This is a genomic window from Nonomuraea sp. NPDC050643 (assembly GCF_040654715.1).
Classification (GTDB): Bacteria; Actinomycetota; Actinomycetes; order Streptosporangiales; family Streptosporangiaceae; genus Nonomuraea.
This window is the reverse complement of sequence record NZ_JBFAIM010000050.1, coordinates 1-56,668: the sequence shown is the minus strand read 5'-3', so window position 1 is coordinate 56,668 and position 56,668 is coordinate 1. Positions and strand designations below refer to the sequence as shown.

Genomic DNA, 56,668 nt, shown 5'->3' with positions numbered 1-56,668 from the left:
GGGTAAACCGATCGTAAAGTAGAGGCGTGAGCGGAACGCAGATGCAGAAGGTGGTCCCGCCGCGTCTGCTCGTGCCATATCTGTCGGGCAAGCGCACGGTCATCTCAGGCTACGTCTACCGGGTGCAGGATTGTGTCCGGCTGACCACGCCCGAGGCTCTCTACTACGGGCTCGACCTGTCGTTCGATGGATCGGAGCTGTTCGCCGAAGTGCCCGAACTTTACGTGATGCGCTGGTACGCCCGCGACGTCGACACCTACGCGGTGCCGTACGGACCGCACATGGGGGGTGACTGGAGCGACGCGCCGCCGTTCGCCGGCAACGGGTTCACGACCTCGTCGGAGCACGTGGTGCCACAGTTCCACACCGTCCCGATGCCGATTCCGGCCGGCGCGGAGATCATCCACCTGGCGGGCGAGGGCGAGCGGGCCTTCGCCGCCTACGACGGGCTGACCTGGCGGCGCTCCGCATGAGCGACGACATCACGCCGGTCGCCTCCGGCTTCGTGGCCCGCTTCGGTGAGCGCACCCTGCCCGCCGCCCTCGGGCCCGACAACGACCAGGTGGTGCTGTTCAGCGAGACGGAGCTCGACGGCTTCGAGGCCGGCTCCGGCTACTGGCGGCGCGCGGTGCCCCGGTCGCAGGTGGAGTGGGTGGTGCTGATCCGCACCGTGGGCGCGTTCGGCGGCGAGCCGTGCATCGTCCTCGACGAGGACGACGACGGGCTCCACATCGCCTACACCGGGCACAGCGGCATGAAGGCGGAGGCGCTGGGCTACTGGATGGTCGACCACGGCGCCTACGAGGTCGTGGTGCCCCGCGAAGAGGTCTTCTCGATCCGCGTCGAAAGGATTCCGGTCCCCTAGTCAACCGGCGGCGGCTCCGTGTGTCTCTAACGGTGTGACCGAAACAGCGACCATGGCGCAGCCGTCGTTCGCCGATCTGTTCGCGGCCCAGTACCCATCCCTGGTACGCCTGGCCGGGCTCCTCGGCGCGGACGATCCGGAGGACATCGCCCAGGAGGCGTTCGCCCGGCTGCACACCAGGCGGCTGCGCGACGACGGGGCCGCGATGGCCTACTTGCGCGCGACCGTCTGCAACCTGACCCGTAACCGCCTGCGCCACCTCAGGCTCGTCCGGCTGCGCCGCCCCGACCCTCCCGAACCGGCCCGCAGCAGCGAGCACGCCGTCCTGGTCTCCGAGGAGCACCGCGAGCTCCTGGCGGCCGTCGACCGCCTGCCCCGCCGCCAGCGCGAGGCCCTCGTCCTGCGCTACTGGCTGGACCTGTCGGAACGCGAGATCGCCGACGCCATGGGCGTCTCGCCCGGATCGGTGAAGACCCACGCCAGCAGGGGTCTGGCGGCCCTGGGCAAGGCGCTCAAGGAGGAGGACCGGTGAACGATCTGGAAGAGCGGCTGCGGGCCGCGTTCGACGCCCGCGCGGACACCTACGAGGCGAGCCCGCACGCCTGGGCCCGGACCCGGGATCGCCGGCCGAGACGCCGTCCCCTGCGGTTCGTCCTGGCCGCGCTGCCGGTGGCGCTGCTGGCCGTGTTCGTTCCCGTCCTGCTCAACGGGGGCCTGGGCAGGAACACCGCGGCCGACCCCGACGAGGTCTATCAGCGGCTCATGCGGGACAGGACCGCCTCGGGCGAGCAGGTGATCGTGGACAACCCCACCGAGGGCCGGCCGCTGCGGCTCTGGTTCGCCAAGGCCCGGCTGGGCTATCCCGAGCTGTGCTTCGTCATGGAACGGGCCGGCGCGGAGCCGTACGGGGGCTGCTCGGGCGTCTCGGAGGAGCTGAACGCGGACGCCTGGTTCACCGGCAGCACCCTGCGGGACGGGACCGAGACCACGATGGACTGGGGGGTGGCGCTGGACGACGTCGGCGGCGTGACGGGGGTCGCGGCGGACGGCAAGAGGTACGCCGGCACGGTGCTGCGGCCGGCCGGGGCGCCGTACCGGATCTGGACGGTGACCTATCCGGCACCGCGGCCGATACCCATGATCGAGATCACGGACGACCGGGGCCGGAACCTCGGGCAGTGGTCGCGCGACATGATGAACATCGTGGAGGGGAAGCCCGACGGCGCGGCCGTGGAACTGCCCGAGGGCGTCTTCGCGCGGCTGTACCGGTCGAAGGAGGGCACGACGCTGAGCCTGACGCGGGGCGGGGCGGACCTCGGCTCGTCCCCGGTCGCGGGCGACCTGCCGCCGGTGCACCCGATCATGAAGGGGAGCGTGATCACCGGCGTCGCCCGCAAGGACGTCGCCAGGATCGAGTTCTCGTTCGGCGACGGGCTCGGCGTCGGCGTCGAGACGCGGCCCGATCCGTGGGGCCTGGGCCTGACGCTGTTCTCCGTCCAGAACCCGGCCGGCGACCGGCGCGACGACTACCGGCTGGTCGCCTACGACGCCTCGGGCGCCGAGGTGTGGCGCGATGACAACTCGGCGTCGCTGGCGCCGAAGGAGCTGCCGCCGGTCGGCGAGCTGATGACCATCCCGGGCACCGGTGAGTCCGGTGAGCCGGTGAAGGCCTGGTTCACCGACGGGACCTCGGGAGTGACCACGCTCTGCCATTCCGGGGGTGTGGTGCCCGAAGGCTGGGCTCCGAGCTGTCTCGGCGGCCGGATCGGCGGGCTCTTCTCCCAGAAGGTCACCACGTACCTGCCCGAGCCGGGGAGCGTCACCCACCTGGGCGTGGCGGGCGACGATTGGGAGGCGGTCGAGGCGGTGCTCTCCGACGGCCGCCACGTCGCCGCGTCGTTCCTGCGCGGCAAGGACACCCCGGCGCGGATCTGGTACGTCACGGTCCCGGGTGGTGACGTGGTGGTCGCGGGCTTCACCTTGAAGGCGAAGGGCCGCCCGCTCGAGCACATCGCGGAGTACGACAAGGGCTGCGCCCGCAAGGCCGCTCGGTCGGACGCCCCACACCAGCGGTTGCCGGCGGGGATCACGGCGCTGGTCGGCGAGCCGGGCTGCATGGCCTTCTGGCAGAACGGAAAGGTGGTGCCGGCCCTGCCCGGGCCGCTGCCCGGCGGCAGGCTGAGCGACCTGCTCGGCCCCGGCCAGGTGGTGCGCTGGGCCCAGCACGCGAACGCCTGGTACGGCTACGCGCCCGGCGGCACGGCCAAGGTCGAGGTCGTCACCACGAACGGCGTCACCGTCACCGCCGACGGCGTCCCCGACCAGTGGGGGCAGGGGGTGGCGCTGTTCGCGGCGCCGACCCCGGCGGGCGCCGACTTCTCGGCCGGGACGGTCGTCACCGGTTACGACGCCGACGGCAAGGAGCTGTGGCGCAGCGACCCCGTCCCGCTCAGGAACGGCTCCTAGCCCGGGCCGGCCGTGGTGGTGGGGCGGGGTGGGTACCCGAGGTTGCGGTAGCGGGCCTGGCGGGCCGTGAAGCGGTCTTCCGGGCTCTCCCGGAGCAGGTTCGCGATCTCGTACTCCAGCGCCCGCCCCACCCGCTCGCAGAACTGCCGCGGCTCGTAGGCGGCGTCGGGCAGCTCGGGGATCACCCGGTCCACGATGCCGTCGCGCCGCAGGTCGGTGGCGCGGATGCGCTGGGCCTGGGCGATCTCCGGGGCGAAGTCGACCGAGCGGTAGAGGATGGCGGAGGCGCCCTCCGGCGGCAGCGGGGACAGCCAGCCGTGCTGCGCGCACAGCACCCGGTCGGCGGGCAGCAGCGCCAGCGCCGCGCCGCCGGCGCCCTCACCGAGCAGCAGGCAGACGGTGGGAGCGTCGAGCATGACCAGCTCGGCCAGGCAGCGGGCGATCTCGGCGGCCAGCCCGCCCTCCTCGGCCGCCTTCGACAGGTCAGCGCCGGCGGTGTCGATCACGGTGACCAGCGGCAGCCCGAGCTCGGCCGCCAGGCGCATGCCGCGCCGGGCCACCCTCAGCCCGGCCGGGCCGAGCGGCGAGTTGGTCCGCTGGAGCCGCCGGTCCTGGCCGAGCACCACCGCGGGCGCGGTGCCGAACCTGGCCAGCGCGAGCAGCAGCCCCGGCTCGTTCTCGCCCTCGCCGGTGCCGCTGAGCGGGGTGACGTCGGAGGCGGCGAGCTTGAGCAGCGTACGGACGCCGGGCCGGTCGTCGCGGCGCGAGCGGGTGATCGCCTCCCATGCCTCCACCGGCCGCAGGTCCTCCTCGGGCGGCTCGCCGGCCACGATGCCGGACTTGTCGGCGGCCAGCACGGTGAGCGCCTTGATCGCCACCTCCCGCGCGTCGCCCGCCGAGACGACCGCGTCGAGCAGCCCCTTGCGGTGCAGGTTCTCCGAGATCTGGACGCCCTCGGGGAACGGATAGCCGTGCAGCGACTCGAACACCCGCGGCCCCAGGAACCCGATCAGCGCCCCCGGCTCGGCGGCCGTGACGTGCCCGAGCGAGCCCCACGACGCGAACACCCCGCCCGTCGTCGGGTGCCGCAGGTAGACCACGTAGGGCAGGCCGACGGCCCGGTGCGCCTGGATCGCGAGGGTGATCTTCACCATCTGGACGAACGCCAGCGCACCCTCCTGCATGCGCGTGCCGCCCGACGCGGGCGCGGCGAGCAGCGGCAGCCGCTCGCGGGTGGCCCGCTCGACCGCGGTCACGAACCGCTCGGCCGCCGCGACCCCGATCGAGCCCGCCATGAACGAGAACTCGCACGCCACGACGGCCACCCTGCGGCCGTCGAGCAGCCCTTCGCCACTGATCACGGCCTCGTCGTAGCCCGACTTGACGCGGGCCGCGGCGAGCTCGTCGGCGTAGGAGGAGCCTGGCTCGGCCGGATCGGCGGGCGGCGCGTCCCACGATTTCCACGACCCCGGGTCGAGGACCGTTTCGATCAGTGTGCGCGCGTCCGGACGGCTCACTATCGCTCCCTAGATGTCAGCCTGCGTTGCAATGTTGACGCACGAACGCGCCGCCCGGTGCCACGAATTGCGGATCATCGCTCGCGCTCTTCGAGCCACGCCAGCACGGCGTCGCCGTCCTGGCCGAGCGCGGGCGGGGCGGTGTGCTCCACCTCGTCCAGCCCGTCGAAGCGCAGCGGCGGCCCGGGCAGCTCGATCTTGCCGAGCACGGGATGATCCACCTCGACGACCAGGCCCTGCGAACGGGTCTGCGCCCAGGTGTAGACCTCGTCGATGGACCTGATCGCGCCCGCGGGCACGCCCGCGCCGCCGAGCTCGGCCAGCCAATGATCACGATCGTGGGCGGCCAGTGCCTTCTCCATGTCGGCGATCAGCTCATCCCGGTGGGCAAACCTGTCCCTGTTCGTCGCATATTTCGCCACATTGGGGTCGATGTCGAGTAGCGCGGCCACCTTCTTCCACTGGCCCTCGTTCGCGGCGGCGATCTGCAGCATTCCGTCGGCGCAGCGGAAGGCTCCATAGGGGGCGATGGAGGCGTGGTGGTTGCCGTTCGCGCCGGGGACCTTGCCGCCGACGGTCCAGGCGGTGCCGTGGTAGGAGTGCACGCCGGTGATGGCGGCGAGCAGCGAGGTGCGGACGACCCGGCCCTTGCCCGTGCGCTCGCGTTCGTAGAGCGCGCCGGCCACGCCGTACGCGCCGTGGATGCCGGCCAGCAGGTCGGCGATGGAGGCGCCGACGCGGTAGGGCTCGTCGGGCGAGGGGCCGGTCAGCGACATCAGGCCGGCCTCCCCCTGGGCGATCTGGTCGTAGCCCGGCCGCCCGCCCTCGGGCCCGTCGTGGCCGAAGCCGGTGATCGACAGGATGACGAGACGGGGGTTGAGCTCATGGAGGCGCTCGACGGAGAAGCCGAGGCGGTCGAGCACGCCGGTGCGGAAGTTCTCGACGAGGACGTCGCTCTGGCGTACGAGGCGCTCGATCAGCCGTTTGCCCTCGTCGGACTTGAGGTCGACGGCGACGGACTGCTTGTTGCGATTGGCTGCCAGGAAATAGGTCGAAATTTCGTGATCCGGTCCAACGAACGGCGGCCCCCAGCCGCGGGATTCGTCGCCCCCGTCCGGATGCTCCACCTTGATCACCCGAGCGCCCAGGTCGCCGAGCATCTGCGCGGCGTGCGGCCCGGCCAGGGCCCTGGACAGATCGAGCACGACAATGTCACCGAGGGGTCCGAGCAAGATCAACCTCCTACTTGCCTTCGGGGCGAAAGAACATTCTCTCAGGCGCCCACTCCACGTCATCTACCCTGGTCCGATGTATCAGCCGGCCGCCCATATCAGGAGCCTTCCGCCGTCGTGCGGCCCGGTCCGGCTGGTGGCCGTGGACGGGCCCGCCGGGTCGGGCAAGACGACGTACGCGGGGCGGCTGGCGGCGGCCCTGAGCTGCCAGGTGGTCCACAGCGACGACTTCCCCGTGCCGTGGGAGGAAGGGCCTGGCGCGTGGTTCCAGGCGCTGGAGTCGCAGGTACTGGCTCCGCTGCGGGACGGCCTGCCGGGCGGTTTCCGCAGGTACGACTGGGTGCGCGGGACGTACGCCGAGGAGGTGGCGGTGCCGGTCGCGCCGGTGCTCGTCATCGAGGGCGTCGGTACGGCGCGCGCCTCCGCGGCCGGGCTGCTGGCGTTCACCGTCTGGGTGGAGGCGCCCGAGGCGGTGCGGCTGCGGCGGGTCCTGGAGCGGGACGGGCCGGAGCTGGAGCCGCGGTGGCGGCGGTGGTTCGCGGCCGAACGCGCCTGGTTCGCCGCGGACGGCACCCGCGACCGGGCCGACCTCATCATCAGGACGTGACCCGGCGCCGGGGCGTGAGGCCGGCTCGCAGCTTGGGGTGAGCTCGCAGCTTGGGGTGAGCTCGGGGCCCGGGAGCGTGCCGCTGCCGGCGGTGTCAGGGGGTGAGGTGGGTGACGTCGTTGAAGCGGACGAGGTCGAGGCGCCCGCCGCCGGCGCGCCAGAGCGACACCGAGGCGTTCAGGACCGGCGCGAACTCCAGCACGGCGGCCAGCTCCGCGTCCGGCGCGGCGGCGATCACGTGCCGCAGCCCGAGCACCACCGAGTCGTGGGCGACGATCAGCACCCGCCGCCCGTCCGCCCGCCGGTCCAGGCTCAGGTCGGCGAGGAAGCCGCGCAGCCGGACCACCACGTCCGCGAGCGACTCGCCGCCCGGCGGCCGGAAGGCGTAGGCGCCCTCGCGCTCGCGCCGCGCCATCTCCCCAGGATGGCGTTCCTGGATGGCGGCCACGTTGAGGTGCGCGAACGCGCCCGCCTCCTGGTCTCTGAGCCGCCCGTCCACGGTGACGGGAGGCGCGGCGCCCCACCGCTCCCGCGCGAGCCGCCAGGTGTCGAGCGCGCGCAGGTAGGGCGAGCACCACACCAGCTCGGGCGCCTCACCGGCGGGCAGGGCCGCGAGCAGCCGCCCGAGGGCCGCCGCCTGCGTCCTGCCCAGCTCCGTCAGCGTCACCTCGTCGTCGCCGCGCTCGTAGACCAGCGGGGTCGTGCCGGCCCGCCGGTGGGCGAGGTTGGCCTCGCTCTCGCCGTGACGCACCGCCATGATCTGCTCGGGGCCCATGCCCGCCATCCTCACACGCGGCGCGCGAACCCCGCACGGCGCCGGCCGGGAGGCGGCCAGGCCGATGACCGGCCTCCCGGGCCGCGGTCCCGCCGGGGGCGGCCCCGGTGAGTGCGGTGCGGGGCCGCCCGCGTCTCTCGGACCGGACGCGTGCGAACCGGCGGGACCCAGGTGCGCCTCACGTCGTCGTGTGAGTCCCCCTCAGTGCACGCCCACGGTGTTTCCTGCGGATTAACACTCTGTTCCAGCCGGGCCCACCCGGTTTCGTATGGTGATCCCATGGCTTCTATCGCAGTTCTCGGGACGGGGCTCATGGGTGCGCCCATGGCGCGCAACCTTCTCAGGTCCGGCATGCCGGTCAAGGTGTGGAATCGCACCAGGGAGAAGGCCGAGCCGCTGGCGGCCGACGGCGCCGTGGTCGCCGGCTCCCCCGCCGAGGCGGCCGAGGGTGCGGACGTGATCGTCACGATGCTCAGCGACGGCGACGCGGTGCACGCCGCGATGTCGGCCGCCGCCCCCTCGCTCCGGCCCGGCCAGGTGTGGGCGCAGATGAGCACGGTGGGCGTCGAGGCGATCGGGCCGCTGGCCGCGCTGGCCGCCCGGCACGGGCTGACGTTCGCCGACGCGCCGGTCCAGGGCACCCGCCAGCCGGCCGAGCAGGGCAGCCTCGTCATCCTCGCGGCGGGCCCGCAGGCCGCCAGGCAGGCGCTGGAGCCGGTCTTCCAGGTGCTCGGGCAGCGTACGCTCTGGCTCGGCGACGACGGCGCCGCCGGCACCGGCACGAAGCTCAAGATGGCCACGGTGAGCTTCGGCATCTCGATGACCGCCGTCGTGGCCGAGGCCCTCTCGCTCGCCAAGGGGCTCGGCCTCGACCCCGGCCTGGTCCGCCAGGTGCTCACCGGCGGCCCCATGGACAACGCCTACTTCCAGGCCAAGTCGAAGGCCGTCCTGGAGGGCGACTTCACGCCCAGCTTCACCGTGCGCAACGCGGAGAAGGACACCCGGCTGATCACCCGGGCGGGCGAGTCGGCCGGCGTCCGGCTGGACCTGGTGGCCGCCGCCGGCGAGCGCCTCCGCCGCGCCGAGGCGCAGGGCCACGGCGAGGAGGACATGGCGGCCACCTATTTCGCGAGCTTCGCCAAGGAGTAGGCGCGCCCGCTCACGGGCGGTACTCGTCGACCTCCGCGAAGGGGCGCCCGCCCGACAGCTTCGCGTAGCCGGGGCCCCGGTCGAAGAAGCGGTCGGCGGGGGGCCGCAGGTTGGCGCGGAGCTCGGCCGTGCCCCGCTCGTCGATGCGATCACCGTCGAGGACCACGCCGTAGTCGCCGAGCGCGCCCGCGATCGAGACCTTGCCGTCGCGTACGTCGGCCGCCACGGCACGCGGGTCTCGGTCGTACGGGGAGCCCCAGCCGCCGCCCCCGGTCGTGCGGATCCTGATCAGCTCGCCCGCCTGCACCTGGTGGTCGTCCACCAGCCCTTCCATCTCCTTGCCCGCGATCTCCACCCGGAACGGCCGCCCGGCGAGGCCGCCGTTGACGCCCCAGCAGGACAGGATCGAGCGATCGGCGATCGACATGTACGACGTGTCCCGCAGCATCCTGATGTGCTTGTCGTAGCCGAGCCCGCCCCTGTACATCCCCGGCCCGCCGGAGTCGCAGGCCAGCCCCAGCCGCTCGACCCGGAACGGCCAGCGCGACTCGGCGAACTCCACCGGGATGTTGCGCGAGTCGGGCACCACGTGGATGGTGTCCTCGCCGTCGGCGTACCAGCGCCCGCCGGAGCCGCCGCCCAAAACCTCGCGCATCAGGTAGGGCACTCCGTCGGCGTCCGTGCCGTAGACGCCGGTGTAGCGGATGGTCTCCTGGTCGGCGGGCATGCGTCCGCCGGTGGCCTTGGCCAGGACGCCCGCCAGGACGCCGAGCAGGCGCAGGATGACGAACGTGCGGGCGTTGGTGGGGGCCGGGAAGACCGGGGTGAGCAGGGTGCCCTTCTCCGGGAAGATCATCTTGATGAGGGGCACGACGCCCTCGTTGACGTCGAGCTCGGCCATCCGCTCCGGCGTGTCGGCCAGGTTGCGCAGCACGGGGGCCAGCCACTTCTTCAGGAACACCCCGTCGGCGTAGTCGCCCGCGTGGTTGATCGGCCCCTTGGCCTGCGGCGACGTGCCGGTGAAGTCGATCGTCAGCGGCGCGTCCAGCGCGTGGTCCACGGTGAGCGTGATGCGCTGGGCGTGCAGGCGGGGCTCGTCCACGCCGTCGTGCTCGGCGTAGTCCTCCCACACGTACGTCCCCTCGGGGATCTTGGCCAGCAGTTCCCGGCGGAACGTCTCGGTCGTCTTGCCGATGATCGCGTCGAAGCACTCCTCGACGGCCTGCCTGCCGTACCGGGCGAACAGCTCGCCGAGCCGCCGCGCCCCCATCAGGCAGGCCGAGCACTCGGCGTCCAGGTCGCCGGACAGCGAGTCGGGCATGCGGGAGTTGCGGGTCATGATGCGCAGCGCGGCCTCGTTGGGCACGCCCTCGTCCCAGAGCTTGATGGGCGGCACCATGAGGCCCTCTTCGAAGACCGAGCGGGCGTGCGAGGGCATGGAACCGGGCACGGCCCCGCCGATGTCGTCGTGGTGGCCGAACGCCTGCACGAAGGCGACCACGTCGCCCTCGTGGAAGACCGGCACTGTGACGCACAGGTCGGGCAGGTGGCCGATGCCGCCCTCCGACAGGTAGACGTCGTTGTGGAAGTAGACGTCGCCCGGCTTCATCGTCTCGATCGGGAAGTCGCGCACGACCGGCTGGACGAGCGCGCTGTAGGAGCGGCCGGTGAGCTTGCGCAGCCGTACGTCGTGGATGCCCGCGCGGAAGTCGTGCGCGTCGCGGATCATCGGAGAGCGGGCCGTGCGCGCGATGGCGGTCTCGACCTCCTTCTCGACGGACGCGAGCGTGCCCTCGACGATCTCCACGAGAATGGGATCAGTCACGACGTACCTCCACATTTCCGTATTCGTCGACCGTCGCGGTGAAACCCGGGTGGATGGGGATCGTCGAGCCGTACTCCTCGATCACCGCCGGGCCCTCGACCGTGGCCCCCGGGCCGAGCGCGGCGCGCTGGTGGATCGGGGTGTCGCGGGTCTCCTCGAAGGTCACCGGGCGCACGGAGGTGGCGCCCTCGCCGGCCTTCTCCAGGCGGCGGAGGGTGGGGCGGGTGATGGGGCCGATGCCGGAGACGCGCAGGTTCACCCATTCGACGCCGTGACGGGGGTCGTCGCGGTAGGCGTAGCCGTAGAGCCTCTCATGGGCGTCGTGGAAGCGGCCGACGACCTCGGTGTGCCAGTCGTCGTCGATCTCGCCGGCGGGGGCCGGGACGCGGACCTCGTACGCCTGGCCGTAGTAACGCAGGTCGGCGCTGCGCAGGTAGACCGGGTCGTCGAAGCCCTCGCGGCCCAGGGCCTCGCCCGCCTGATGCTCCAGGTCGTGGAAGATCTCGACGGCCTTGCCGAGCGAGAGGTCGCGGGTGACGTACGTACGGACGTAGTCGTTCTTGACGTCGACCGTGAGCAGCCCGAACGCCGACACGTTGCCCGGGTCGCGCGGGACGACGACGGCCGGCAGGCCGAGGATGTCGATCAGCCGGCACGCCAGCAGCGGCCCCGACCCGCCGAACGTCACCAGCGGGAAGTCCCGCACGTCGAGCCCGCGCTTGACGGTGAGCTGCCTGATCGCGTTGCTCTGGTTGAACGCGCTGATCTCCAGGATCCCGGTCGCCGTGCGCTCGGGGGTGAGCCCGAGCTTGTCGGCCAGCGCCTGGATCCCGGTACGGGCGGCGTCGGCGTCGAGCGGGATCTCCCCGCCGAGCAGGTGCGGCGGGATGCGGCCGAGGAACACGTGCGCGTCCGTCACCGTCACCTCGGTCCCGCCCTTGCCGTAGCAGAGCGGCCCCGGGTCGGCGCCGGCGGACTTGGGTCCGACCTTGAGCGTGCCCTCGGGCGAGATCCAGGCGATCGAGCCGCCGCCCGCGCCGACCGTGATGATGTCGATCATCGGGATCTTGCACGGGTAGCGGCCGATGGCACCCTCGGTGGTGATGGAGGGCTCGCCGTCGATCACCACGGCCACGTCCGTCGAGGTGCCGCCGCCGTCGAGCGTGATCACCGACGTGTGGCCCGCCGTGGAGGCGATGAGCGCCGCGCCCAGCGCGCCCGCCGCCGGCCCCGACAGGACGGTGGTGATCGGCTGGTTGACGACCTCGCGGGCGGACAGCACGCCGCCGTTGGACTTCATGACCGAGAACGGCATGCCCAGCCGGTTGGACAGCGTCGCGATGTAGCTGCGCATGGCCGGCTTGACGGCGGCGTCCACCAGGGTGGTGACCGAGCGCTCGTACTCGCGGTATTCGCGCAGCACGTCGCTCGACAGCGAGATCACCGCCTGCGGGTGCTCACGCCAGAGCACCTCGCGCATGCGGCGCTCGTGCTCGGGGTTGGCGTAGGCGTGCAGGAAGCAGACGCCGATCGCGGTGACGCCCTTGGACTTGAACCAGCGGGCCACCTCGACGGCCTGCTCCTCCGAGAACGGCCGCACCTCCGCGCCGAGGTGGTCGAGCCGCCCGCCGACGGTCTTGACCAGGTGCACGGGAACGATCCTGGGCGGCTTGACCCAGAAGTAGGAGTTGCCGTAGCCGTCGGGCACGCTCTGCCTGGCGATCTCCAGGATGTACTCGAACCCCTCGGTCGTGATGAACCCGAGGTTCGCGATGCGGTCTTCGAGGAGCTGGTTGGTGGCCACCGTGGTGCCGTGCACCACCGCGCTCACATCGAGCGATCCCAGCTTCTCGATGCCCGCGACGAACCCGTCCGCCGGGTTGGCGGGGGTCGAAGGGGTCTTCGTGGTGAGGATCTCACCGGTCTCCTCGTCCACCGCCACGACGTCGGTGAACGTTCCTCCGGTGTCCACACCGATACGGACGCTACGCATGGGCTCCTCAGCTTCGGCGACGGCCGAGCACTTCGTCGATGACTCTTGGCGCGTTCTGTGTGCCGACGTACGCCGCCAGCCTGACCACCATCTCCTGCGACCTGGCCAGCTCGGCTTCTACTCTGGCCTTTCCGGACTGCCCCGCCTGCACCCCGAAGTAAGCCCCGATAATGGTACCGATCACCCCTGCCACACCGGCGAACAGCGGGGCGAACTCGCCCGTGGCGAAGACGGCGGCGCCGAAGGCGATCAGGATCGCGGCGATCCCGGCCACGACGACGAAGAAGCCGTAGCGCCAGCGGGTGGCATCGGCCTGGGCCGCCGTGAGCTCGTCCGGCGTCATCATCGGGTCGAGCGGCGACGGCCGGGACGGTTGATTGTCGGTGACCACAGATTCCTCCTGTAACTCCAGGGGAGAAATGTCCCACGAGGTCATGGAACAAGCCAAGCCACTAGGCTGGCCCCCCGTGACCCAACTGTCTGCCTTGTCTGCCGTACCGTCTGGCGCCAGGGATGCCGTACTGAAGTTCTACTTCGGCCCCATGGATTGCGGGAAGTCGACGCTGGCCCTCCAGATGAACTACAACCACGGCCGGCAGGGCCGGCGCGGCCTGGTGCTCACCAAGCACGACCGCTCCGGCGGGCCCAAGATCACCAGCCGGATAGGGCTCGGGCTGGAGGCGATCGAGGTGGAGGACTCCCTCGACCTCGTGCGGCTGGTCACCGCGCACGACCGGATCGACTATCTGATCTGCGACGAGGCCTGCTTCTACACCGTCGAGCAGATCGAGCAGCTCGCGGACCTGGTGGACGAGCACGGCGTGGACGTCTACGCGTTCGGGCTGGCCTCGGACTTCAGGTCGGTGATGTTCCCGGCGGCGCAGCGGCTGTTCGAGCTGGCCGACGAGGTGTGCCGGCTCCAGGTCGAGGTGCTGTGCTGGTGCGGCCGGCCGGGACAGCTCAACGCCCGGGTCGTGGGCGGGTCGATGGCGCGTACGGGCGCGCAGGTGGTGATCGGCGACACCGACGCCGCGCAGGCGGTGGTCGGCGACACGGACGCCGCGCAGGTGCGCTACCAGGTCCTCTGCCGCCGCCACCACCGCGCAGGCCGCCTCGGGGAGGGCTCGCGCGAGCCGGCCGCCCAGGAGGCCGCCCGGGAGACCTCCGAGCTCACACCAGCCGGTCCAGAGCGTCCCTGAGCCGCTCGGCGTCGTCGCCCGGCAGGACGGCCAGGAACGCCTCCTCCGCCCCGTCCACGGCTCGTGTGGCCGCGCCCAGGGTGTCGCGGCCGCGCCCGGTCAGCTCCACGATGTTCTTGCGCCGGTCGTCAGGGTGCGGCCGGCGCTCCACCAGGTCTTTGCGCTCCAGCGCGTCGATCATGGCGACCATGGTCGTCCGATCGATCCGGAGGCGCTGGGCCGCCTCGAGCTGCGACAACGGCTCGGGCGCGGCCAGCACCGACAGCACCCCGAACTCGCGCCCGTCGATCCCGTACGGCTCCAGCGCCGGGCCCGTCAGCTCGGCCAGCCGCAGACCGGCATGCTTGAACAGGTAACCAAGGCGTCTCGACACCCGACGATCCTCCCACCCCTCCCCTGCCACGCGGGGCTCAGACCGCGCAGAACCCGTCGTCGTCGCATCCGTCGGCCGGGGCGGCGAGCCGGGTGATCGGCGTCTGACCGGTGCGCTCGGCCACCTCGTCGATCGCGGCGGCGAAGGCGTCCTCCGGCTGCGCGCCCGACACGGCGTACTTGCCCTCGAACAGGAACAGCGGCACCCCGCTGATCCCGAGCGCCCGCGCCCTGGCGAGCTGCTCGCCCACCTCCCCGGCGCCCTCACCCGTGTCGCGCACCCCGACCTCGGCGGCCAGCTCGGCCAGGACGGCGGGATCGGCCACGTTCCGCCCCTCGGTGAAGTACGCCCGGAACAGCCGGCCGGCCATCTCCTCGCCGCGCCCCTGCCGCGTGGCCACCTCGATGAGCCGGTGCGCCTCCAGGGTGGCGGTGTTGACCGCGTGGTCGTAGTCGAGGGTCAGGCCCTCGGCCGCGGCGGTGTCGACGACGCGTCGTACCATCTGCCCGGCGTCCGGCCCGAACTTGCGCTCCAGCGCCCCGAGCAGCGGCTCGCCCTCCACCGGGGCGTCGGGATTGAGCTGGAACGGCCGCATCGTCACCTCGATGGTGCCGCCCTTGGCCCGGAACCGCTCGGCCGCCCGGCCGAACCTGACATGCCCGATATAGCACCAGGGGCACACGACATCGGAGAAAATCTCAACCTTCATGTACGTGGTCAACCCCCGCCGTACCCTGCCGATTCCTCCCCGGCCTCCCGGCCCGGGGACGTGTGACCTATCCGCCATAAATCGGACCGCAATCCTCCTGATCTAGCCTCGCGCCATACGGAGGTGAGCGTATGGAGACCCTGCGCATCCACTTCGGACGCGAGGATCTGACGCGGGTGAGACTGGCGGCGGGGCACGACGCCATGTGGGAGTTCGTGCTCAGCGTCCACCAGCTCGCCCTTCCCGACCAATATGTCCCCTTCTTCACCACCTGGCGGCGCCGGGCCGTCGGCGCGGTCACCGCGACGGGCCTGGAGGGCACCGTACGGCGGCTGGCCCAGCTCATGCCCGCCACCCCCTATTTCCCGGACTTCCTCACCCCGGTGGGGCAGCGGTCCTGCTTCGAGGCGGGCCTCGAGAACGTGCTGTCCACGCCGGCCAGGCGGATCCGCGCCGACATGGCGCGGCTGGCGGGGAACTACCGCCGGCCGCCGTCGTGGTTCGGCACCCTGGCCGGGGCCGACACCGAGTCGCTCGGCTGGCTCGGCGACGCCGTCCGCGTCTACCACGACACGCTGCTGGCCCCGTACACGCGGCGGCTGGCCGAGATCGTGGACGCCGACCTGTCCAGACGGGCGCGGGACCTGGCCATGGGAGGGGTGGACCGGCTGCTCAGCGGCCTGCACCCGTCGGCGCGCTGGGAGCCGCCCGTCCTGACCGTGGACTACGTGGTGGACCGCGACCTCTACCTGGACGGCCGGGGGCTGCTGCTGATCCCGGTCTTCTTCGGCGTGCACGGCCCGATCTCGCTGGCCGACCAGAGCCTGAACCCGATGCTGGTCTACCCCGTGCGGCGGCCCCCCTTCTGGGAGCTGTCGGACGGCGGGCGAGACCGCATGGACGCGCTGTCGGAGCTGCTCGGGCCCACCAGGGCCGCCGCCCTGCACCTGGTGGACGACGGGCTGACCACGACGGCGCTGGCGGGGGCGCTGGGGGTGAGCGTGTCGGCGGCCAGCCGCCACGCGACGGCACTGCGCAGGGCGGGCCTGATCCACACGACCCGGCACGGCCGCCACGTCCTGCACATCCGCACCCGCCTAGGAGAAGCCCTCTTCAAGGGCGACCTGAGCTGACCCCGAGCAGCACCCCCACCGTCCCCCGCCACTCGCCGAACCCCAAGGACCAGCCCCGCCATCCCCGCCAGCCCCACGCCCGCTCTCCCCCGAGCCCAAGGACCCGGTAGCGGCACTCCTCATCCCCCAAGGACCCGAGCCGAAGCGCGGTGGGAGAGATGGGGCGGGGCGGGAAGCGGCATCGGGGCCAGGCTTGTCTAGTCCTTCACGGCCCGCAGCGCAAGGGTTTGCATGAGGGCGCAAGGGCTTCAGCGCAGAGCCCTCCGGCCACAAGAATGCTGCCCGGGGCGGGCACGCCGAACCTTGCGGGGGCTGGCTCGGCGGCCTCACCCCGCGGAGAGCTCCTCCAGCCGATAAGGCAGGTACGCCGAGTCGTCCACCAGGGCCGACGCGCCACGCCACCATCCGAACCACTCGCCGCTGCGCCACATCCAGTCGACCCGCTCGATGGCGGCCACCACGTCGCCCACGGTCTCCCACCGCTCCCCGAGCTGCTCGCGGGAGGCCCCGTGGCGCAGCGCCCACGCCCGCAGGATGCCGGCCGCCGCGGAGGGGATCTCGCGGGCGTACGGGTCGGGGTCCTCGCCCGGCAGGCGGTGCGGCCCGAGCCCGGCCGCCACACCCCAGCTCCACTGGGCCTCGGCGGGCCGTGAGTAGCGCAGGGACTGGAAGTCCAGGTTGGAGCCGAGATCCTCGTCGGGCCGCCGGGTGACGACCGCGTCGAGCCGCCCGCCGGCGTCGAAGTGCACGACGAGCCGCTGACCGGGCTTGACGCCCGGCGGCAGGTCGAAGCGGTCCTCGGCCTGCCAGGAGTTGAGGTCGACCTGCGCGACGGGCCGGCCCCAGAGGTGGTCGGCGGCGTCGTCGGAGATCCAGGCGGCCAGCATCTCGAGCGCGGTCAGGTCGGTCCAGGGCTCGATGGCCACGGCCGTGCGCACCACCTCGTCGGGCGGGGGCAGCTTGCCGCCCCTGGACCGGCTCCACCAGTCGTCACCCAGCTCACGGGTGCCGACCAGCAGCGCGGCGATGGCGGCCAGCTCGGCCGAGCGCCTGGTGAGGGAGGCGCCCAGGGCGAGCTCGAGCGTCCGGCCGGTCCGGTCGTCCCCGAGCACGGGGCGCACGTCGGCCATCAGCAGCTCGGCTGTCGGGCGCTCCTCGCCCAGCAGGTTGCGTACGACTCGTCGGGCTTCGGTCCGGGCGTCTTCAGCGTGTGCCTGCCGCATACAGCCACGCTACGCCTGGAGATCCTTTTCCGCGAGGGTGGCGGACGCCGCGCCGCCCTTCGGTCAAGGACTCCGCCGCCGGCCTCTGCCGAGCAACCAGCCCACCACGACCCCGGCGACCGCGACCCCCGCCCCCATGCCGAACGACGCCAGCATCACCCAGGGCCGCGTCTCGGCCCGCTGCGGCACCGGCCGTTCGTGAACGGCCGGCCCGGCCTGCTCCCGGACGGCGACGGCGGTCTCGGCGGGTTCCGGGGCCTGGAGGTGCTGCTCGACGGAGGAGAAGAACTCCCCGGCCGTCCGTTTGGCCACCGAGCCGAGCATCCGCTGGCCGACGCCGCCGATCATCCCGCCGATCACGGCCTCGGCGTCGTAGTCGACGCGGGTGCCGCCGTCGATCTCGCTCAGGCGTACCTGGACGGTGGCGTCCACGGTCCCGGGCGCGCCCTGCCCTCTGGCCTTGAGCGTGAAGCTCTCGGGCGCGAGCGGATCGGACAGCGCCACCTCCCCCTGGTAGACGCCCTTGATGGAGGCCACCCCCGCGTTGACCGTCATGCGGTACGTGTCCGGCCCGATCTCCTCCAGCCGCTCACAGCCCGGAATGGTGCGCACCAGCACCGCCGGGTCCTGGAGCGCCGCCCACACTTGATCCCTCTGCACGCCGATCACGGCGCTGCCCGCGACTTTCATGCCGCCACTTTAGGCACGTCGCATCCGGTGGATAAGGGCAACACCTGCCCAACGCGGGGCGCGGCTTGGGGATCAAGGCTGGCAAGATGGTGCCCCATGCGCAGGGGCCGAAGGACATTCACGACCGTCGTGGCGGGCGCGCTGGCGCTGTCGGCCTGCTCCCCCGCCGAGACCGCGAACGTCCGTCCCGCCACCGCCCCCACCGCCGCTCCCAAGGAGCGGGCCACGCCCGCGACGACCCCGCAGGGCCCTCCGGGGGTGCTCCCGCGCCGGAACGAGGTCCGCCCGATCACCCGCGCCGGCGACCTCCCGCCGGTCATCAGCTCCATCCCCACCAAGCGCAAGGTCGTCTTCCTCACCATCGACGACGGCTGGGAGCAGGACCCGGGCTTCGTCCGCCAGGTACGCGACCAGCGCATCCCCATCACCGCCTTCGCCATGCGCGACGCCGTGGAGGCCAAGGGCACCCCGGACGAGTCGGGCGGCCCGGCCCGCTACGTGGGCGCCGGCAAGTGGGGATATTTCCGCCGGCTCCGCGACGCCGGCGTCCCCGTCGAGAACCACACCCTCACCCACCCCAACCTTCGTCTGCTCGCCTACGACGCCCAGCGCAGCGAGATCTGCGGCTCGTCGAAGGTCATCAAGAAGGAGCTGGGCAGCGGGCCCACCCTGTTCAGGCCGCCGTTCGGCAACTACAACACCGACACGCTCAGGGCCGCCAAGAGCTGCGGCATGGACGCCGTGCTCCTGTGGACCGCCACCGTCCAGCCGGGCGGCAAGATCGCCTACCAGGTGCCCGACAAACGCTTGCGCCCCGGCGACATCCTGCTCCTGCACTTCCGCCCCAACCTGGCCAGAGACTTCCGCATCCTGGTCGGCAAGATCAAGCGGCGGGGCTACGAGCTGGGCAACCTTCAGGCCTACCTCGCGGCGGCGACGAGACCCCGCTAGGGCTCCGAGCGGCGTTCGACGACCGGACAGCCACCTTCTTGAGTCGTGGACCGTGCCATCACCCCGGCGGCGTACGGACGGATCCACCCGGCGGATGACGCCACGGCCCGCCTCCGGGCGGCATTCTCGGTACCCGAGCAACCAGCCGAGAGGGATGTGACCAAGATCGCATCCCGTTGCTCTACAAGCTGTAGTACTACTGTAGGTAGATGTACTACGGCTTGTAGAGCTCAGGGAGTCGACGGGACAGATGGACGCACTAGACCTGGCACGGTGGCAGTTCGGGGTGACCACCGTCTACCACTTTCTGTTCGTGCCCTTGACCATCGGTCTGGGCATCTTCGTGGCCGGCCTCCAGACGGCCTGGCACCGTACCGGCAAAGAGCACTACCTGAAGCTCACGAAGTTCTTCGGGAAGCTGTTCCTGATCAACTTCGCCATGGGCGTGGTCACCGGCATCGTGCAGGAGTTCCAGTTCGGGATGAACTGGAGTGAATACTCCACGTTCGTCGGCGACGTCTTCGGGGCGCCGCTGGCGATGGAGGCGCTGCTGGCCTTCTTCATGGAGTCCACGTTCCTGGGGCTGTGGATCTTCGGCTGGGACCGGCTGCCGAAGCGGGTGCACCTGGCGTGCATCTGGGCGGCGGCCATCGGGTCGAATTTGTCGGCTTATTTCATCCTCGCGGCCAACGCCTGGATGAAGCACCCGGTCGGCTACGAGGTCGTCGACGGCAAGGCCAGGATGACCGACCTGTGGGCCGTGCTGACCAACTCCACCGCGATCGCCCAGGTCCCGCACGTCATCGGGGCGGCGTTCATCGTGGCGGGCGGATTCGTGCTGGCCGTCTGCGGCTACTGGCTGCTGCGGACGCGCGCCGAGATGTGGCGCGGCGCCGCCCGCGCCGCGCTCGTGATGACGGCGATCGCCGGGGCGGTGGTCGCGGGCACCGGCGACATGTCGGCCAAGCTCATGTACGAGCAGCAGCCCATGAAGCTCGCCTCCGCCGAAGGGCTCGAACGCGACACCGCCGGCGCCCCGTTCAGCATCGCCCCCGGCATCGAGATCCCAGGCGTCCTGAGCTTCCTGTCGACCAACGACCCCAACGCCACCGTCCAGGGCACCGAGGACCTGCAGCGCCGCTTCGAGCAGGAGTTCGGCCCCGGCGACTACCGGCCGGACCAGGCCGTCGTCTTCTGGTCGTTCCGCGTGATGATCGTGTTCGGGCTGGCCACGGTGGGGCTGTCGGTGCTCGGCCTGTGGCTGACCCGCAGGAGGCGGCCGTTCCCCGCCTGGCTGTCGCGGACGCTGCTGCTGGCGCTGCCGCTCCCACTGCTCGCGGTGATCGCCGGCTGGCTGCTCAGCGAGATCGGCCGCCAGCCGTGGACGGTCGCGGGCGAGTTGCTCACCGCCGCCAGCGTGTCGCCGGGCGTGAGCCTGGCCGAGGTGGCCATCTCACTGACCGTTTTCACGCTGCTCTACGGCGCGCTCGCGGTGGCCGAGGTCGTGCTGCTGACCAGGCACGTCCGCAAGGGCGTCGAGGAGTTGCGGCCCGCCCCGGCGGCGGCGGAGCGCCTCGAGCCGACGTTGATGTACTGAGCTGACGGACTGAGGAGCAGACAATGATCGAGTTGTGGTTCGCCGTCATCGCCTTCCTCTGGACCGGCTACTTCGTGCTGGAGGGCTTCGACTTCGGCGTCGGGATGCTGGCTCCCGTGGTGAGCAGGACCGCCGACGAGCAGCGCGCGAGCCTGCAGACCATCGGCCCGGTGTGGGACGGCAACGAGGTGTGGCTGATCACCGCGGTCGGCGCCATGTTCGCCGCGTTCCCGGCCTGGTACGCGGGCATGTTCAGCGCGTTCTACCTGCCGGTCTTTCTGGTCCTGGTCGGCCTGATCGTGCGCGGCGTCGGGCTGGAGTGGCGCGGCAAGGTGAACGACCCGTTCTGGTGCGACCTGGGCATCGTGGTCGGCAGCGCGCTCCCGGCGTTCCTGTGGGGCGCGATCTTCGCCGACCTGCTGTACGGCAGCGCCCCCGCGGCCCTGCTCGGCGGCGCGTTCACGCTGGCGGTGTGCGCCCTGCACGGCGCCGTCTTCCTGGCCCTGAAGACCACCGGCGCGGTACGCCGCCGCGCCAGGACCACGGCCCTGGCCGCCGGCGCCGTGGCCATCCCCGTGGCCGTCTTCGCCCTGTCGAGCCTGGGCACCCTCCCCGCGCTGGCCGCCATGGCGGCGCTGGCCGCGGCCGCCGCCCTGACCTGGCGGCGCAGGGAGGGCTGGGCGTTCGCGGCCACGGCCGCCGCCATCGTGCTGGCCACGCTGGCGGTCTTCATGGAGCTGCGGCTGCGCCCGCTGCCCGGGCTGACCCTGGCCGAGGCCGCCTCCGGCGCGTACACGCTGACGGTGCTGAGCTGGATCGGGCTGATCACCCTGCCGTTCATCCTGCTCTACCAGGGGTGGACGTACTGGGTGTTCCGCAAGCGCGTTCAGGTGCCCGGAACACAGAAGCCCGGAACCCAGCGGCCCGGGGCTCAGGTGGCCGGGGCGCCGCCGAGGTAGAGGCGGCCGAGCCGCGGATCCGCGGCCAGGTCGCGCGCGGGGCCGGAGATGTGCACCCGGCCGAGGTCGAGCACGCAGCCGACGTCGGCCATCTCCAGTGCCCTGCGCGCGTTCTGCTCCACCAGCAGCACCGCCACGCCGGTCCTGCGCATGAGGTCGATCTGGTCGAACACGACCTGCGTGTTACGCGGGTCGAGCCCCATCGACGGCTCGTCTAGCAGCACCACGGACGGCTCCAGCATGAGCGCGCGGGCGAACTCGACCTGCTTCTGCTGCCCGCCCGACAGCAACCCGGCCATGCTCCCCCACCGCTCGCCCACCACGGGGAACAGCTCCTTGACCACCGCGATCCTGGACTCGAGCCGGGCCTGGTCGCGGACCGTGAACCCGCCGAGGCGCACGTTCTCCGCCACCGTCATCTCGCGGAACACGCTGTGCCCCTGCAGCACGTGGGCCAGGCCCAGGCCGAGCAGCCGCTGCGGCGACAGGCCCGACACGTTCCTGCCCGCCAGCACCACCCGGCCCGACCTGGGTGTGAGCAGGCCGCTGGCGACCTTGAGCGCGGTGGACTTGCCGGCGCCGTTCGGGCCGACGAGGCAGACGACCTCGCCGGAGCGGACCGAGACGGTCAGCCCGCGCAGCACGGGCGCGGCCCTGCCGTACCCGGCCTCGACCTCTTCCAGGGACAGGACGACTTCGGACGCCGGAACCTCGGACGTCGGGGCCTCAGACACCGAGATACGCCTCCAGCACGCGCGGGTCCTCGCGGACGGACGACGGCGGGCCTTCGGCGATGGGCGCGCCCCGGTCGAAGACGATCACGTGGTCGCACATACCCATCACCATGTCCATGTTGTGCTCGACGACGAGGAACGTGCGGCCCTCCGCATTGAGGTCGCGCACGAGCCCGACGATCCGGTCGATCAGCGCCGGGTTGACGCCGCCCGCCGGCTCGTCCAGCAGCACCAGCTCCGGCTCGGCCATGAGCACGGCGGCCAGCTCCAGGAGCTTCTGCTGCCCGTAGGACAGGTCGCGGGCCTCGGCCTCCTCCAGGTGCTCGATGCCCATGCGGCGCAGCCAGTGGCGGGCCCGCTCGACCTCGCCCTTGTCGTGCAGCCCCGCCAGCAGCTCGCGCAGCCGGGTCCGGCGCACGGCGACCAGCATGTTCTCCATCACGGTCAGGCGCGGGAAGATCCGGCAGAGCTGGAAGGTCCGGCCGATGCCCGCGTGCGCGATCCGGTGCGGCGAATGCCGGGTGATCTCGCGGTCGCGGTAGAGCACCTGGCCCGAGTCCGGCCGGATCATGCCGGTGATCAGGTTGAAGAACGTGGTCTTGCCCGACCCGTTCGGCCCGATCAGGCCGTTGATCCGGCCCTCGCGCAGCTCGACGGTGGCGCCGTCCACGGCCAGCACGCCGCCGAACGCCTTCGTCAGCCCCTCCGTCCGCAGCGAGCTCACGGCGCCACCCCCTGAAGTCGCTGGTCGGCGCTCTCGTCCGGGATGGAGGGACCGCCGCGTTTCCTGGTGAACCTGGCCAGGATGCCGTCCGGCATGAACAGCACGACCAGCACGAGCACCAGGCCGGTGGCCGTGAGGTGGATCTGCGTCTCGCCAAGCGCGATGAGGAAGTATTCCCCCGCCGGGGCCACGATGAGCGCGCCGAGCAGCGGGCCGTAGAGGTTCCTGACGCCACCGAGCAGGCTCATGAGCACCATGTACGAGCCGATCAGGATCGAGAAGACGAAGATCGGGTCGAGGCTGCCGAACCAGACCGCGTAGAGCCCGCCGGCCAGCGACACGAACAGGGCGGACAAGGAGAAGGCGATCACCTTGTACGCCGCCGTGGGCACGCCCAGCGACTCGGCCTTGTCCTCGTCCTCCCTGATGGCCCGCAGGCCCGCGCCGAAACGGGAGCGGGAGACGTACCACCACGTCAGCAGCGCCAGGCCGAGCAGGGCCAGGAACAGGTAGAAGAAGACCACGTGCGTCTGGCCCCGGTGCAGGCCGGGGAAGGGCGAGGGGATCTGCAGGCCGGTGGAGCCGCCGGTGAGCGAGCGCCAGCCCTGCACGACGAGGTTCATCATCGACACGAGCGCGATGGAGACGATCACGAAGGACGCGCCGCGCACCCGTACGGCGGCGATGCCGACGCCGACGGCGAAGACCGTGACGAGCAGCGCCGAGACGAGCAGGGCCACGACCCAGGGCACGTCCAGGCGCACGACGAGCAGGCCGGTGCCGTACGCGCCCAGGCCGAAGAACGCCGAGTGGCCGAGGGAGACGTAGCCGGTGAAGCCGCCGAGCAGGTTCCAGGACGTGGACATGGCGGCGTACATGACGGTCAGCGCGCCCGCGTACACCAGGTAGTAGTTGGGCACCAGCCACGGATAGGCGATCGCCAGCGCGGCGACCAGCAGCGGGAGCCCTCTAGAAACGGTGCGCAAGCCGGCCTCCGAAGAACCCCTGGGGGCGGACGAGCAGGGCCACGAAGAGGAAGACGTAGAACATCATCGTGGCCCAGGTGGCGTCCACGGTGACCAGCACCATGCCCTCGACCACGCCGAGCAGGATGGCGGCCAGCGCCGCGCCCACGACGCTGCCCAGGCCGCCGACCACGATGATGGCCATCAGCTTGCCGATCCACACCCAGTGCGAGGCGGGGAAGAACGGCGTGATGAGGGCCAGCACGGTGCCGCCCACGGCGGCGGTGGCCAGGCCCACGCCGAAGCCGTAGCCGGCCACGCGCTCGGTGTGGATGCCGACGAGCCTGGCCGCCTCGCGGTGCTGGATCGTGGCCCGCAGCGACTGCCCGAACCTGCTCCTGATCAGCACCGCGAACAGCACGGCGAGGGTGAGCGCGGCCACCCCGAAGGCGATGATCTTGTCGTACGGGAGGTGCACGCCGCCGATGGTCAGGGACTTGGTGGCGTACTCCATGCTGACCGACTTGTAGGAGCCGGTGTAGAACGTCCCGAGCAGCCCCTCGATGGTCAGCGCGATGCCGAACGTCAGCAGCACCGACATCATGGCCAGGTTCTCCGGCGCGAGGCGGGCGATGAGCAGCCGCTGCACGGCCACGCCCAGCACGAAGAACAGCGGCACGGTCAGCGGCAGCGCCAGGAACGGGTCCACGCCGAGCGTCGTGTGCACGGTGTAGGTCAGGTACGCGGCCAGGAACAGGAACGCCGGATGCGCCACCATGACCACCCGCATCACGCCGAAGTACAGCGACAGGCCCGACGCCAGCAGCGCGTAGAGCCCGCCGGTCAGCACGCCCAGGGCCAGCCCCTGAAGGAGCAGGGTCACCATTCCTTCTTCGGGTAGACGATGCCGGCGGTCTTGGCCTGCTCGGGCAGGACGATCTCGACCTTGCCGTTCACGTACTGCTGGATCATGTGCGCCTGTTCGGGGCGGCCCTGGTCGTCGAAGGACAGCGGCCCCACGACGGTCTCGAACGTGCCCTGCCTGATGTGCTCGGTCAGCTTGTCCTGGCACTCCTTGGTCGGATCGACGCACTTGACCGCGTTGACGGCGGTCTCGACGATCTGGCCGACGGTGTAGCCGTTGGCCGCGTCCTCGTTGGCCTCGCCGTTGAACATCTCCTTGTACCGCTTGACCAGGTCCTGGTTGCCGGGATAGGTGGCGGTCGCCGACCAGCCCACCGGCGAGATGATGTGCTCGACCGCCCCCTTCACCGCGGCGGGGAACTCCGCCAGCGTCGGGCCCGTCGAGAACGCCGCCAGCTTGGGCTGCACCTTCAGCTCCTGCAGCGCGCGGACCAGGCCGACCGAGTCCTCGAACTGCGTGCCGCCCACGACCAGGTCGGGCTTGACCGCCGCGATCTTGGCCGCGATCGGCGCGAAGTCGGTGGTCTCGGGCGGGTAGACCTCGTCCACGACCGTCTTGATCCCGGCCGCGGCCAGCTTGTCGCGCAGCCCGTAGGCGGTGCCCTGGGCGAAGGGGTCGTCCAGGCTCGCGTACGCCGCCGTCTTCGGCCGCTGGTCGGCGGGCAGCTTGGTGATGTACTCGGCCAGGTAGTTGTAGTGGTCGCTCGCGATCGCCGGGGCCGCGTAGAACAGCCGCTTGAAGCCCTGCTCGAAGACCTCGGCGGCGGCCCCGGCCGGCTCCACGAACAGCATGTTGTACGACTCGGCCACCTTCGCCGCCGGGATCACCAGCCGCGAGGAGAACGGCCCGAAGACCAGATTGACCTTGTCCTGGGTGATGAGGGACTCGTAGTCGGAGCTGACCCGGTTGGGGTCGGAGGCGTCGTCACGGAAGATCAGCTCGACCTTCCTGCCGAGCAGGCCGCCCTTGGCGTTCACCCGGTCGGCCCAGACCTGGTAGCCCTCCTGGATGCCCTTGCCCGGCTCCGAGAAGTCACCCGTGAGCGGGAGGGAGATGCCGATCTTGACCGGCCCTTGCTGCTGCCCCGGCGACTGCGCCGCGCCGGGTTCGTCGGTCTTCGCGCACGCGGTCAGCCCTAAGGCGCATATCGAGATGATCGCCAGACTCTTGGAAACTCTTGCCATCGAGGGCACCCCCGTCAGAAGAGGCGGAGCGAAAGCGCTTTCGTAAGCGCTTTCGGTTACGATTACACGGGATTCAGCCCCGGACAAGGGGGTTCGCACCACATGCCTGAGCGATCTTCTCCGACCTCCCCTCCGCGCCTGGTCGACGTGGCCAAGGCCGCCGGGGTCTCGCTCGCGACCGCCTCGCGGGCGATGACGGGCAGCACCGGGGTGAGCGCCGAGGTCGCGGCGCACGTCCAGGCGATCGCGTCCCAGGTCGGCTACGTGCCCAACAGCCACGCGCGGGCGCTGGCCGGCGGGCAGGCGTCCATGGTGGGGCTGATCGTGCACGACGTCGGCGACCCCTACTTCGCCGAGATCGCCAGGGGCGTGCTGCGCGAGACCGAGAGCCGCGGCTACCTGGCGCTGATCAGCCAGACCCAGCGCGACCCGCGCGCCGAGCTGGCCAGGGTGCGGGCGCTGCGGGCCCACCGGGTCAACTCGATCGTGCTGGCCGGCTCGGGATACATCGAGGCGCGCACCGAGACCGCGCTGGCCGCCGAGCTGCGCTCGTTCACCGCGGCGGGCGGCCGGGTCGCCGTGATCGGCCGGCACCACCTGCCGGTGGACGCGGTGCTGCCCGACAACGCGGCGGGCGGCGCCACGCTCATGCGCCACCTGCTCGACCTGGGTCACCGCCGCCTCGGCGTGCTGGGCGGCCCGGCCAGCCTGACCACGGTCGAAGACCGGCTGGCCGGGCTGCGCACGGCGTTCGGCGCGGCCGGGCTCGACTGGGGCACGGTCCCGGTGGAGCACGGCGACTTCACCCGGGAGGGCGGCGCGGCGGCCACGGCCCGGCTGATGGGCGCGCACCCGGGGCTGACGGCCGTGGTGGCGCTGAACGACCCGATGGCGGTGGGGGCGCTGTCGTGGCTGCTGAACCACGGGCGCCGGGTGCCGGAGGAGATCTCGGTGGCCGGGTTCGACGACGTCCCGGTGGCGCGCGACGTCTACCCGGCGCTCACCACGATCAGGCTGCCCATGGTGGGCATGGGCCGGCAGGCCCTGGAGCTGGTCCTCAAGCCACCGGCCGCCCGGCCGCGGCGCCGGCGCACCCGGCACGAGCTGGTGGTCAGAGCCTCCACAGCCCCGCCTGCCCCTTGACACTCGACTTCACCGGGTTACGATCCGCTCGAATGTGCGGAAAGCGCTTTCGGAAGCGCTTACGGACGAGGCGAGAGGACCCCCGGATGTCCCCCTTTCGCAGCTTGACGGTCGCGACCGTCCTTCTGATGACCGCGTTGATCGCGCCACCGGCCGCCGCCAGGGCGGCACCGGTCCCGATCGACGACCCCATCCCCGAGAAACCCGTCCCCTCAGGTCTCACGCTGACGCTGGAGGAGTTCGCCTCCTTCCCGAAGACCGAGACGACCCCGACGCCCACCGACCCGCGGCTGGTCCGCTGGGCCCGGATCAACTACCTGGGCGAACTCCCCGACAACTCCCGCCGCATGTACGTCAACGACCTCAACGGCAAGCTCTACCTGCTCGGCAGGGACCGGCAGCCGCGCGAGTACCTCGACGTCGCCGCCACGTTCGCCCCCGACTTCATCTCCGGGCGCGGCCTGGGCAGCGGGTTCGGCTTCGCCGCCTTCCATCCCGAGTTCGGCAGGAACGGCAGGTTCTACACGGTCCACACCGAGTGGGGCGACGCCCTCACCACGAAGACCCCCGACCTGCCGCCCCAACCGGGCACCAGGTTCCACGGCGTGATCACCGAGTGGACGGCCGCCGACCCGAGGGCCGCCACCTTCACCGGCACCCGCAGGGAGGTGCTGCGGCTCGGCTTCTCCGGCCAGATCCACGGCATCCAGCAGATCGACTTCAACCCGGCGGCCCGGCGCGGCGACGCCGACTACGGCCTGCTCTACGTCGCCTCCGGCGACGGCGGCAGGGGCGCCGGCAGCGACGACCCGCAGAACCTGGCCATCCCGCAGGGCAAGATCCTGCGCATCGACCCGTCGGGCACGAACGGCGCCAACGGCAGGTACGGCATCCCCGCCTCGAACCCGTTCGCCGGCCAGGCGGGCAGGCTGGGCGAGATCTACGCGTACGGCATGCGCGACCCGCACCGCTTCAGCTTCGACACGCGGGCCGGCGGCAACCGGCTGCTCCTGGGCCACATCGGCGAGCACGCCATCGAGGCCGTGTACGACATCGGCCCCGGCGACAACCTGGGATGGAGCGAGCGCGAGGGCTCCTTCACCTACAACAAGGCCGACCGCTGCAAGCTGTACACGCTGCCCGACGACGACGCCCAGTTCGGCTACACCTACCCGGTGGCCGCCTACGACCACGACCCGCCGCCCGGTCACCCCTGCAACGCCGACAGCGGCCACGCGATCGTCGGCGGCTTCGTCTACCGGGGCGCGCGGCTGCCCGCCCTGTACGGCAAATACCTGTTCGGCGACATCGTGGACGGCCAGGTGTTCTACACCGTCGCCAGCGAGATGCGCGAGCAGAGCGGCCGCCGGGCCACGATGTACAAGCCGCGGCTGGTGGACGCGACCGGCAGGCAGGTGACGATGCCGGATCTGGCCGGCAGCGCCCGGGTGGACCTGCGCTTCGGCCAGGACAACGCGGGCGAGCTGTACGCGCTGTCCAAGGCGAACGGCAAGATCTGGAAGGTCACGAAGGCGGAGTGGACGCCGGCCGGCCTGCTGCCCACGTTCCGCTCCGACCTGGTGGCCGCGTACGACTTCGACCACCCGCTGCCCGCCGACCCCGCCCAGGAGCAGGACCAGGGCCTGTCCGGCACCCCCATCGCGCTCGTGAACGGCGGCGCGGCGATGCGCGTCGCCGATCACGCCTACCGGGGCAGCGGGAACGCGCTGCAGACCCGGCAGGTCGATCCGGCGACGGCGGGCAACGACGACTGGAAGGCGGGCGTCTACGCCGACCCGGGCGTGCCCACCCTGCGGGCCCTGAACGCCGTCCGGGGCACCACCATCATGGGCTGGTTCAAGATGCAGGGGGACGGCCCGGCCCTCAACACCAATACCGCCGACCCGGCCGACCGCTTCAACGCGATCGGGCTGGCCGGCGTGCTCAGCGGCAACTCCCAGGGCCACGACGTGCGGGCCCTGCTGGAGCTGATCACCGTGAACGGGGAACTACGGGTGGTCGCGCTGGCCCGGCGGGTGGACGGCGCGAGCTCCCAGACCTTCGCCGCGAACCAGCCGTGGCAGCAGGTCCTGCCCCGTGACCGGTGGGTGTTCCTCGCCGCGACGTACGACTTCGACACCGCGACCATGAAGCTCTTCAAGAACGGCCGCCCGCTCGACGGCTCCTACACCGTCACCGGCGACCCGTGGACCGTCGAGGGCGATCCCGAACCCGACGTCACCTCGGCCACGGATCCGCGCGGCATCAAGATCGGCGGCAGCTTCCCGCAGAACACCCGGGAGCAGAACCCCTGCGACTGCCGCATGGACGGCCTGGTGTTCCTCGACCGGGTCGCCACCCCGGCCGAGATCAGGGCCCAGTACGAGCTCCTGCGCCGCCGCTGAGAGGGGGCAGGGGGTGGCGCGTGCACGACCCGGCTCCGGCGCCCCGCCCCTTGCTCAGCCCCCTCCCCCCGAAAGGACAGGACCGAAGGGGTGGGGAAGGGGCGCCGGTCAGCCGACGACCTGCATCTTCTTGGTCCGATGGTCCGTGAGATGCAGGTCGCCGCCGAGCCTCTCCTTCAGCAGGTCGAGCACCTTGCGGCTGGACAGCACGGTCCAGAGCCGGCCGACCAGGTGCGGGTTGTACTCGGGGGCGGCGTCCATCCAGGCGTCCTTGCCCGCCTGGCTCCTGAACGTCGTCACGAAGAACTCCCCGTCCGGGGTCTTGCAGTACCCCGTACGGATCTCGGCGGCGCTGACCTGCATGCGTGGCTCGCAGCCCACCTTGGCGGAGAGCTGTTCGACGGTGAGGGGGGCGGCGTCGACCTGCTTGCCGCCTGCTGCGACGTAGCCGCCCACGCTCCCGGAGGAGCAGCCGGCGACCAGTCCGGCCAGCAGCGCGAAAGCGGCCAGACGTGGAAATGTCGTCATGTGCGGAGGTACGCAGGCCCCCAGGAGCGGGTTCAGACCCAGACCGGCTAGTTAGGGCTGGGCGACTTGGAGACCCGGTGGTCGGTCAGGTGCAGGTCCCCGTTGAGCGGCCCCCTGATCGCCTCCAGCGTCTTCAGCGGCCCCAGCACGGTCCACCGTGGCCCCACCAGGTGCGGGTTGTACTCAGGCGCCCGATCCATCCACTCGTCCTTGAGCTTCTCCGTCTTGAAGGTGTTGACGAAGAACTCCCCGTTCGGGGTCTTGCAGTACGCCGTTTTCACCTCGTCGGCGTCCACCTGCATCTTCGGCTTGCAGCCGACCTTCTCTGACAGTTGGTCGATGGTAAGGGGGGCGGCGTTGGCCTGCTGAGTCTTTCCCGCTGCGACGTAGTCGCTCCAGCCCCCCGAAGAGGAGCAGCCGGCGACCAGTCCGGCCAGCAGCGCGAAAGCGGCCAGACGTGGAAATGTCGTCATGTGCGAAGGTACGCAGCCCCGCCCTTCGCGGTTCAGCGCAGAACGACGCAACCTCGCGCCGCGAGCCGGCGCAGCACCTCGGGCTCGCCGTCGAGCTTGTTCCAGCGCAGGTCGAGCTTCTCCAGCGCGGGCAGGGCTGCCAGGCCGCCCGGCAGCTCGCGCAGCCGGTTGTTGCGCAGGTCGAGATGGGTGAGCCGGGGCGGCAACGACTCCGGCAGCGCCCGCAGGCGGTTGTCGCGCAGGTCGAGCACGCGCAGCTCACCCAGCCCGGCGATCGACCCGGGCAGCCGGGTCAGCCGGTTGCCCTGCAGGTGCAGCTCGCGCAGCCGGGACAGGCCGCCGATCGTCTCCGGGAGCGCCTCCAGCCGGTTGCCGTAGAGGCGCAGCTCCATCAGCGCCGCCATGGAGCCGAGCGCGTCCGGCAGGCGCTCCAGGCGGTTGTCGGTGAGGTTGAGGTAGGCCAGCCGGTCGAGCCGCCCGATCGAGCCGGGCACCCGCGTGAACAGGTTGTCGCTGAGGTAGAGGTAGTCGGTGAGCGGCAGGTCGCCGATCTCGGGCGGGATCTCGGTGAGCCGGTTGTGGCCCAGGTCGAGCATGCGCAGCCGGGCCAGGCCGCCGATGGCCGCGGGGACCTCGGTGAGGGCGTTCTCGGCCAGGTTGAGCGACTCCAGCCCGGTCAGCTTCCACAGCGACCCCGGCACCTCGGTCAGCCCGTTCGCGCCCGCCGCCAGGTGCCTCAGCGTGCCCGGCAGGCGGCCGGGCAGGGCGCCGACGCGGTTGCCGTACAGGAAGAGGGCCTCCAGGTGCGGCGGGCAGGCGGGGAAGGAGGTCAGCTCGTTGCCGTCGAGGTGCAGCGCGCGCAGCGCGGTGAGCCCGGACAGGTCGGGCAGCCCGCGCAGCCCGTTGCCGTCGAGCCGCAGCTCCTCCAGCGACGTGAGCCCGGCCACCCACGCGGGCACCTCGGCGATCCGGTTCCAGGCCAGGTCGATCAGTCGGACGTCGCCGGGCACGTCGGGAAAGGCGGTCAGACCGGCATCGGGGGCGAGCATGGCGAGCATCGTCTCATGCGGCGTTCATGGCCTCACTCGTCCGGCGGCCCGTCCGCCCTGAGCCGCCGGCGCTCCCTGGCCTCGTACAGCTCGGACGGGGAGATCGGCATGCGGTCGATCTCGATGCCCTCGGCGTCCTCGATGGCGGAGGCGATGACCGCCGAGACCGGGATCACGCCCGCCTCGCCGGCGCCCTTGATGCCGAGCGGGTTGAGCGGCGACGGGGTCTCGAGGTGATCGGTCTCGATGTGCGGGACCTCGGTGGCGTACGGCATGAGGAAGTCCATGAACGAGGCGTTCACGAGCTGGCCGTGCTGGTCGTAGACCATGCGCTCGTAGAGGGCGCCGCCGATGCCCTGGGCCACGCCCCCGTGGATCTGCCCCTCCACGATCATGGGGTTGATCAGCCGGCCGCAGTCGTGCACGACGGCGTAGCGCACCACCTTGATCTCGGCGGTGTCCGGGTCGGTCTCGACGATGGCGGCGTGCATGCCGGCCGCGAACGTGGACCTGATCGGCGAGTAGTAGTCGCGCCCCTCCAGCCCCGGCTCCTCGCCCTCGGCGACCGGCGGCCGGTCGAAGGCGGCCGTGCCGGAGAACTGGGTGGCCTTGGCCGTCTCCTCGTCGAAGGCGTAACGCAGCGGGTTGGCCAGCACCGCCACCGTGGACAGCGGCACGGAGGCGGACGGCGTGCCCGCCACGTGCACGATCCCGTCGGCGATGTCCAGATCCGCCGGGTTGGCCTCCAGCGCCTCGGCGGCGATGCGCAGCGCCTTCTCGCGGACCTTCCGGCAGGCCAGCGCGATGGCGTTGCCGCTGACGACGGCGGCCCGCGAGGCGAACGTGCCGACCGCGTACCCGAACCTGCGGGTGTCGCCGGTGACCACGCTGACGCGCTCGATGGGCACGCCCAGCTCGGTGGCGGCGATCTGGGCGAACGCGGTCTCGTGGCCCTGTCCCTGCGAGGTGAGCCCGGTGGAGACGTGCACGCGGCCGTCGGAGGTGATCTGCACGTGCCCGCCCTCGTACGGCCCCACCCCCGTGCCCTCGACGTAGCAGCCGATTCCGATGCCCCGCCCCGGCCGCCGCTCGAAGGAGTCCCAGCCGATGAGCTCCTTGATCATGCGGAGCATCTCCGGGTAGTCGCCGCTGTCGTAGATCAGCGGCCGCCCGTCCTGGAAGATCAGCCCCTGGTCGTACGGGAACTCGCCGGGCCCGATGAAGTTGGCCGCGCGCACCTCGGTGCGGTCCTTGCCCAGGTAGTGGGCGATCTTGTCCATCGTGCGCTCCATGCAGAACACGCCCTGGGGCCGCCCGGCCCCGCGGTAGGGCGTGACCTGCACGGTGTTGGTGTAGACGGCGCTGAACTCGACCCGGTACGCCCCGATCTTGTACGGCCCCAGCAACTGCGTGGAGGTGATGATCGGCACGATGATCCCGTAGGGGGTGTAGGCGCCGTGGTCGTGCAGGATCGTGACGTCCAGCCCCAGCACGCGCCCGGCGTCGTCGAACCCGGCCCGCACGTACTGCACCTGGCCGCGCTCGTGGGCGGAGGAGACGAAGTGCTCGCGGCGGTCCTCGGCCCACTTGACCTCGCGCCCGAGCGTCATCGCGGCCCACGGGACGAGCACCTCCTCCGGCCACGGGTGCACGATCTTGACCCCGAAGCCGCCGCCCACGTCGGGCGCGATCACCTCCACCTGGGGCAGCGGCAGCCCGAGCGCGGCGGCCACGGCCATGCGGACGCTGGTGGAGGTCTGGGTGCTGGAGTAGACGCGCAGGTCGCGGCCGTCCCAGCGGGCGTACACGCCGCGGCCCTCCAGCGGCATGCTGGCGCTGCGCTCGATGTCGAGCCGGAAGGCCAGCGTGTGCGGCGCGGCCTCGATCGCCTCTCTGGCGCCGCGCCCGTCGGCCGCCGCGACCTCCTGGACGAGGTGGGCGCCCACGTTGCCGGGCACGTCCTCGTGCACGAGCTGGGCGCTCTGGACGGCCTCCTCCAGGCCGACGACCGGTTTGAGCGGCTCGTAGTCGACCTCGATGAGCGCGCAGGCGTCTTCCGCGGCGTAGCGGTCGGCGGCCACGACCATGACCACCGGCTCGCCGACGTGCCGGACGACGTCTCTGGCCAGCGGGTAGGCGGTGCGGCCGTGGGTGAGCGCGGGGTGCGGGATCAGCAGCGGCAGCGCCCTGCCGACCCGCTCGGGCAGGTCCTCCCACGTGTAGACGGCGACGAGCCCCTCCACGTCGAGCGCCGCCGTGACGTCCACGTCGCGGATCCGGGCGTGGGCGTGCGGCGAGCGGACGAAGGCCGCCGCCAGGGCGTCGCGCCCCAGGTCGTCGAGGTAGCGGCCCTGCCCGGTGAGCAGCCTGGGGTCCTCGCGCCGCTGCACGGGCTCCCCGAACAGCTTGGTCGTCATGCTTCCTCCGCCCGCAGCTCGGCGGCCCGGTGCACGGCCTTGACGATGTTCTGGTAGCCGGTGCACCGGCACAGGTTGCCGGAGATGCCCTCGACTACCTCTTCGTCCGTCGGCGCCGGGTTCTCCTCCAGCAGGGCGGTCACCGTGCACAGGAACCCCGGCGTGCAGAACCCGCACTGCAGCCCGTGGCACTCGGCGAAGGCCCGCTGCACCGGCGACAGGGCGCCGTCCGGCGCGGCGAGCCCCTCCACGGTGGTGAGCTCGGCGCCGTCCACGGTGACGGCGAACGTCAGGCACGAGCGCACGGGCCGTCCTTCGAGCAGCACCGTGCAGCAGCCGCAGACGCCGTGCTCGCAGCCGACGTGGGTGCCGGTCAGGCCCAGGTCGTGGCGCAGGCAGTCGGACAGCAGGCGGCGGGCGGGCACGCGTACGCGTCTGGCCGTGCCGTTCACGATGAGCGTGATCTCATGCTCCACGGGCCGCGGCCCCCTCCCGCGCCGCGTTGCGCAGCGCCCGCTCCGCCAGCACGCCCACCAGGTGCCGCCGGTAGGCGGCGGTGGCGTGGATGTCGCCCTCGGGCTCGGCCGCGTCGCGTACGCGCGCCGCCGCCGCGGCCCAGTCGTCCTCGCCGCCGAGGTCCACGACGAGCGGGACGGGCCCGACGCCGGCGCACGCGACCCTGGCGGCGCTCACGCCCTCGTCGTCCACCGTGACGACCGCGCAGACCCCCGCCAGCGCGTAGTCGCCGTGCCGGCGCGACACCTCCTCGAACGCGGTCCCGCTTCCCGGCGCCGGCGCCGGGAAGAACGCCGACACGGCCAGCTCGCCCGGCTCGACCGCCGACTCCATGGGCCCGGTGAAGAAGTCGGGGGCGCTCACGTCCCGCTCGGTGATCCGGCCGCCGTCCCAGCGGGCCACCCGTACGTGCCCGCCCAGCAGGGCCAGCACCGCGGGCAGCTCGGCGGCCGGGTCGGCGTGCACGAGGCTGCCCACCACCGTCCCCCGGTTGCGGATCACGGGATGCGCGACCAGCTTGAGCGCCCTCGTGACCAGCGGATGGACGCCGGCCCGCTCCGCCTCGGCGTGCCTGACCAGCGCGCCGACGCGGACGCCCCGCTCGCCCGCCTCCAGGGCGGACAGGGAGGCGACCCGGTTGATGTCGACGAGGTGCTCGGGCGCCGCCAGCCGCATGTTCAGCATGGGGATGAGGCTCTGGCCGCCGGCCAGGACCTTGCCCCGCACCTCCGCGAGGACGCGCAGCGCCTCGCCGAGCTCGCGGGGCGCGTGGTACTCGAACGGCGGCGGCTTCACCCGGCCTCGCTCCTGCCGCCGGACGGCGCCGGTTCGGGGGCGCGCCCGGCGATGACGCGGAGCAGGTGGTATCCGCCCAGCACCACGATCGTGCCGAGCGCGATGCCCTCGAGGGTGAAGTCTCCCCCGATGAAGTGCTGAACAGGTCCGATGGCCAGGATGATGCCCGCTCCGATCGGAACCATGTTCACGGGATCGGCGAAGTTCACCCTGTTCTCGATCCAGATCTTCGCGCCGAGCAGCCCGATCATGCCGTAGAGGATCACGGTCACCCCGCCGAGCACGCCGCCCGGCGTGGCCGCGACCAGCGCCCCGAACTTGGGGCAGAGCCCGAACAGGATCGCGATGACCCCGGCGATGTAGTAGGCGGCCGTGGAGTAGACCTTGGTGGCCGCCATGACGCCGATGTTCTCGGCGTACGTGGTCGTGGGCGAGCCGCCGACCGCGCTGGTGACCATGGTGCCGACCCCGTCGGCCACCACCGCGCGGCCCACGTACGGGTCCACGTCGGTCCCTGTCATCTCCCCCACGGCCTTGACGTGCCCGATGTTCTCCGCGATGAGCGCGATCACCGCGGGCAGCACCAGCAGCACGGCCGAGGTCTTGAAGTCGGGGGCGTGGAAGTCCGGCATCCCGAACCACGGCGCGGACGCCACGGAGTCGAAGCTCACCCGGTCGTGCGGGAACGCGGTCGCGACGCAGTACGTCCCCTCCGCCTGGCATTCGGCCCCGGCGGCGTCGCGCAGGTTGGCCCCCGGCAGCACCGAGGTTATGGGACCCGCCGTCTTGTCCAGCACCCACGACAGCACGAACCCGGCGACCAGCCCGATCAGCACCCCGACGCGCCCGATGAACCCCTTGAACGCCACGATCACCACGAACGTGATCAGCATCGTGACGAGCGCGACCCAGTGGTCCTGCGGCCAGTAGACGTCCGCCACCACGAACGCCAGCCCGAACCCGATGAGCATCACGACCGCGCCGGTGACCACGGGCGGGAAGACGCGGTGGATGATGTTCACGCCGAGGAAGTGGATGGCGAGGCCGGCCAGCGCCAGCACGAACCCGGCGACCAGGATGGCGCCGGTCACGATCGCGTCCGCGCCCGCCGTGTCGCCGCCCGCGGCGGCCCTGATGGCGAACACGCCGCCCACGAAGGACGCGCTGGTGCCCAGGTAGCTGGGCACCTTGCCCTTCACGATCAACAGGAACATGATCGTCGCGACGCCGGACATCATCACGGCGACGTTCGGATCCAGCCCCATCACCAGGGGGAACACGAAGGTCGCCCCGAACATCGCGATCACGTGCTGCGCCCCGAACCCCACCATCCGGGGCCAGCTCAGCCTTTCGTCCGGCCTGACCACCTCGCCGGGGGCCAGATGCCTGCCGTCACCGTGTTTGGTCCATCGTGCAACCATGGAGAGCCCCTCTTGTACTGGGCACTGAGCCGGCGAGACGTTCCGTTGCGGGCACATTAGGCCCGGTGGCACGCTCCTACACGGGCATGATCTGCCAAATCTGCGCCGTTCACCAGACACAACCTCGCGCACACGCCTCCGGCTCCCCTGTGAGGGGCTTGCGGGCTACCGCCGGGTGACGCGCAGCAGGTGGTAGCCGACCAGCAGCACGATCGTGCCGAGCGCGATGCCGCTGAGCGCGAAGGTGCCGGTGATCGGGAACGCGACGGGGCCGATCGCGCAGATGATCCCCGCGCCGACGGGGACCAGGTTCACCGGGTCGGACAGGTTCACCCGGTTCTCGATCCAGATCTTGGCGCCGAGCAGGCCGATCATCCCGTACAGGATGGTCGTCACCCCGCCCAGCACCCCGCCGGGGGTGGCGGCGATGAGCGCCCCGAACTTGGGGCAGAGCCCGAACAGGATCGCGATGACCGCCGCGATGTAGTAGGCCGCCGTGGAGTAGACCCTGGTGGCCGCCATGACCCCGATGTTCTCCGCGTACGTCGTCGTCGCCGCCCCGCCGACCGACGTCGCCACCACGGTCCCGACCCCGTCGGCCAGCACCGCCCGCCCCATGTACCCGTCCACGTCGGTGCCCGTCATCTCCCCCACGGCCTTGACGTGCCCCACGTTCTCCGCGATCAGCGCGATCACCACGGGCAGCACGGGCAGCACCAGCACGATGGCCGACACCTCGAAGACGGGGCCGTGCAGGGAGGGCAGCCCGATCCAGTCGGCCTGGGCGACGCCCTCCAGGTTCACCCGGAAGTGCTCGGTCACCGCCCCGCTGTCGTCCGGCGCCGTGATCCTCCCGCCCACGAGATCCCACACCCACGACAGCACGAACCCGAACACGAGCCCGAGCAGCACCCCGATCCGCCCGAGGAACCCGCGGAACACCCCGATGAACACGAACGTCGCCGCCATGGTCAGCAGCGCCACCCACGGATCCTTCGGCCACGCGTCGCTGACCAGCCGCAGGCTCTCGGAGCGCCTCCGCGGCGGAAACACCGTGACCACCCTGGTCTTCGTCTCGCGCTCCTGGTCGATCCGCCTGATCGCGTGCACCGCCGCGCACAGGTCGGAGTCGGCCGACACCAGCATGACCACGTCGACCTTGCCGGTCGCCACGTCCGACACCATGGCGGCGCCCAGCGCCACGTCGGACTGCTTCTCCGCGTAGGTCCGGCGCGTGCGCCCGCACGCATGGCATCGCACCTGCTGCTCCTGGTCTCTGCCCGGCACGACCTGCACACCGACGCTCTCCAGCGCCGCCAGGTAGACCTCCTGCCGCGCGATGGCGGGCGGATCGTTGCGAATGGTGGCGGTGAAGTAGGTGAGCGCCTCGAGCCGCTGATGCGACCGCAGGACGCGCGTGACCATGGACCGCAGATCGAGCCACAGGAAGCGCCGCCCGCCGAGCTCCCGCAGGCCGTAGTACAAGTTGAATCCGTCGATATGGACACCGACCCGCTCCATCTCCGGATTCGGCTTGTCGCGCACCGCCACCACGCCCTAACATGAAGTCACCCGCCCGGGGCTACGTTCCCGGGTACTACGGCCCCCGTCAGGGGGCCGTTTCTTTTTCCATCGGCGCGAACGATGCCAGTAAACAACGAGTAATGTCGTGGTGACTTTTCGTAGATGTCCCCGGCCTACTCCACGTTGATCGAGAACCCGTCGCCGCTGACCACCTGCCCCGCCCGGATCTTGGCCGTCTTCCTCAGCTCCACCTCGCCGTCCACCATCACCATCCCCTCGGCGATCAGGTGCTTGGCCATGCCTCCCGTGTCCGTGATCCCGCAGTACTTCAGCAGGTCGCACAGCGGGATGTACTCGGAGCGCAGTTCGAAGTCCACGACCCTAGAGCCTAGATGCCCCGCATCCGCAGCACGTGCAGGGCCAGGGTCAGGTTGAGCCGCAGGTGCGGGTCGTCGGTGAAGTTGCCGAGGATGCGCTCCAGCTTCCCGATCCGGTAGCGCAGCGTGTTGTAGTGGAAGTGCAGCCGCCGCGCCGTCTCCGCCACGTTCAGGTTGGTCTCCAGCAGCACCTGCAGCGTGCGCCGCAGGTCCGCGTTCTCGGCGTCGTCGTCGCCGGCCAGCGGCCCGAGCGTCTCCCGTACGAACGCGTGCAGCTCGTCCGTGTCGTTGACCAGCGACAGCAGCCGGTACACCCCGAGCTGGTCGAAGTGGGCCACCGCGCCCGGCCCGTGGAGCTGACGTCCGACCCTGGCCGCCTTCAGCGCCTGGGAATAGGCCTCCGGCAGCGTGACCGCCCCCGGGCTCGGCCGCGAGGTGCCGGTCGAGAACGTGGCGGGCGGCACGTCGGCGAAGGCCGAGGCGGCGTCCTTGGCCACGCGGGCCGCGTCGAGGGCGGCGTCCACCACGGCCACCACCTCGTGCGAGAACCCCGCCACCGCCCCGCGCGGGTCGTGCCGCCTGATCGCGGCGGTCCAGCACGCCACCAGGCGGTCCTGCGCGCTGCGCTCGTCGCCGTCGGGGTCGAGCTCGGCCACCAGCACGGTCACGGGGCGCGCCAGGTCCCAGCCGAACGCCCTGGCCCTGGAGGTGACCCGCTCCGCCGTGCCGGCCCGCCCGGTGAGCACGTCGCGCAGGAAGTCGGCCCGGTATTTGCTCTCGACGGCGTTGACCGCCTCCTGCCGGGTGACGACGAGGGCGGCGACGGTGGCCGCGCGTTCGAGGATGCCGACGTCGCTGTCCCTGATGGCCTCCGACGCGCTGTAGGCCACGATCCTGCCGTGGTGGTGGCCTCCGGCCAGGACCGGGACCGAGGCGAAGGAGCGGACGCGGCCGGGCGCGGGCGAGGTCGGCGGCCCTTCGCGGGAGATCGACTCGCGCAGGACGGCGACGTGGTCGGCGGGGCCCGCGGTGGCCAGGACGTGGCCGGAGCCGTCGACGGCCGCGACCGACACGTCGAGGAGCTGCGCCACCTCGGCGGTGACCTCGTTGAGCCCGCCGCCGGCCAGCACCACCTGCACGAGCGCCCGGTGCGCCTCCTCGGCGCGGGCCAGCACGGCGGCCTGGCGGTTGAGGATGTCGGTCAGCACCTGGTTGAGGATGTCGTCGAAGCCCACGTCGTTCGGCAGCAGGATGAGCGGGAAGCCGAGCCGGTCGGCCTGCTCGACCATCTCGTCGGGCAGTTCGTCCACGTAGCGGCCGAGCTTGATCGCCAGGGCGGCCAGCCCGCGCTCGTCGAGGTCGGCCACCAGCCGCCCGAGCGACTGCGGCGTGTTGCGCAGCGGGTAGCCGGTGGTCAGCAGCAGCTCGTGCGGCTTGACCCAGGCCAGGATGTCGGGGACCTCCATGACGTTGAGCCGCTGCACGATGCGGCCCAGCCCGTTCTCCCCCGCGAGCAGCCTGGCGTCGGCGAGGGTGGACACGCCGAGCACCTCTCCGACGGACACGCCGTGAATGATCGTTCCGGTGCTGGCGAGACGGACGGGGGGCTCCATGGGGAGATTGTGAACCCAGAAGCGGTCTGTCAGGAAGAGCCAACCTTCTCGCTGACTGTTGGCAAATTTCTCCGTACGGAGGGTTCCCGGACCGTTCTACGGTCAGGTCCAAGTTCGGTTGGGAGGTCCGGTGACCGTCAGTACTCACGCCCGGCGTACCCGCGTCCACGTCACGGGCGCGGCCAGCGCGGCGGTGCGCCCTGTCCTGGAGGCCCAGCGCCGGCCCGCCCGGGTGCTGGCCGCGTTTCCCGAAGGGGTCTATCTCGAGGTCAGGACCGACCTGGAGCCTTCGGTGATCGCCGTCATCACCGGCGAGGCGACCCGGTTGCCCAACTCGGTGCTGCTGGCCACCCCGTTGCCGCACGTCACGGTGGGTGATGACGCCTTGGTGGGCGACCGCGTGGTCGACCTGGGGCCGCTGAGCCTGAGCGTGCGCCGCTGGTGGGATCCGGCCCCGCCGCTGGGCGCGTTCGATGCGGGCCGCCTCGCGCACGCCGCCGCCCTCCTGAACGATCCGGCGCGGCTCGGGCGGACGACCATGGCCGGGACGGGACGGGCCGGAGCGCCTCCGGGCGGGCCGCCGTCGCCGGGGCTGGCCGGTAACCGCGCCGTGGAGCTGCTGGCGAGCAGTTGCGCGAAGGGGTGGCTGGTGGGCGTGGTGACGGCGGCCGAGCAGCTCATGGGGCTCGGGCCGGGGCTGACGCCGAGCGGCGACGACGTGCTGGCGGGGCTGCTGGTGACGTTGCGGCACCTGGGCGCGGCGGTGGGGGCCGGGCGGGCGGTGTGGCTGGCCGACTGGCTGGCGGCGACGGTGACGTTCGACGCGCGTACGCGCACGACGCCCATCTCGGCCACGCTCCTGCACTGTGCGGCCCGGGGCGAGGCGAGCCCCGAGGTGACGGCCGTGCTGCGCGGCGTCGCCGGCCGACAGGCGCTGGAGCCGGCGCTGCGGCGCCTGCACCGCCTCGGGCACACCTCGGGCGCCGACCTCGCCCAAGGCATCGCCATCGGGGTGACCGCGGTGCTCGAGCTGAGCGGGCAGAAGTGAACGGCCTGCCGCAGACGGTGCTCGTACGGAGGGGCGCCTACCACGACTCGGTCACCCTCATGCGCGTCAGCCGCGCGCTGTCGGAGCTGCCCGGGGTGGCGGCGGCCATGGTCGCCATGGCGACCGAGCTGAACGTGTCGATCCTGCGGGAGCTGGGCTTCGACGTCCCCGAGACCGACCCGGGCGACCTGCTGATCGCCGTACGGGCGCGCGACACGCGGGCCGCCGTCGAGGAGGCCGACCGGCAGCTCACCGCCGTCCGCCCCCGGGAGACGGACCAGCCCGCGGACCAGCCGCCGCTGACCACCCGCTCGGCGGCCACGAGGGTGGAGGCCGACCTCGTCCTCGTCTCGACCCCGGGCGAGTACGCCTTCTTCGAGGCCCTGGACGCCATCGAGGCCGGCCTGCCCGTGATGATCTTCAGCGACGGCGTGAGCCCGGCCGCGGAACGCCGGCTCAAGGAACTGGCCGAGGCCAGGGACGTCCTGGTCATGGGGCCCGACTGCGGCACCGCCGTGATCGGCGGCGCGGGCCTGGGCTTCGCGAACGTCCTGTCGCCGGGCCCCGTCGGCGTCGTGGCCGCGTCGGGCACCGGCGCACAGCAGGTGACGTCCCTGCTCGACTGGGCGGGCACCGGCGTCAGCCACGTGCTCGGCGTGGGCGGCCGGGACCTGTCGGCCGAGGTGGGCGGGCTGTCGACGCGCCGCGCCCTGCGCATGCTGGACGAGGATCCGGCCACGGAGCTGATCGTGCTCATCTCCAAGCCACCCGCCCCCGAGGTGGCGGCGGCCCTGGGAGAGGAACGGCTGCGCACGCCCGTCGTACGCGCGCTGCTGGGCGAGGGCGCGCCCGACCTCACCGAGGCGACCGAGCAGGCGCTGCGCGCCCTCGGCCGACCCGTCCCGGAGTGGCCGTCCTGGCCCGCGTGGCCGGGCAGGCGGTCCCCGGCCAAGACGATCAAGGGCCTGTACGCCGGCGGCACACTGAGCGTGGAGGCCGCCGCCGTCGCCGGGCAGGGCGACTTCGTCGACTACGGGGACGACGCCTACACCAGGGGCCGGGCGCATCCGATGATCGACCCGACGTTGCGGGTGGAGGCCCTCGGCCACGCGCGGGAGACCGACGTGGTGCTCTTGGACGTCGTCCTGGGCCACGGCGCGGACCCCGATCCGGCCGCCTCGCTGGCCCATGCCGTCGCCCGTACCCCGGCCACCGTCGTCATCGCCCTGATCGGGACGGAGGGCGATCCGCAGGACCTGCACCGCCAGGCCGCCGCGTTCCGCGAGGCGGGCGCGGCGGTGTTCACCTCCAACGCCCAGGCCGCCCGCCACGCCAGGAGCCTCGTGTGAACGCACCCGACCCTCAGACCACGCCCGGGAGCCTCCTGTGAACGCGCCCGATCCCCGGACCACGCCCGGGAGCCTCCTGTGAACGCGCCCGACCCCGCTCCCGCCGGGAGCCTGCTCGCCGCGCCCGCGCGTGTGATCACGGTCGGGGCGGGGCTGCTCGACGAGGCGCTCAGGGCGCAGGCCGTGCCGACGACCGCCGTGGAGTGGCGGCCGCCCCTGCCGGGCACCGCGCGGGCCCTGGCCACGGTGCTGGCCGACCCGCGCAGGCAGGCGGCCAACGAGCGGGCGGTCGCCAGGCTGATCTCGGCGCGCCCGTATCTCGTGGGCGTGCGCAGGGCGTCGGAGGTGCTGGAGGAGGGGACGTTCCTGCACGCGGGCCCGCCCATCACCTGGGAGCGCGCGTCGGGCCCGATGCGCGGCGCGCTGATCGGCGCGATGCTGCTGGAGGGCCTGGCCGGCGACGAGCACGAGGCCGGCGACAGGCTGGCGGCGGGCGCGGTCGAGCTGCGCCCCTGCCACGAGCGCGCCACCGTCGGGCCGATGGCGGGCGTGGTGAGCCCGTCGATGTGGCTGTTCGAGGTACGCGACGACGAGCACGGTGGCACCGCCTACTGCTCGCTCAACGAGGGCCTGGGCAAGGTGCTCAGGTACGGCGCGTACGGCCCCGAGGTCCTCGACCGGCTGCGCTGGATGGACCGCGTGCTCGGCCCGGCCCTGGCGGCGACGCTGGAGCGCACGGGCCCGATCGACCTGCGCTCGCTGATGGCCCAGGCCCTGCAGATGGGCGACGAGCTGCACAACCGCAACCGCGCCGCCACCTCGCTCCTCCTGCGCGAGCTGGCCCCGGCCGTGGTCGAGGCCGCCCCCGGCGACGCGGCCGCGGTGCTGCGCTTCATCAACGGCAACGACCACTTCTTCCTCAACATCGGGATGGCCGCGGCCAAGGCGGCCACGGACGCGGCCCGCGACGTCCCCGGCTCCTCGCTGGTCGTCGCCATGGCGAGGAACGGCACCGACTTCGGCGTCCAGGTGTCGGGCCTGGGCGGCCGCTGGTTCACCGGCCCGGCGGGCGTGCCCGACGGCCTCTACCTCGGCACGTACGGCCCCGCCGACGCCAACCCGGACATCGGCGACTCCACGATCACCGAGACGTCCGGACTGGGCGGCTTCGCCATGGCGGCCTCACCGGCCATCGTGCGGTTCGTGGGCGGCGAGGTGGCCGACGCGGTACGGGCCACCCGCTCCATGTACGAGATCACGCTCGCCGAACATCCGGTGCACCAGATTCCGAGCCTCGGTTTCCGGGGCACGCCGGTCGGCATCGACATCACGCTCGTCGCCAGGACCGGTCTGCTGCCCGTGGTCAACACCGGCATCGCCGGACGGGTCGCGGGGACGGGCCAGGTGGGCGCTGGCCTGGTCAAACCGCCCATCGAGGCGTTCACCACCGCCTTGACCGCATTGGCGGACGAAGTAAGTGATCGATTTGAATAGCGACATAACCGCACGTCAGGGCTTTTGTAAGACAGTGTCAGCTTCCCTTGCGGATTAACCGCCGATATCGTAACGAACCTCAGGCCACAGGAAATCTGCAAGTAGCGTGGAAACGCACGTGACGGATGAGGCGAGATGGGGGCGGGAACATGGCAGCCGACCGCTTGCTCAGCGGACCCGGCCAAGAGGGAGGCGCCGCGGGGGGCGCTTCGCAGAGCCAGGGACGCCTGATCGGAAGGCGCTACCGGCTGATGTCGCCCGTCGGCAGAGGTGGCATGGGCATGGTGTGGCACGCGCATGACGTGCTGCTCGACCGGGACGTGGCGGTCAAGGAGCTCATCCTGCCGTACGGGCTCGACCGTGCGGGCATGCAGGTGGCGCACCGGCGGATGCTGCGCGAGGCGAGGTCGGCGGCGCGGCTGACGCACCCCGGCATCGTGACCGTGCACGACGTGGTCGAGGAGGACGGCCGCCCCTGGATCGTGATGGAGCTGGTCCGGGCGTGGTCGCTGGAGCAGGCCGTACGCCAGAGCGGGCCCCTCCCGGTGATCCAGGCCGCCGAGATCGGCATCCGGGTGCTCGACGCGCTCACGCACGCGCACGCGGCCGGCATCCTGCACCGCGACATCAAGCCGGGCAACGTGCTGCTGACCTCCGACCGGGTGGTGATCACCGACTTCGGCATCGCGGCCATCGAGGGCGACGTCACGATCACGCAGACCGGGCTGCTCATGGGGTCGCCCGCGTACATCCCGCCGGAGCGCCTGTCGGGGCAGCCGATCACGCAGGCCGCCGACCTGTGGTCGTTCGGCGCCACCCTGTACGCCGCCGTCGAGGGCCGCCCGCCCTACGAGGGGCCCGACCCGGTCGCGGTGCTCGGCTCCGTGCTCACCCAGGACCCCATCACGCCGCAGCGGGCCGGCTCGCTGATGCCGGTGATCGAGGGCCTGCTGCGCAAGAACCCGGCGGAGCGGCTGACCTCCCAGCAGGTCGTCGAGATGCTGGAGGCGGTGCTGCGCGCCCACGGCTCGGCCCGGCCGCGCCCGCCCGAGACGCTGCCCAGCCAGGCCGACCCCACCCCGGCGGGGCTGCTGCCGCCGCTGGACACCCCGTCGGGGCCGATGCCCTCGCGCATCGTGGAGACGCCTTCGGGGCCGGTGCGGGTGCCGTACGACCCGCTGAACAGCCCGTCCGGCGGCTACTCGATGCCTCCCTACGACGGCATGACGAGCCCGTCGGGCAGCCACCGCACCGACCAGTTGCCGCCGCTGCCGCGCGCCCACGACTCGCTGGCCGGCATGTACGACTCCCTCGCCGGCCCGTCGGGCCCGCACGCGTACGACTCGCTCTCCAGCCCGTCGGGGCCCCAGGGGCATGATCCGCTCCGCGGCCCGTCCGGCCCTCAGGGGCACGACCCGCTCCGCGGCCCGTCGGGCCCGCACCAGCCGTTCGGCCCGCCGCCCGGGCTCGGACCGAACCGGATCACCCCCGACCTCGACGACGACCTGGGCACGCCGTCGGGCCCGCATCCGCAGCCGATCCTGCCGCTGACCACGGACAGCCGCACCTCCTCCGCCGCCACCCCCTGGCCCCTGGCCTCGCCCGACGACCTGCGCGAGCAGTCGCGCGGCCTGTCGCGCGACATCGGCCGCAGCCGCCTGGCCACGCTGCCCAGCGCCGGGCCCCGCACAGGCAAGAGCTGGCGCCGGCCGGAGGAGGACGACGCCTCGTGGGCCCGCGAGAGCCGGCCCACGATGCTCTTCATCCTGAGCGGGCTGGCCGCGGTGGCCGTCGTCGTCGGCGCCGTGGTGATCATCCTGACGAGCGGGGCCCCCGAGACGCCGCCCGCCGCCACGACCTTCTCCGCCACGGAGAGCGCCACGCCGCGCGGCAGCGCCGCCGCGACCGCGCCCGAGGGCTACAAGCAGCACACCCAGGCCGGGTTCTCCGCGGCCGTGCCCGAGACGTGGCGGCTCGCGGCCTCCGGCGGCGTGGCCACGTTCAACGGGCCGAAGGACTCCGCCATGCGGATCGTGGTGGAGCGCGCGGCCCCGCAGGCCGACGGCGGGCTGTCCGAGCTGGGCCGCCAGGAGGCCGACGGCGGGCTGGAGAGCTACATCCAGGTGCAGCTCCAGTCCGTGGAGTACCGGAGCTGGCAGGCCGCCGACTGGGAGTACACCTACACCACCGCCAACGGCGTCCCCATGCACGCCCTGACCCGGTACGTCTCCATCGACGACACCGCCGCGTTCAAGGTCACGTTCGACCTGCCCGAGCTCAAGTGGGACGACCAGGCCGAGACGCGCAAGGTGTTCCTCGACACGTTCCGGCAGAGCACCTGACGAATTGCACCGATCGTTCCAAAACGTGTAGCGTGCGCGTCATGGCGCGACCGAGGACGTTCGAGGAGGACCGTGCGGTCGAGGCGGCCATGCGCGCGTTCTGGACCGCGGGCTACGAGGCCACCTCGACGCAGGACCTGTGCGCGGCCACCGGGCTCGGGCGCAGCAGCATCTACAACACCTTCGCCAGCAAGCGGGAGCTGTTCGGCAAGGCGCTGCGCCACTACATGGACGAGCGCAACGCCGGGCTCGCCGAGCTGATGGAGGCCGACCTGCCGGTCAGGGAGAAGATCAGGACCGTCCTGTGGTGGGCGGTCGAGCCCGACCCCGCCGAGCCGCCCGGCTGCCTGGTGGTCAACTCCCTGGTCGAGGTGGCCCCACACGACGCGGAGGCGGCCGAGCTGCTGCGCCGCGACACGAGCAAGCGCGTCGAGCTCGTACGGGGCGCGATCGAGCGAGGCCGCGCTCGCGGCGAGATCGGCCCGGGCAAGGACCCGCTCGCCCTGGCGAACTTCGTCTCCGCCACGGTCAGCGGCCTGCGCGTGGCGGCCCGCGGCGGGGCGGACCGGGCCACGCTCGAGTCGATCGCGAACACCGCGCTGGACGTCCTCTGATTTTTTCGCGCGCCGATTTTGAACCGATCCATCCAAAACTGTTGAAGGGGGTCGCCGTGCCGTTGGCGGTCTACATCCTGGGATTGTCGATCTTCGCCCAGGGCACCTCGGAGCTGATGCTGGCCGGGTTCCTGCCCGAGATGGCCGCGGATCTGGGGGTGTCCGTGCCGGACGCGGGGCTGCTGATCTCGGCGTTCGCGATCGGGATGCTGGTGGGCGCGCCCGTCCTGGCCGTGCTCACGCTGCGCCTGCCCCGGCGTACGGTCCTGCTGGCGTTCATGGCGATCTTCGCCCTGTCGCACGTCGCGGGCGCGCTGACGTCGAGCTACGGCATGCTCTTCGCCACCCGCGTCGTGGGCGCGTTCGTCTACGCCGGATTCTGGGCCGTGGCCGCCGGCACCGCGATCGGCCTGGTGCCGGCCAATGCCCGCGCCAAGGCCATGAGCGTGCTGGCCGGCGGGCTGACGGTGGCCACGATCATCGGGCTGTCCCTGGGCACGGTCATCGGCCAGCACCTCGGCTGGCGGGCGGCGTTCTGGGCGGTCGCGGGGCTGTCGGTGCTGGCGGGCGCCGGCGTGTTCGCCACCATCCCCGGCGGCCGGCCCAAGGCAGGGGCGGCGCCGAGCGTCCCGGCCGAGCTGCGCGCGATGGCCAGTCCGAAACTCTGGCTCGCGTACGGCACCACCGCCCTGACCACCGGCGCCCTGCTCTCGTCCTTCAGCTACCTGAGCGCCCTGCTCGCCGGCACCACGGGCCTCGACCCCGCCTGGGTGCCCGCCGTCCTGGCCCTGTACGGCGTGGGCGCGCTCATCGGCATCACGATCGGCGGCCGGATCGCCGACGCGCGGCCCTTCGCCGTCCTGGCCGTCGGGGTCACCGGCCTCGTCCTGACCTCGGCGGCCCTGGCCGTGTCGGCGACCGTCGCGCTGCTGGCCGTACCGCTGGTCTTCCTGCTCGGCGCGTTCGGCTTCGGCACCAACCCGGCGCTGAACGCCCGCCCCTTCGCGCTGGCCAGGAACGCCCCCACCCTCGCCGCCGCCGTGAACGTCTCCTCGTTCAACGTCGGCATCACCGCCGGCCCCTGGCTGGGCGGCCTGGCCATCGGCGCGGGCCTCGGCTACGCCTCCGTCGCGTGGATCGGCGCGGCGATCGGCGTGGTGGCCCTGGGGGCCGTCGCCCTGGCCGCCGGCCTGCACCGAAGGAGCGCCGCGCTCGTCGGGACCGCTCAGGCCGGTGAGATACGGTCGGCCGTATGAGGCTGGGGAGCATCCACTTTTATCCCGTCAAGTCCACCGGCGGGCATGAGGTCGAGCGGGCCGAGGTAGAGCCGTGGGGGCTGGCCGGTGACCGGCGCTACCTCGTCGCCGACGAACACGACACCATGATCACCGCCCGCCAGGAGCCGCTCCTGCTGGCCTGCCTCGCCCGGCTGGACGACGGCGGGCTCACGCTGACCGGCCCGCACGCCGCCCCGTTGCGGGTGGTGCCGTCGGCCCGCGTCTCGGCGGTGGACATGCGCGGAACCCCGATCCGGCTCACCGACTGCGGGGACGCCGCCGCCGGGTGGCTGTCCGCGCTGCTGGGGCGGCCGGTCCGGCTCAAGTGGCTCGACGATCCGGCCCGCCGCCCGGTCGACCCCGCGTACGGGCGGCCGGACGACCGGGTCAGCCTGGCCGACGCCTACCCGCTGCTGCTCACCACCACCGCCTCGCTCGCCCGGCTCGACGACTGGATCGCCGAGACCGCGCTCGAACGCGGCGAGGAGCCGCCCGAGCCGCTGCCCATGCACCGTTTCAGGCCCAACGTGGTGATCGAAGGGACCGGCACGCCGTTCGCCGAGGACGAGTGGAAGCGCCTGCGCATCGGCGAGGTGGAGTTCCGCGTGACGAAGGGCTGCGACCGCTGCGTGCTCACCACGATCGACACCGCCACCTACCTCAAGGGCAAGGAGCCCATCAGGACGCTGTCCAGGTTCCGCAAGCGTGACGGCAAGGTGTGGTTCGGCATCAACCTGATCCCGGACGCGCCCGGCCATATCGCCCAAGGGGATTCCGTCACCATTCTCTGAAAAAGGCGACTTTCCCGATAGATAAGGTTCACCGTCACCTTTGGGGTGATGTTAGGGGCTATGCGAGACTTCACGGGTGACGAGTGCCCCCACAAAGCCCACTGTCTCTTCCTCTGACCGGATTCGGATCGTCCAGCGTCGCACCCTGGCGGTGCTGTCCGCGGCGCAGATCGTGGGCGGGGTGGGGGTGGCCGTCGGGCTGGCGCTCAGCTCGGTGGTCGTGGACGAGCTCTCGGGCTCCACGGTCATCAGCGGCTTCGCGGGCACGGCCACCGTGCTCGGCGCGGCGCTGCTGGCCCTGCCGACCGCCAGGGCGTCGGGCAGCGGCGGGCGCCGCGCGGGCCTGTCGCTGGCGTACGTGGCGGCGCTGGCCGGCTGCGCGATCTCGGTGCTGGCCATCAGCCTGGGCACCTGGCCGCTGCTGCTGGTCGGCCTGGTCCTGGTGGGCGGCGGCAGCGCGGGCAGCCTGGCGGCCCGCTACTCGGCGACCGACCTGGCGCCGAAGGACCGCGCGGCCCGGCACCTGTCCCTGGTCGTCTGGGCCTCCACGATCGGCTCCGTGGCCGGCCCGAACCTGGCCAAGCCCGCCGACCAGATCGGCATGCGGCTCGGGCTGGTGGAGAAGGCCGGGCCGTTCGCCTTCGCGGCGCTGGCCTTCGCCCTGGCGCTGGTCGTCATCATCGGCTTCCTGCGCCCCGACCCGCTCACGCTGGCCCGCGACCTCGACGGCACCCCGAGTACGGGGCCCGGGCGCAACCGGACGATCAGGACCGCCTGGCAGACCCTGCGCACCACCCCGATGGCCCGCCGGGCCCTCGTCATGATCGCGGTCAGCCACACGGCGATGGTGTCCGTGATGTCCATGACCCCGGTCAAGCTCCACCACGACGGCTCGAACCTGGACGTCATCGGCCTGGTGATCAGCCTGCACATCGCCGGCATGTACGTCATGTCGCCCGTCGTGGGCTGGCTGGCGGACAAGGCGGGCAAGGTGCCGGTGCTCGTGCTCGGCATGGGCCTGCTGCTGAGCGCCGCCACGCTGGCCGGCACCGCCGGGCACCGGGTGTGGCAGGTGACGGCGGCGCTCGTACTGCTGGGACTGGGCTGGTCGTGCGGCCTGGTGGCCGGGTCGGCGCTGGTCACGGAGTCGGTGCCGATCGACCGCCGCCCCGCCGTCCAGGGGCTGTCGGACCTGCTGATGAACGTCTGCGGCGCCACCGGCACCATCGTGGCCGGCGCCATCGTGGGCTGGTTCGGCTACGGCATGCTCGGCCTGGTCGTGGGCGTCATGGTCGCGCTGGCCGGCCTGTGGCTCACCGCCATCTGGCGCCGCACGCGTCTCTGACCTGGGGGTCACACGCCGGGCGGGCGCGCCGGAGGATCCGGTGGGTCATGGGGTGGGTCATTTGGCGTCGGCGTAGGACTCGACCGCCACCGCCTCCATCGGGAACCGCACCGGCGTGCTCCCGAACAGCAGCCTGCTCGCCTCGGCCGCCGCCGCCGTCACGGCCGCGATGACCTCCTCCGCCTGCTCTGCCGGGCAGTGCACCATCACCTCGTCGTGCTGGAAGAACACCAGCCTGGCCGGCTCGGGCAACCTGCCGCGCAGCACCGCGAGCAGCGCCAGCGCCCACTCGGCGGCCGTGCCCTGGACCACGAAGTTCCGGGTGAAGCGGCCCCGGTCGCGCGCGGCCCGGTTGCCCTCGGGCCCCGACACCAGCTCCCTCCACCGCTCCGACGGCGGCGGGCTGGTGCGCCCCAGCCAGGAGCGCACGAGCCGGCCCTCCTCCCCCGCCTTGGCCGCGTCCTCGACGAACTGGTAGGCCTTCGGGAAGCGCTGCCGCATCACCGCCAGCAGCTTGGAGGCGTCGCCGCTGGTGCCGCCGTACATGGCGGAGAGCATGGCGATCTTGGCGTTGTCGCGCTCGCCGCCGAACGACTGCGCGAGCGCCGAGTAGAGGTCGATCTCCCCGGCCGCCCTGGCCAGCCCCACGTCGCCGGCCATCGCGGCGAGCACGCGCGGCTCGAGCTGCGCCGCGTCGGCCACGATCAGCGCCCAGCCCTCGTCGGCCACCACGACCCGCCGCATCACCTTGGGGATCTGCAGCGCGCCGCCCCCGCTGGTGGCCCAGCGGCCGGACACGACGCCGCCCACCACGTATTCGGGACGGAAGCGCCCGCCCCGCACCCACTGGTCGGCCCACACCCACCCGTGGAAGCTGAACAGCCGGGCCAGCTCCTTGTAGGCCAGCAGCGGCGCCACGGCCGGATGGTCGATCTTCTTCAGCTCCCACGACCTGGTCGTCTTGAGCGCCACCCCCGCGGCCTTGAACGCCTTGACGAGCTGCTGCACGGAGTCGGGGTTGACCTGATGGCCGAACGCCGCCGCCACCTCGTCGGCCAGCGTCTGCAGCTTGGCCGGCCGCATGCCGTGCACGGGACGCGGCCCGAGCAGCTCGGTGAGCAGCGCGTCGTGCACGTCTCTGCGCCACGGCATGCCGTCGTGCGACATCTCGGCCGCGACGAGCGCCCCGGCCGACTCGGCGGCCACCAGCAGCCGGAACCTGCCGGGCTCGGGCAGCGCGGCGATGCGCGCGAGCTGGTCGGCCAGCACCTCCGCCACCGCCTCCGCGCCGAGCGGCTCGGGCGCGAACAGTGTGCCGGGCGCGCTCGGGCGCTCCTCGGGCACCGGCAGCCCGCGCAGCCTGGCGTGCGCGGCCCTGGCCGTGCGGGACTCGCCGTAGCGGCCCTCGTGGGCCAGCAGCAGCCCCTCGGTCAGGGCGAGGTCGTGACAGCGCGCGACCCGCACACCCTGCTCGAGCAGCGGCAGGTACGCCTCCCGCGTCTCGGCCCACACCCACCGGGGCCCCTCGGCCGCCTCGAGCTCCCCGACCGCCCCGGGCAGGCCGGCGGGACGGCGCGCCGACCCTCCGACCGGCAGCACCGTCTCCCCTGCGACCACGACGTACACGTGGTCAAGGGTGCCAAACGGCCCCGACAGAATCTCACCGGGCCAGGCTGATGCGCACCTCGTCCTCCAGCGGCGGCTCGAACTCCTGCGCCAGGCAGCCGGTGGCGGCGAAGCAGCGCAGGGTCAGCTCGTCGGGCGTGACCGAGACGTGCAGGAACTGCTTGAAGAACGGCGGCGTGTCCCAGTCGGACAACTCGGACAGGAACCGGTGGAACACCTTGTCCACCGGCAGCCGAAGCGGCCACGGCCAGGCCCCCAGCAGCCGGGCGGCCCACCGCATCCTGCGGGTGATCACGACCGGCCCCTCGGGCGTCCTGACCGGCTCGTTCTTGATGTGCTGCGACATGATGCACGCCGCCTCGGAGGGCGTCAGGTAGATCCACTTCATCCGCAGCCGCCTGGCGTAGAGCTGGCTGTAGAACGACAGCGAGTCGCCGCGCAGCGGGTAGCACTTGAACGCGTCCTCGTGCACGTCCGCCACGTCCACCCGCTGGATGGTGTGCGTGGCGTGCATGAACGCGCCGGCGCCGCCGGACACGACGTACTGGATGACCCGGTCGCCCACCTGGACCGGATAGCGCTGGTAGTTGTGCACGTCGCCGCCGATGGCCGCGACGTACCGGTGCGCCGGGTCGCGCACGATGTCGTCGATCGTCCCGCCGCCCTCCAGCGGCGACGGCTTGTAGACGTTGCCGGTGTAGATCGGCTTGCCGGTCACGAGGATCTTCGGGCGCGGGTCGAGCGAGACACGGCGCAGCCAGGCGGTCTGCGCCTGGTCGATCACGTTCCTGATGCCGGTGTCCACGCCCACGATGAGCAGGCTGTCGCTCTCGATCACCCAGTACGGCCCCGGCTGCGTGGCCTGCTGCTCCGGCTTGCCCCGCAGGGCCCGCGCCTCGGCCAGCCGCGCCTCGTCGATCGTCTCCGGCCTGCGCCACAGCAGCCCGCGCAGCCCGCGGTCCGGCGTGGGCTTGAGCGGCGGCGCGTCGCAGAAGACCCGCATGAAGCCGCCGAGCCCGTCGTACCAGTCGTGATTGCCGGGGATGGCGTAGATGGGGGCGTTGTAGTCCTGGTACGGGCGGAAGAACTTGTCCCCGTAGTCGTTGCCCGATCCCGTCGGATAGATCACGTCACTGGCGATGACGGCGAAGGATGTCCCTTTCCCCAGTTGAACCATGGCCGGAACCACCGCGTACTGAGAGGCGTCCCCTTCTCCGGTATCGCCGAGCAAGAGGAAACTGAAATTTCCCCCGACAGGTGGCTTGATGTGAAATTCCGGGTCTATCCCGCGCGCTTCCTGCGCCTCCACCCAGCGCGCCCGAACCTCGCCCGACGGGTCACCGAACAACCCCGCCAGGATCTCGTTGCGGGACAGCCAGAGCGTACGTAAATTCAACCAGGTGAATCCGTGCTTATTGGGCCTGAGCTGCGCGAACGTCCCCGTTTGCGTGCAGGACCAACCCGCACCCTCCTCCGACACCCGGGAGGAAAGCTGCTTTCCACGCTCAGCCGCGACTTCCACCATGACCACATCTTTACCGTGATCTACCCATTGCGCATCCTGAACGCTCCGTACCGCTGGGAACACGGGGGGTTCACAATGGTGTACCCTCACCCCCCAAGCAAGCGGTTGGGACCGTCCGATGGGAGGCTCCCATGACCCGTAACAGCCCGGACGACGCGACCCGCAGAGGCTCCTCCGACGTGGAGGCCATCGAGGGTCTGCTGGCCTTCGCGCTGTCCCGGCCCCGCTGGGGCGGGGGCGCCGCGCTCAGCAGCGCGAGCGAGGCGGTCGCCCGGAGCAGGGTCCTCGCCGAGAAGGCGCCGGAGGCGCACACGGTCCTGCTGGCCCGCTGCCTGCAGACGAGCGCCACGCTCCTGCTCGGGCGGGGCCGGGCCACGGAGGCGCTGCCCATGGCGCAGGAGGCGGTCGCGCTCACCCGCTCGTCCGGCGGCGCCCCGCTGGTGGTCTCGCTGGGCTGCCTGGCCAAGGCGCTCGAGGCCCTCCACCGCTACAGCGAGGCCGCCGCGACGCTGGCCGAAGCCGACCGGATCCCGCCCCCTGACTGACGTCCCCTCCCAGGAGGACCGGGCCCGGCGTCCGAGACGCGGCTACGGGCCCGGGATGAGCACACCCGGGTTGAGTATCCCCGCCGGGTCGAGTTCGCCCTTGACGGCCCGCAGGACGGCCGCGCCGAGAGGGCCCAGCTCAAGCCCGTAGGCGTCGCGGTGGTCGCGGCCGACTCCATGGTGGTGCGTGATGGTGCCGCCCGCCTCGACGATGGCCGCGCTCGCCGCCGCCTTGGCCCGCTCCCACTGGGCCACCGGGTCGGCGTCCTGCGGGGTCACGACGGTGAAGTAGAGCGAGGCGCCGGTCTCGTACACGTGGGAGACGTGGCACATCACCAGCGGCGACCCGAGCGCGCCGAGCAGGGCGAGCCTGACCGCGTCGTAGAGCCGCGGCAGGTTCGCCCAGAACCCGGCCGTCTCCAGCGTCTCGACCGTGGCCCCGGCCGCGAGCAGCGAGTCACGCAGGTACGGCGCCGCGAACCGGCCCCGCTCCCACGCCAGCCCCGGTTCCTCCCCCAGAGGCTCGCCCCCGAGCCGCGCCAGCACGGCGGCGGCCGCGCGCCGCCGCTCCTCCAGCGGGACCCCCGCGCCCGGGGTGCCCTCGTAGCCCGCGATCAGCAGGCAGCCTGAGCCGCCCGATCCGCCCGATCCGCCCGATCCGATCGCCTCCGGCTTGGCCAGGCCGATCATCGTCTCGGTCTCGTCGGAGAGGCGCAGCACGGACGGGAGCGGTCCTTCCTGGGCGAGTGCGCGCATGGCCGCCGAACCGGCCGCGAACGACGCGAACCGCCATCCTTCGTACCGGCGTTCGGCGGGGGCCCGGCGCACCCGCAGCCGCAGGGACGTGATGACGCCGAAGACGCCCTCGGAGCCGAGGACGAGCTGGCGCAGATCGGGCCCGGCCGCCGATCTGGGGGCGCGGCCGAGCTCCAGGGTTCCCGACGGGGTGGCCAGGGTGAGGCCCGCGACCATGTCGTCGAAGCGGCCGTACCCGGCGGAGGCCTGGCCGCTCGACCGGGCCGCGGCGAAGCCGCCGAGCGTGGCGTACTCGAAGGACTGGGGGAAGTGGCCGAGGGTCAGCCCGTGGGCGGCGAGCAGCCGCTCGGCCTCGGGAGCGCGCACGCCCGGCTCGAACTCGGCCACCATCGACTCCGCGTCCACCGACCGCAGCCGGTCCAGCCGCGCCAGGTCGAGGGCGATCACGCCGGTGAAGCCCGCCCGGGCCGGCGCGAGCCCGCCCACGACGGAGGTGCCGCCGCCGAAGGGCACGACCGCGATCCGCTCCTCGGAGCACAGCCGCAGCAGCTCGGCCACCTCCTCGTGCGAGCCGGGCAGCACGACCGCGTCGGGGGCGTCGGAGCCGTCCCCGACGCGCATGCGCAGCAGGTCGGGGGTGGACTTGCCACGCGTGTGCCGCACGCGGGTCTCGTGCCCGGTGCGCACGTTCGCGGCGCCGGCGATCCCGGCGAGGGCGGCGAGGAGCGGCCCGGGCAGGGCGGCCGGCGGGAGCCGGACCGACTCCAGCGTGGCGGCGGGGGCGTCCGGCGCGCGCACGCCGAGCAGGTCGCGCAGGAGCCCGCGGATCGGCTCGGGCAGCTCGCGGGCTTGGGCGGGGTCGCCCCAGCCCGACCACAGCATGGGTTCTCCAATCACCCTTACACTGTGACACATGACGTCGATTCGTCACAATGAGGCCGTCCTGGACGCGGCCCGTGACTGCGTGCTGGCCTACGGGGTGCGCAGGACCACGCTCACGGACGTGGCGCGCAGGGCCGGGGTGTCCCGGATGACGCTCTACCGCCGCTGGCCCGACGTGCGCACGCTGGTGGCCGACCTGATGACCAGGGAATGGGTGCGCGTCATCGCCGATCTGGACATGTCGGACCCGGTGCGGGCCGTCGTGGCCGGCGTGCGGGGGCTGCGGGCGCACCCGCTCTGGCGCAAGATCGTGGAGGCGGACCCCGAGCTGCTGATGCCCTACCTGCTGGACCGGAGGGGCGCGAGCCACGAGGCGATACTCGAGGTGCTCGAGCGGGTGCTCGGCGATCCCCGTAAAGCGCGGGCGGTGCTGCTGGTGGCCCAGTCGTTCCTGCTGTCCGCGCCGACCATGCTCGACCCCGTGACGCTGGACGAGCTCGACGCCGAGCTCGCCGCCCTGCTGGAGGCCTACCTGTGAAGAGTTCGCTGAACGCCGCCAGACGCTCCCGCGAGCTGCGCCGAGTGGCCGAGGAGCGGGTGGACGTGCTGGTCGTGGGGTTGGGCGCGACCGGCGCGGGCGCCGCGCTGGACGCCGCGTCCCGGGGGCTGAGCGTGGCCGCGATCGACGCGCACGACCTGGCCTTCGGGACGTCCCGGTGGAGCTCCAAGATGATCCACGGCGGCCTGCGCTACCTGGCCAAGGGGCAGGTGGGCATCGCCTACGAGAGCGCGGCCGAGCGCGGGATCCTGCTGCGGAGGACCGCTCCGCACCTGGTGAGGGCGCACCCGTACCTGCTGCCGCTGACCTCGGGCGTCAGCCGGCGGCAGGCGGCGCTGGTGATGTCCGGCTACCGGCTCGGCGACGGGCTGCGGGCGGCGCTGGCCGAAGGGGTGGTGACGGCGACCGTGGTGCTGCCGGGGGACGGTGCGCTGCGGCTGGAGGGCGACCTGCTCACCG

General features: G+C 72.2%; 52 protein-coding genes. 24 read left to right on the top strand and 28 right to left on the bottom strand.

Annotated elements, in window-relative coordinates; all coding sequences use genetic code 11:
* Positions 1-26: 26 nt before the first annotated feature.
* Genes AB0I15_RS45275 through AB0I15_RS45260 form a run of 4 tightly spaced genes read left to right on the top strand, consistent with a single transcriptional unit; the run spans position 27 to position 3,331 of the window.
* Positions 27-473, top strand: a complete 447-nt coding sequence (locus AB0I15_RS45275) for a hypothetical protein (RefSeq protein ID WP_358110963.1) — start codon at positions 27-29, stop codon at positions 471-473.
* On the top strand, positions 470-865 hold the full coding sequence (locus tag AB0I15_RS45270; RefSeq protein ID WP_358110960.1) for a hypothetical protein: 396 nt from the start codon (positions 470-472) through the stop codon (positions 863-865). The genes AB0I15_RS45275 and AB0I15_RS45270 overlap by 4 nt, the downstream gene beginning before the upstream one ends.
* 34 nt (positions 866-899) lie before the next feature.
* Positions 900-1,397 (top strand): sigma-70 family RNA polymerase sigma factor, encoded by a 498-nt coding sequence (locus AB0I15_RS45265; protein ID WP_358110957.1) that lies wholly within the window; start codon positions 900-902, stop codon positions 1,395-1,397.
* Complete coding sequence (locus tag AB0I15_RS45260; RefSeq protein ID WP_358110954.1) at positions 1,394-3,331, top strand: hypothetical protein; 1,938 nt, start codon at positions 1,394-1,396, stop codon at positions 3,329-3,331. The genes AB0I15_RS45265 and AB0I15_RS45260 overlap by 4 nt, the downstream gene beginning before the upstream one ends.
* Here AB0I15_RS45260 and AB0I15_RS45255 read toward each other — a convergent pair.
* Positions 3,328-4,848 (bottom strand): carboxyl transferase domain-containing protein, encoded by a 1,521-nt coding sequence (locus AB0I15_RS45255; RefSeq protein WP_358110952.1) that lies wholly within the window; start codon positions 4,846-4,848, stop codon positions 3,328-3,330. The two genes, AB0I15_RS45260 and AB0I15_RS45255, sit on opposite strands and share 4 nt — an antisense overlap.
* 74 nt (positions 4,849-4,922) lie before the next feature.
* Entirely contained in the window at positions 4,923-6,080 is a 1,158-nt protein-coding gene (locus AB0I15_RS45250) for a CoA transferase (RefSeq protein ID WP_358110949.1), read from the bottom strand.
* A 76-nt stretch (positions 6,081-6,156) separates the two neighbouring features.
* Here AB0I15_RS45250 and AB0I15_RS45245 point away from each other — a divergent pair, with 76 nt between their 5' ends.
* The gene (locus tag AB0I15_RS45245) at positions 6,157-6,687 is read left to right on the top strand and encodes a hypothetical protein (protein WP_358110946.1); all 531 of its coding nucleotides are present in this window, start codon (positions 6,157-6,159) and stop codon (positions 6,685-6,687) included.
* A gap of 94 nt (positions 6,688-6,781) precedes the next feature.
* On the opposite strand, the gene AB0I15_RS45240 is transcribed toward AB0I15_RS45245, so the two are convergent.
* Positions 6,782-7,462, bottom strand: a complete 681-nt coding sequence (locus tag AB0I15_RS45240; protein WP_358110943.1) for a histidine phosphatase family protein — start codon at positions 7,460-7,462, stop codon at positions 6,782-6,784.
* 279 nt (positions 7,463-7,741) lie between these two features.
* Here AB0I15_RS45240 and AB0I15_RS45235 point away from each other — a divergent pair, with 279 nt between their 5' ends.
* Entirely contained in the window at positions 7,742-8,611 is an 870-nt protein-coding gene (locus tag AB0I15_RS45235) for an NAD(P)-dependent oxidoreductase (protein WP_358110940.1), read from the top strand.
* Between the two features lie 10 nt (positions 8,612-8,621).
* Here AB0I15_RS45235 and AB0I15_RS45230 read toward each other — a convergent pair whose 3' ends face one another.
* From AB0I15_RS45230 to AB0I15_RS45220, 3 genes are read right to left on the bottom strand one after another with little or no spacing between them, the layout of a single operon-like run.
* Complete coding sequence (locus AB0I15_RS45230; RefSeq protein ID WP_358110937.1) at positions 8,622-10,436, bottom strand: hydantoinase B/oxoprolinase family protein; 1,815 nt, start codon at positions 10,434-10,436, stop codon at positions 8,622-8,624.
* The gene (locus AB0I15_RS45225; protein WP_358110934.1) at positions 10,429-12,429 is read right to left on the bottom strand and encodes a hydantoinase/oxoprolinase family protein; all 2,001 of its coding nucleotides are present in this window, start codon (positions 12,427-12,429) and stop codon (positions 10,429-10,431) included. Before AB0I15_RS45225 ends, AB0I15_RS45230 begins: the two co-directional genes overlap by 8 nt.
* Positions 12,430-12,436: 7 nt before the next feature.
* Entirely contained in the window at positions 12,437-12,865 is a 429-nt protein-coding gene (locus AB0I15_RS45220; RefSeq protein WP_358110931.1) for a hypothetical protein, read from the bottom strand.
* On the opposite strand from AB0I15_RS45220, the gene AB0I15_RS45215 reads away from it, so the two are divergent.
* On the top strand, positions 12,849-13,628 hold the full coding sequence (locus tag AB0I15_RS45215) for a thymidine kinase (protein ID WP_358110928.1): 780 nt from the start codon (positions 12,849-12,851) through the stop codon (positions 13,626-13,628). The two genes, AB0I15_RS45220 and AB0I15_RS45215, sit on opposite strands and share 17 nt — an antisense overlap.
* Here the strand turns inward: AB0I15_RS45215 and AB0I15_RS45210 are convergent.
* Together AB0I15_RS45210 and AB0I15_RS45205 are read right to left on the bottom strand one after the other, a co-directional pair.
* Positions 13,600-14,001 (bottom strand): MarR family transcriptional regulator, encoded by a 402-nt coding sequence (locus AB0I15_RS45210; RefSeq protein WP_358110925.1) that lies wholly within the window; start codon positions 13,999-14,001, stop codon positions 13,600-13,602. The genes AB0I15_RS45215 and AB0I15_RS45210 overlap by 29 nt on opposite strands.
* Positions 14,002-14,038: 37 nt before the next feature.
* The gene (locus AB0I15_RS45205) at positions 14,039-14,710 is read right to left on the bottom strand and encodes a DsbA family oxidoreductase (protein WP_358110922.1); all 672 of its coding nucleotides are present in this window, start codon (positions 14,708-14,710) and stop codon (positions 14,039-14,041) included.
* 131 nt (positions 14,711-14,841) lie between these two features.
* Between AB0I15_RS45205 and AB0I15_RS45200 the strand changes: the two genes are divergently transcribed.
* Positions 14,842-15,843: a winged helix-turn-helix domain-containing protein gene (locus AB0I15_RS45200; RefSeq protein WP_358110919.1), complete on the top strand. Its 1,002-nt coding sequence runs from the start codon at positions 14,842-14,844 to the stop codon at positions 15,841-15,843.
* 326 nt (positions 15,844-16,169) lie between these two features.
* On the opposite strand, the gene AB0I15_RS45195 is transcribed toward AB0I15_RS45200, so the two are convergent.
* Positions 16,170-17,066, bottom strand: coding sequence for a hypothetical protein (locus tag AB0I15_RS45195; RefSeq protein ID WP_358110916.1), 897 nt, complete (start codon positions 17,064-17,066; stop codon positions 16,170-16,172).
* A gap of 63 nt (positions 17,067-17,129) precedes the next feature.
* The gene (locus AB0I15_RS45190; protein WP_358110913.1) at positions 17,130-17,756 is read right to left on the bottom strand and encodes a carbon monoxide dehydrogenase subunit G; all 627 of its coding nucleotides are present in this window, start codon (positions 17,754-17,756) and stop codon (positions 17,130-17,132) included.
* Positions 17,757-17,852: 96 nt separating this feature from the next.
* Here AB0I15_RS45190 and AB0I15_RS45185 point away from each other — a divergent pair, with 96 nt between their 5' ends.
* The 3 genes from AB0I15_RS45185 to cydB all read left to right on the top strand — a co-directional run bounded on the left by AB0I15_RS45185 (position 17,853) and on the right by cydB (position 21,263).
* Positions 17,853-18,707, top strand: coding sequence for a polysaccharide deacetylase family protein (locus AB0I15_RS45185; RefSeq protein ID WP_358110910.1), 855 nt, complete (start codon positions 17,853-17,855; stop codon positions 18,705-18,707).
* A 250-nt stretch (positions 18,708-18,957) separates the two neighbouring features.
* Positions 18,958-20,304, top strand: coding sequence for a cytochrome ubiquinol oxidase subunit I (locus AB0I15_RS45180; protein WP_358110908.1), 1,347 nt, complete (start codon positions 18,958-18,960; stop codon positions 20,302-20,304).
* Positions 20,305-20,327: 23 nt separating this feature from the next.
* Positions 20,328-21,263, top strand: coding sequence for a cytochrome d ubiquinol oxidase subunit II (gene cydB / locus AB0I15_RS45175; protein WP_358110905.1), 936 nt, complete (start codon positions 20,328-20,330; stop codon positions 21,261-21,263).
* Here the strand turns inward: cydB and AB0I15_RS45170 are convergent.
* Genes AB0I15_RS45170 through AB0I15_RS45150 form a run of 5 tightly spaced genes read right to left on the bottom strand, consistent with a single transcriptional unit; the run spans position 21,236 to position 25,795 of the window.
* Entirely contained in the window at positions 21,236-21,997 is a 762-nt protein-coding gene (locus AB0I15_RS45170; protein ID WP_358110902.1) for an ABC transporter ATP-binding protein, read from the bottom strand. The two genes, cydB and AB0I15_RS45170, sit on opposite strands and share 28 nt — an antisense overlap.
* Positions 21,990-22,721 carry an ABC transporter ATP-binding protein gene (locus AB0I15_RS45165; protein WP_358110899.1) on the bottom strand — a complete coding sequence of 244 codons (732 nt, stop codon included), beginning with the start codon at positions 22,719-22,721 and terminating at the stop codon, positions 21,990-21,992. The genes AB0I15_RS45170 and AB0I15_RS45165 overlap by 8 nt, the downstream gene beginning before the upstream one ends.
* A complete protein-coding gene (locus tag AB0I15_RS45160) occupies positions 22,718-23,707 on the bottom strand; it encodes a branched-chain amino acid ABC transporter permease (RefSeq protein ID WP_358110896.1) in 990 nt (329 codons plus the stop codon). Before AB0I15_RS45160 ends, AB0I15_RS45165 begins: the two co-directional genes overlap by 4 nt.
* Positions 23,691-24,569: a branched-chain amino acid ABC transporter permease gene (locus tag AB0I15_RS45155; protein WP_358110893.1), complete on the bottom strand. Its 879-nt coding sequence runs from the start codon at positions 24,567-24,569 to the stop codon at positions 23,691-23,693. Before AB0I15_RS45155 ends, AB0I15_RS45160 begins: the two co-directional genes overlap by 17 nt.
* Complete coding sequence (locus tag AB0I15_RS45150) at positions 24,566-25,795, bottom strand: amino acid ABC transporter substrate-binding protein (protein ID WP_358110890.1); 1,230 nt, start codon at positions 25,793-25,795, stop codon at positions 24,566-24,568. Before AB0I15_RS45150 ends, AB0I15_RS45155 begins: the two co-directional genes overlap by 4 nt.
* 102 nt (positions 25,796-25,897) lie before the next feature.
* Here AB0I15_RS45150 and AB0I15_RS45145 point away from each other — a divergent pair, with 102 nt between their 5' ends.
* Positions 25,898-26,938 (top strand): LacI family DNA-binding transcriptional regulator, encoded by a 1,041-nt coding sequence (locus AB0I15_RS45145; protein WP_358110887.1) that lies wholly within the window; start codon positions 25,898-25,900, stop codon positions 26,936-26,938.
* A gap of 128 nt (positions 26,939-27,066) precedes the next feature.
* Positions 27,067-29,343, top strand: coding sequence for a PQQ-dependent sugar dehydrogenase (locus AB0I15_RS45140; protein WP_358110884.1), 2,277 nt, complete (start codon positions 27,067-27,069; stop codon positions 29,341-29,343).
* A gap of 108 nt (positions 29,344-29,451) precedes the next feature.
* Here the strand turns inward: AB0I15_RS45140 and AB0I15_RS45135 are convergent, their stop codons facing one another.
* From AB0I15_RS45135 to AB0I15_RS45090, 10 genes are all read right to left on the bottom strand, one after another.
* Positions 29,452-29,871 (bottom strand): hypothetical protein, encoded by a 420-nt coding sequence (locus AB0I15_RS45135; RefSeq protein WP_358110881.1) that lies wholly within the window; start codon positions 29,869-29,871, stop codon positions 29,452-29,454.
* A gap of 47 nt (positions 29,872-29,918) precedes the next feature.
* Positions 29,919-30,344, bottom strand: coding sequence for a hypothetical protein (locus tag AB0I15_RS45130; protein WP_358110878.1), 426 nt, complete (start codon positions 30,342-30,344; stop codon positions 29,919-29,921).
* A 32-nt stretch (positions 30,345-30,376) separates the two neighbouring features.
* Positions 30,377-31,393, bottom strand: a complete 1,017-nt coding sequence (locus tag AB0I15_RS45125) for a leucine-rich repeat domain-containing protein (protein ID WP_358110875.1) — start codon at positions 31,391-31,393, stop codon at positions 30,377-30,379.
* Between the two features lie 32 nt (positions 31,394-31,425).
* A complete protein-coding gene (cutA, locus tag AB0I15_RS45120; protein ID WP_358110872.1) occupies positions 31,426-33,810 on the bottom strand; it encodes an aerobic carbon-monoxide dehydrogenase large subunit in 2,385 nt (794 codons plus the stop codon).
* The gene (locus AB0I15_RS45115) at positions 33,807-34,286 is read right to left on the bottom strand and encodes a (2Fe-2S)-binding protein (protein WP_358110869.1); all 480 of its coding nucleotides are present in this window, start codon (positions 34,284-34,286) and stop codon (positions 33,807-33,809) included. The genes cutA and AB0I15_RS45115 overlap by 4 nt, the downstream gene beginning before the upstream one ends.
* Positions 34,276-35,121 (bottom strand): FAD binding domain-containing protein, encoded by an 846-nt coding sequence (locus AB0I15_RS45110; protein WP_358110866.1) that lies wholly within the window; start codon positions 35,119-35,121, stop codon positions 34,276-34,278. Before AB0I15_RS45110 ends, AB0I15_RS45115 begins: the two co-directional genes overlap by 11 nt.
* The gene (locus tag AB0I15_RS45105; protein ID WP_358110863.1) at positions 35,118-36,542 is read right to left on the bottom strand and encodes a solute carrier family 23 protein; all 1,425 of its coding nucleotides are present in this window, start codon (positions 36,540-36,542) and stop codon (positions 35,118-35,120) included. Before AB0I15_RS45105 ends, AB0I15_RS45110 begins: the two co-directional genes overlap by 4 nt.
* 165 nt (positions 36,543-36,707) lie before the next feature.
* Positions 36,708-38,087, bottom strand: a complete 1,380-nt coding sequence (locus AB0I15_RS45100) for a solute carrier family 23 protein (RefSeq protein WP_358110860.1) — start codon at positions 38,085-38,087, stop codon at positions 36,708-36,710.
* Between the two features lie 152 nt (positions 38,088-38,239).
* Positions 38,240-38,443 carry an RNA-binding S4 domain-containing protein gene (locus tag AB0I15_RS45095; protein ID WP_358110857.1) on the bottom strand — a complete coding sequence of 68 codons (204 nt, stop codon included), beginning with the start codon at positions 38,441-38,443 and terminating at the stop codon, positions 38,240-38,242.
* An 11-nt stretch (positions 38,444-38,454) separates the two neighbouring features.
* The gene (locus tag AB0I15_RS45090) at positions 38,455-40,056 is read right to left on the bottom strand and encodes a PucR family transcriptional regulator ligand-binding domain-containing protein (RefSeq protein WP_358110854.1); all 1,602 of its coding nucleotides are present in this window, start codon (positions 40,054-40,056) and stop codon (positions 38,455-38,457) included.
* A 130-nt stretch (positions 40,057-40,186) separates the two neighbouring features.
* Here AB0I15_RS45090 and AB0I15_RS45085 point away from each other — a divergent pair, with 130 nt between their 5' ends.
* The 8 genes from AB0I15_RS45085 (at position 40,187) to AB0I15_RS45050 (ending at position 50,316) form a co-directional block, all read left to right on the top strand.
* The gene (locus tag AB0I15_RS45085) at positions 40,187-41,104 is read left to right on the top strand and encodes a DUF2877 domain-containing protein (RefSeq protein ID WP_358110851.1); all 918 of its coding nucleotides are present in this window, start codon (positions 40,187-40,189) and stop codon (positions 41,102-41,104) included.
* Positions 41,101-42,453, top strand: a complete 1,353-nt coding sequence (locus AB0I15_RS45080; RefSeq protein ID WP_358110848.1) for an FdrA family protein — start codon at positions 41,101-41,103, stop codon at positions 42,451-42,453. Before AB0I15_RS45085 ends, AB0I15_RS45080 begins: the two co-directional genes overlap by 4 nt.
* 78 nt (positions 42,454-42,531) lie before the next feature.
* Positions 42,532-43,947: a DUF1116 domain-containing protein gene (locus tag AB0I15_RS45075; RefSeq protein WP_358110845.1), complete on the top strand. Its 1,416-nt coding sequence runs from the start codon at positions 42,532-42,534 to the stop codon at positions 43,945-43,947.
* A gap of 125 nt (positions 43,948-44,072) precedes the next feature.
* Positions 44,073-46,289 carry a protein kinase gene (locus AB0I15_RS45070; protein WP_358110842.1) on the top strand — a complete coding sequence of 739 codons (2,217 nt, stop codon included), beginning with the start codon at positions 44,073-44,075 and terminating at the stop codon, positions 46,287-46,289.
* 41 nt (positions 46,290-46,330) lie between these two features.
* On the top strand, positions 46,331-46,903 hold the full coding sequence (locus AB0I15_RS45065) for a TetR/AcrR family transcriptional regulator (RefSeq protein WP_358110839.1): 573 nt from the start codon (positions 46,331-46,333) through the stop codon (positions 46,901-46,903).
* 56 nt (positions 46,904-46,959) lie between these two features.
* On the top strand, positions 46,960-48,159 hold the full coding sequence (locus tag AB0I15_RS45060) for a Cmx/CmrA family chloramphenicol efflux MFS transporter (protein ID WP_358110836.1): 1,200 nt from the start codon (positions 46,960-46,962) through the stop codon (positions 48,157-48,159).
* On the top strand, positions 48,156-48,971 hold the full coding sequence (locus tag AB0I15_RS45055; RefSeq protein ID WP_358110832.1) for an MOSC N-terminal beta barrel domain-containing protein: 816 nt from the start codon (positions 48,156-48,158) through the stop codon (positions 48,969-48,971). The genes AB0I15_RS45060 and AB0I15_RS45055 overlap by 4 nt, the downstream gene beginning before the upstream one ends.
* A gap of 151 nt (positions 48,972-49,122) precedes the next feature.
* Entirely contained in the window at positions 49,123-50,316 is a 1,194-nt protein-coding gene (locus AB0I15_RS45050) for an MFS transporter (RefSeq protein WP_358110829.1), read from the top strand.
* Positions 50,317-50,373: 57 nt separating this feature from the next.
* On the opposite strand, the gene AB0I15_RS45045 is transcribed toward AB0I15_RS45050, so the two are convergent.
* Together AB0I15_RS45045 and AB0I15_RS45040 are read right to left on the bottom strand one after the other, a co-directional pair.
* A complete protein-coding gene (locus tag AB0I15_RS45045) occupies positions 50,374-51,942 on the bottom strand; it encodes a bifunctional 3'-5' exonuclease/DNA polymerase (protein WP_358110826.1) in 1,569 nt (522 codons plus the stop codon).
* 34 nt (positions 51,943-51,976) lie between these two features.
* Positions 51,977-53,173 (bottom strand): metallophosphoesterase, encoded by a 1,197-nt coding sequence (locus AB0I15_RS45040; protein WP_358110823.1) that lies wholly within the window; start codon positions 53,171-53,173, stop codon positions 51,977-51,979.
* Between the two features lie 425 nt (positions 53,174-53,598).
* On the opposite strand from AB0I15_RS45040, the gene AB0I15_RS45035 reads away from it, so the two are divergent.
* Positions 53,599-54,012, top strand: a complete 414-nt coding sequence (locus tag AB0I15_RS45035) for a hypothetical protein (protein ID WP_358110820.1) — start codon at positions 53,599-53,601, stop codon at positions 54,010-54,012.
* A gap of 42 nt (positions 54,013-54,054) precedes the next feature.
* Here AB0I15_RS45035 and AB0I15_RS45030 read toward each other — a convergent pair whose 3' ends face one another.
* The gene (locus tag AB0I15_RS45030) at positions 54,055-55,650 is read right to left on the bottom strand and encodes an FAD-binding oxidoreductase (RefSeq protein WP_358111118.1); all 1,596 of its coding nucleotides are present in this window, start codon (positions 55,648-55,650) and stop codon (positions 54,055-54,057) included.
* Between the two features lie 31 nt (positions 55,651-55,681).
* Here AB0I15_RS45030 and AB0I15_RS45025 point away from each other — a divergent pair, with 31 nt between their 5' ends.
* Together AB0I15_RS45025 and AB0I15_RS45020 are read left to right on the top strand one after the other, a co-directional pair.
* Entirely contained in the window at positions 55,682-56,188 is a 507-nt protein-coding gene (locus AB0I15_RS45025; RefSeq protein WP_358110817.1) for a helix-turn-helix domain-containing protein, read from the top strand.
* Positions 56,185-56,668, top strand: a 484-nt coding sequence (locus AB0I15_RS45020) for an FAD-dependent oxidoreductase (protein WP_358110814.1), incomplete at its 3' end; no start/stop codon positions are given. The genes AB0I15_RS45025 and AB0I15_RS45020, both read left to right, overlap by 4 nt.

Excerpts from the sequence above, each read along its gene's own strand:
- AB0I15_RS45270 (WP_358110960.1), top strand. The coding sequence starts at position 470 with ATGAGCGACGACATCACGCCGGTCGCCTCCGGCTTCGTGGCCCGCTTC.
- AB0I15_RS45245 (WP_358110946.1), top strand. The coding sequence starts at position 6,157 with ATGTATCAGCCGGCCGCCCATATCAGGAGCCTTCCGCCGTCGTGCGGC.
- AB0I15_RS45240 (WP_358110943.1), bottom strand. The coding sequence starts at position 7,462 with ATGGGCCCCGAGCAGATCATGGCGGTGCGTCACGGCGAGAGCGAGGCC.
- AB0I15_RS45235 (WP_358110940.1), top strand. The coding sequence starts at position 7,742 with ATGGCTTCTATCGCAGTTCTCGGGACGGGGCTCATGGGTGCGCCCATG.
- AB0I15_RS45225 (WP_358110934.1), bottom strand. The coding sequence starts at position 12,429 with ATGCGTAGCGTCCGTATCGGTGTGGACACCGGAGGAACGTTCACCGAC.
- AB0I15_RS45215 (WP_358110928.1), top strand. The coding sequence starts at position 12,849 with ATGTCCCACGAGGTCATGGAACAAGCCAAGCCACTAGGCTGGCCCCCC.
- AB0I15_RS45220 (WP_358110931.1), bottom strand. The coding sequence starts at position 12,865 with ATGACCTCGTGGGACATTTCTCCCCTGGAGTTACAGGAGGAATCTGTG.
- AB0I15_RS45205 (WP_358110922.1), bottom strand. The coding sequence starts at position 14,710 with ATGAAGGTTGAGATTTTCTCCGATGTCGTGTGCCCCTGGTGCTATATC.
- AB0I15_RS45200 (WP_358110919.1), top strand. The coding sequence starts at position 14,842 with ATGGAGACCCTGCGCATCCACTTCGGACGCGAGGATCTGACGCGGGTG.
- AB0I15_RS45195 (WP_358110916.1), bottom strand. The coding sequence starts at position 17,066 with ATGCGGCAGGCACACGCTGAAGACGCCCGGACCGAAGCCCGACGAGTC.
- AB0I15_RS45190 (WP_358110913.1), bottom strand. The coding sequence starts at position 17,756 with ATGAAAGTCGCGGGCAGCGCCGTGATCGGCGTGCAGAGGGATCAAGTG.
- AB0I15_RS45185 (WP_358110910.1), top strand. The coding sequence starts at position 17,853 with ATGCGCAGGGGCCGAAGGACATTCACGACCGTCGTGGCGGGCGCGCTG.
- AB0I15_RS45180 (WP_358110908.1), top strand. The coding sequence starts at position 18,958 with ATGGACGCACTAGACCTGGCACGGTGGCAGTTCGGGGTGACCACCGTC.
- cydB (WP_358110905.1), top strand. The coding sequence starts at position 20,328 with ATGATCGAGTTGTGGTTCGCCGTCATCGCCTTCCTCTGGACCGGCTAC.
- AB0I15_RS45150 (WP_358110890.1), bottom strand. The coding sequence starts at position 25,795 with ATGGCAAGAGTTTCCAAGAGTCTGGCGATCATCTCGATATGCGCCTTA.
- AB0I15_RS45145 (WP_358110887.1), top strand. The coding sequence starts at position 25,898 with ATGCCTGAGCGATCTTCTCCGACCTCCCCTCCGCGCCTGGTCGACGTG.
- AB0I15_RS45140 (WP_358110884.1), top strand. The coding sequence starts at position 27,067 with ATGACCGCGTTGATCGCGCCACCGGCCGCCGCCAGGGCGGCACCGGTC.
- AB0I15_RS45135 (WP_358110881.1), bottom strand. The coding sequence starts at position 29,871 with ATGACGACATTTCCACGTCTGGCCGCTTTCGCGCTGCTGGCCGGACTG.
- AB0I15_RS45130 (WP_358110878.1), bottom strand. The coding sequence starts at position 30,344 with ATGACGACATTTCCACGTCTGGCCGCTTTCGCGCTGCTGGCCGGACTG.
- AB0I15_RS45125 (WP_358110875.1), bottom strand. The coding sequence starts at position 31,393 with ATGCTCGCCCCCGATGCCGGTCTGACCGCCTTTCCCGACGTGCCCGGC.
- cutA (WP_358110872.1), bottom strand. The coding sequence starts at position 33,810 with ATGACGACCAAGCTGTTCGGGGAGCCCGTGCAGCGGCGCGAGGACCCC.
- AB0I15_RS45105 (WP_358110863.1), bottom strand. The coding sequence starts at position 36,542 with ATGGTTGCACGATGGACCAAACACGGTGACGGCAGGCATCTGGCCCCC.
- AB0I15_RS45090 (WP_358110854.1), bottom strand. The coding sequence starts at position 40,056 with ATGGAGCCCCCCGTCCGTCTCGCCAGCACCGGAACGATCATTCACGGC.
- AB0I15_RS45070 (WP_358110842.1), top strand. The coding sequence starts at position 44,073 with ATGAGGCGAGATGGGGGCGGGAACATGGCAGCCGACCGCTTGCTCAGC.
- AB0I15_RS45065 (WP_358110839.1), top strand. The coding sequence starts at position 46,331 with ATGGCGCGACCGAGGACGTTCGAGGAGGACCGTGCGGTCGAGGCGGCC.
- AB0I15_RS45055 (WP_358110832.1), top strand. The coding sequence starts at position 48,156 with ATGAGGCTGGGGAGCATCCACTTTTATCCCGTCAAGTCCACCGGCGGG.
- AB0I15_RS45035 (WP_358110820.1), top strand. The coding sequence starts at position 53,599 with ATGACCCGTAACAGCCCGGACGACGCGACCCGCAGAGGCTCCTCCGAC.
- AB0I15_RS45030 (WP_358111118.1), bottom strand. The coding sequence starts at position 55,650 with ATGCTGTGGTCGGGCTGGGGCGACCCCGCCCAAGCCCGCGAGCTGCCC.
- AB0I15_RS45025 (WP_358110817.1), top strand. The coding sequence starts at position 55,682 with ATGACGTCGATTCGTCACAATGAGGCCGTCCTGGACGCGGCCCGTGAC.